Below are 57,671 nucleotides of genomic sequence, written 5' to 3'. Positions count from 1 at the left end.
CGGAGTGGGTCAGCACCATCCGGGCGCCGGCGTCGGCGGTCGTGTCGGCGAGCCGGGCCGCCGGATGACCGGCGTCGAGCGGGAGATAGGCGCCGCCGGCCATGAGTACGCCGAGCAGTCCGACGAGCAGGTCGGCCGAGCGGTCGAGGCACACGCCGACCACGGTCTCCTCGGTGACGCCCCGGCCCCGCAGATACGAGGCGAGACGCCCGGCCCGCTCCGTCAACTCCGTGTAGGTGAGGGACTCTTCACCGAAGGAGACGGCGACCGCGTCCGGCGTGGACTCGGCCTGACGGCGTATCAGAGCGTCCAGGGTAATCCCGGACTCCCGCTCGGCGCCGGTACGGTTCCACTCCACCAGCATCCGGTGGGCTTCCTCGGCGCCGACCAGCGAGAGATCCGCCACCGCCGTGCCCGGGTCGGCGACGAACTGCTCCACGAGCCGGGTGTACTGGCGGGCGAAGCGCGCCATCGTGGCGTCGTCGAACAGATCGGTGTTGTACTCGAAGAGACAGTGGAAGTGGTCCTCGGCGATGCCCGGGTCGTCGAAGACGCCCAGCATCACGTCGTCCTTCGCCGTCCGGTTGTCGAGGGTCAGTTCCTCCACCCGCAGGCCCGCCATCGGCGCCTGCTCCTCGTAGTGGAAGTCCACCAGGATGAACGACGACTGGAACAGCGGCGTCCGGCTCGGGTCGCGGTCGAGGTCCAGCTCGTCGAGGAGCGTGCCGAACGGGATGTCGTGGTGATCGAAGGCGCCCATCATCGTGGTGCGGGTCGCGGCCAGCAGCTCGCGCACCGTCATCCCGGGCCGCAGCGTCGAGCGCAGCGGCAGGACGGTGAGGAAGTAGCCCACCATCGGCTCGATCTCGGGCCGGCCGCGGGTGGAGGAGGTGGTGCCGACCAGGATGTCGTCCTGCCCGGACAGCCGGTGCAGCAGCACCTCCCAGGCGGCGAGCAGCAGCACGAAGACCGACACGCCCTCGCGCTTCGCCAGCTCCTTCACCGCGCCGGTCAGCTCCGGGGTGAACGGGAACTGGTGGCGGGCGCCGTTCGAGGTCGTCACCGGCGGGCGCGGCCGGTCCGTCGGCAGTTCGAGCACCGCGTCGGCGCCGGCGAGCTGCTTCTTCCAGTACGGCACGTGCCGGCGCGCGACCTCCTCGCGCAGCCAGTCCGGCTGCCACAGCGCGTAGTCCGGGTAGTGGACCTCCAACTCCGGGAGCTCCGGCTCGCGTCCGGTGGCGTACGCCGAGTAGAACTCGGCGATCTCCGCGTTGAAGATGCCCATCGAACCGCGGTCCCAGACCAGATGGTCCACCGCGCCGACGAGTACGTGCTCCTCCTCGGCGAGCCGGATCAGGGTCACCCGCAGCAGCGGACCCGCGACGATGTCGAAGGGGACGCGCAGCTCCTCCTCGGCGAGCCGCTCCATCTCCGGCTCGCGCAGCTCCGCCGCCAGGGACCGCAGATCCACCTGCCGGATCGGCACCTCCATCGACGGACGCACCAGCTGCACCGGCTTGTCGCCGTCCTGCGCGAAGGTGGTGCGCATCGCCTCGTGCCGCGCGACGAAGGAGTCCACCGCCCGCTGCAGCGCTTCCACGTCGAGGGCGCCGAGCAGCCGGGACGTGAAGTGCACGGTGTAGACCGGGTCTTCGGGGTCGAACTGGTGGATGAGCCAGATACGTTCCTGGTCCACCGTGAGCGGCACCGGGCCGTCGGCCGTACGCCGGGTCACCGGGCCGAGTACGGGCGCGGCCGAGGCGCGCGAGGCGCGCTCGCGCATCGTGCGGTCCAGCAGGGCGCGCTGGGTCGGGGTGAGTCCGGCGAGCCGGTCTGCGAAGTCGGTCACGACTGCCGCCCTTCCGCGGACCGGTAGCGGTCCTTCAGTTCGGTGAGGTGTTCCAGGCCCTTGAGCACCACGTCCGGCTCCAGACCGAAGTCGACGAGACAGGCGACCTCGTTCACCCCGATGTCCACCATGTCCTCGATCAGCGACTCGCACTTGTCGGGCGTGCCGAGCAGCGCGAGGGAGTCGAAGTAGCGGGCGAAGGTGGCGTTCAGCATGGCCTCCTGCCCCTCCTCGCCCAGCTTGGAGAACTCGCCGCCGATATTGTCCTGTTGGGCCAGGAACGTCTTCAGATAGCCGGTCAGGGGGCCGCGGACCAGCTCTCGCGCCTCCTCCTCGTCGGGCCACAGGAAGGTGTGCACCATGGCCGTGACGATGCCGGTGTCCGGATCGTGTCCGGCCTTCGCGCGGGCCTCCCGGTACGCGGCCGTCTTCTCCTTCAGATCCGCGGGGCGCTGCGCCACCAGACCGGTCAGCAGGTTCGCGCCGATCTCCCCGGCCCGTACGAACGTCTCCGGGCTGCCCTGCGCCGACACCCACACCGGCAGCTCCGCCTGGATCGGCCGGGGCAGCGAACGCACGCGCTGCGTGGAGCCGTCGGCGCGCGGGACCTCGACGTGTCCGCCCGCCCACAGCCGGCGGATCGTGTCGATCGCGTCGAACATCTCCTCCTTGCGGTGCGGGTAACGGGCCTGCCCGTCACCGGGGGCCAGGACGAAGTCGTCCGGGTGCCAGCCGGAGGCCGCGGAGATCGCGGCCCGTCCGCCCGACAGGTTGTCCACGACCGCCCACTCCTCGGCCGACCGCACCGGATGGTGCAGCGGCAGCACCGTGCTGCCGGCCCGGAGCTGGATCCGCTCCGTCACCATGGCGAGGGCCGCCGCGAGCACCGACGGGTTCGGGTACAGGCCGCCGAAGTCGACGAAGTGCCGCTCCGGGACGGAGATGCCGCTGAAGCCGTTACGGTCCGCGAACCGGGCGCTGTCCAGCAGGAGTTGGTACTTCCCCGGACCGGCCGCCGTGCCGTCGCCGGAGAAGAAGAACAGACTGAAGTCCATCCGGCTGTCCGCCCGCCGCGAGCGGCGCGGCACGGCCGTTCTCGCCGTACGTTCCCGCTCGCCGCCGCCCACCTCCTCGGGTGCCTTCTGTCCCCGCTCCCGCAACTGCTTCTCCAGTACGGCACGCTGGCTCGGCGACAGCGAGGCAAGGCGCTCCTGGAGCCGCCGCGCGGCCCCGGAAGCGTCGGGCTCCGCCGGCCCGGCTGCTCCGGTCGCGTCGTTCGTCTGGGTCGCTTTCCCGGCCATCGTCACGCCTCGCCCTTCAGCTTCGCCTCGGCCTCGTCCGCGGACAGGCCCTCGATCTCGCGCAGCAGCGCCTCGAACTCGTCCATGCCGATCGCCTCCGCCTGGTGCGACCGGATGGCCGCCGCGAGACCGGCCACGGTCGGCGCCTCGAAGACGGCGCTCATCGGAAAGTCGCCGTGCAGCGCGCGCAGCCGGCTCACGATCTGGATGGCGAACAGCGAGTTGCCGCCCAGCTCGTAGAAGTCGTCGTCCGGACCGATCGGCGAGGCGCCGAGCATGTCGCGCCACACCCGGGCCACCGACTGGGCCAGTTCGTCGTCCGGCCACACCGTCGCCGGGTCCCAGCCGTCCTCGGCGGCCTGCCGGCCGCCACCGAGCGTGTCGGCGAACGAGGACGCCGTCAGACCCGCCTGGTCGGCGAGCACGTCCTGGAAGTCCGCCCGCGACACCACGACCCGCGGAAGTCCGCCGGCCAGCGCCGCGCGGGCCAGGCTCAGCCCCTCGGCCACCGGCACACCCTGCTCGTGACGCAGCCGCTCGTAGCCGGCCCGTACCTCCGGCAGCCCCGCCATCTGCTGCTCGAACCAGTCGTCCCACGCCCACTGCGCCACGTCGAACGCCACCGCCGTGCGCCCGGCGCCCGCCGCGGCCTGCGCCCAGGCGTCGGTGAACGCGGCGGCCGCGGTGTTCTCGGACTGGCCGAAGCCGCCGATGACCCCCGTCGTCGACGAACCCACGAACAGGAACACCTCCGGTCTGTCCGCGAGCAGTTCGTCCAGCAGCAGCGTGGAGCGCACCCGCGCGGTGAGGACCGCGTCGAAGTCCGCCCGGGTCTTCAGCGCGACCAGACCCGAACCCCGCGCCTCCGGGAAGTGCAGCACCCCGCGTAGCCCGTTCACGCCGAACGACTCCGCCGCCCCGGCGAGGACGTCACGCGCCCGCTCCGGGTCGGTGAGATCCGCCGCGCGGTACGAGACACGGTCCGGCCGGTCCGCGAGCAGCGTCGCGAGGCGTTCGCCGTCGGGCACCTCGGCGTCGCCCACGAGCAGCAGCCGCGCCCCCGACTCCGCCAGATGCTCGGCGAAGCTCAGCCCCGCCTCGCCGGGCAGCCCGGTCACCACGAACCCGGCGTCCTCGGGCCAGGCCCGCTCCGCCGCCACGGGCGCGAGAGCGACGGGCGCGAACGCCCGCAGCAGCCGCCGCCCGCCCCGGTACGCCACCGGCGACCGTCCGTCCGGTCCGTCGGGTCCGTCGGATTCGGCCCGTCCCGTCAGTTCGGCGACGAGCAGACCCGCGACCGTACCCGGGTCGTCGGCGGAACGGACGTCCACGGTCCGGCAGGACAGCCAGGTGTACTCCTGCGGCAGCACGGTCACCGCGCCGAACACGGTGGCCCGCTCCGGCCGCACCACGGCCGTGCCGTATGCGTCCTGGAGATCGTCCGTGACGACGTCGAACCGCACCGGGCGGTCCTCGCCCGACTCGCCGACGGCCTGCGCGAGGCTCACCAAGGCGTGGAAACCACGGTCCAGCGCCACCGCGTGACGTCCGGCGGCACCGGCTCCGCCGTCGTCCGGCTCCGCCCCGAGGACCGACCAGGCGTGCAGCACCCGGTCGGGCAGGACTCCGTCGCCGCGCAACTCCCGTACGACTCGCGGCAGATCGTCCGCCGACGCCGGGTCGGCGATGAACTCGCCCTGGCCGGACCGCGCGTAGCCGGTGCCCTCGCGGACGGTGACGATCGTGTGCCCTGCCGCGCGCAGCCCGGCCGCGACCTCGTCGGCGAGCCCGTGTCCGTCGGCGAGCACCAGCCAGGCCGACGGGGCCACGCCCGACTCCTCGCCCGGCGCCCCGTCCGCCCCGGGCCGTCCGGCCGGGGACAGCGCAGCGGGGTGCCACACCGGGGCGTACGTCCAGCGCGCCGGGTCCCGGCGGACACCGACAGCGCCGCGGTCTTCCGGCCTCGGCAGCAGATGGCTCGGCCCTCGGAACGGGTAGGCGGGCAGCGGCACCCGGCGCCGGAACCGGCCGCCGTGCAGCGCCGTCCAGTCGACCGCCACGCCGCGGCGCCACAGCTCGCCGAGGCCCTCGCGCAGCGCGTGGCCCTCGGCCGGGACGCCGGCTCCGTCGCGCGGGCGACGCAGCAGCGTCACCACCGGCAGCGGCTCGCCGTGGGCGCGGACCAGACCGCTCAGCTGGCTGCCGGGCCCGGCCTCGACCATGACCACGGGACCGCGCCGGGCCAGTACCGAGACGCCGTCGGCGAACCGCACCGGCCGCCGGGTGTGCGCCACCCAGTACTCCGGGTCGGTGGCCTGCTCGTCGGTGATCCAGGTGCCGGTCACATTGGACAGGAACGGGATCGACGGCGTGTTCAGGCTCACCGAGCGCAGCACCTCGGCGAGCCCGGGCAGCGCCGGCTCGACCAGCCGGGTGTGGAAGGCGTGGGAGGTCTCCAGCTCCTTCACGGAGATCCCCCGGGCCGTAAGGACCCGCCGCGCCGCGGCGACCTCCTCGGGGGTTCCGGCGACCACGCACGAACCGGGCGCGTTGACGGCGGCGACCACGGCACCCGTGCCTTCGACCGCCTCGGCGGCCGCCCGTTCGTCGAGCAGCACGGACAGCATCCGGCCGGGGGTGAGATCCTGCATCAGCCCGGCCCGCCGCGCCACCACCTTCAGCGCGTCCGCCAGGCTGAACACGCCCGCCAGCGTGGCCGCGACCAGCTCGCCCAGGCTGTGCCCGGTCATCGCGTCCGGCCGCACACCCCACGACATCAGCAGCCGCGCCACCGCGTAGTCCACACAGAAGACGGCCGGCTGGGTCCAGCGGGTCTGCCGCAGCCGCTCGCCCGCCTCGGCGCCCTCGGCGAAGACCACCCGGCGCGGATCCGCGCCCATCAGCGGCGCCAGGATGTCGGCACAGGCGTCGAACGCCTCGCGGAACACCGGCTCGGCGCGGTACAGCTCCGCACCCATGCCCGCGTACTGCGCGCCCTGCCCCGGGAACAGGAACACGGTGGCCGGTGCCTCGGTGTTCTCCGCGACCGGCTCCGCCGCCGGTACGGTCCGGCGGAGCGCGGCGACGGCCTCGGCGCGGTCGGCGGCGACCACGGTGCGGCGGTGGGGGAGCGGCGCCCGGCCGGACTGGAGGGTGTACGCGATGTCCGCGAGGCTCGCACCGGCACCGGCACCGGCACCGGACTCCAGGGCGTCGGCGAGCCGCTCGGTGACGGCCCGCAGATCCTCCGGGGAGCGCGCCGACAGCGGCAGCACCTGCCGGTCGCCCTCGGTGTCCGAGGAGACGCGTTCGACCTCGGGAGCCGCCTCCAGGACGACATGAGCGTTGGTGCCGCCGATGCCGAAGGCGCTCACACCGGCGCGCGGCGGCTCCTGCGTCCTGGGCCACGGCAGGCCCTCGGCGTCCACCCGGAACGGGCCCTTGTCGAGGGCGAGTCGCGGATTGGGCGCGGTGAAGTGGGCGGTCGGCGGGATGTACCGGTGTTCCAGGGCGAGCGCGGCCTTGATCAGACCGGTCACCCCGGCCGCCGCGTCCAGATGCCCGATGTTGGACTTCACCGACCCCAAGTGAACCGATCCCGCAGGCAGTTCGGTGCCGAAGACCTCGGTGAGCGCCTGTACCTCGATGGGGTCGCCCAGCGGGGTCGCGGTGCCGTGCGCCTCGACGTACTGGACCGAACCCGGCTCGATCCCGGCGACCGCCAGGGCCTCGGAGACCACCTCCGCCTGTCCCCGTGCCGACGGGGCGGTGAAGCCGATCTTGGCGGCGCCGTCGTTGTTGACCGCCGAGCCGCGGATCACCGCGTGCACATGGTCGCCGTCCGCCAGCGCGTCCTCGAGCCGCTTCAGTACGACGACGGCCACGCCGTCACCGGACACGGTGCCGCTCGCCTCGGCGTCGAACGGGCGGCAGTGCCCGTCCCGGGCCAGGATCGCGCCCTCCTCGTAGCGGTAGCCGCGCGGCTCGAACTCCCGGACCGCCACACCGCCCGCGAGCGCCATGTCGCACTCCCGTGACAGCAGCGACTGCACCGCCAGGTGCACGCCGACCAGCGACGACGAGCAGGCGCTCAGCACGGTGAAGCTCGGCCCGGTCAGACCGAGCCGGTACGACACCCGCAGGCTCAGCGTGCCCGGGTCGTTGCCGACGGCCACCTGGATCTCGTCCGACACCCGGCCGTCCGCGCCGCCGTGCGGGATCCGCTCGCGCAGATAGCCGCTGCCCGAGACACCCGCGAACACACCCGTCCGCGCGTCGTACGCCCCCGCCGGATAGCCGGCCCGCTCCAGCGCCTGCCAGGAGGTCTCCAGAAGCAGCCGGTGCTGCGGGTCCATCAGCTCGGCCTCGGAGCGGGTGATCCCGAAGAAGGCCGCGTCGAACCGGTCGTAACCCTCCAGCGGGAAACCGGACTTGACGAGCGCCGGATCGGCGAGCAGCTCCTCGGAGACCCCTGCTTCGAGCAGCTCCTCGTCGGTGTAGCGGGTGGCACCCTCGGCGCCGGCCGTCACCAGCCGCCACAGCGCCTCGACATCGGGGGCCCCGGGGAAGCGCCCGCTCATCCCGATGATGGCGACGGACTGCTCCGGCAGCTGTGCCCCGTGCTCTCGCGCGGTCATGCGTTCCCCTTGTCGGTGTCGTCGTGGCGGTCGGCGAGCAAGTCCTCCAGCGCGCCGGCGAGTTCGCGTACGGTCGGCAGATCGAAGAGCAGCCGCAGCGTCACCGGTGCCCCGAGTCTCTCCTTGGCCACGGCCACGGCCTGGGTGGCGAGCATCGAGTGCCCGCCCAGTTCGAAGAAGTCGTCGTCGAGTCCCACCCGGTCGACGGAGAGCAGTCCGGCCCAGATGTCGGCGAGGGTCTTCTCGACGGGTGTCGACGGCGCCGCGAAGTCCGCTTCGAGATCGGGCCGTACGGCCTGTGGCGCGGGCAACGCCCGCCGGTCCGCCTTGCCGTTGAGGGTCAGCGGCAGCCGGTCCAGGGCCACGAACACATTCGGCACCATGTACGCGGGCAGCGTCCGCGCCAGGTGCTCGCGCAGCTCGGACGGTCCCACCGCGTCCGCCCTGCCCGCCGGGACCCAGTAGGCCACCAGGCGCGGGTCGCCCGCCGCGTCCTCGTCCACGATCACCACGGTGTCGCGGACCTCCGGATGCCCGGCGAGCGCGTTCTCGATCTCGCCCGGCTCGATCCGGTAGCCGCGGATCTTCACCTGGTGGTCGAGCCGCCCCAGATACGCGTGGTCGCCGCCCGCCAGCTCCCGGGCGCCGTCGCCCGAGCGGTAGCGGCGGGCGCCGGGCACGGCCGCCTCCGGGTCCGGCAGGAACCGCTCGGCGGTGAGCGCCGGACGGCCGAGGTAGCCCCGGGCCACCCCCGCGCCGCCCACGTACAGCTCGCCGGCCGTCCCCGCAGCCGCCGGGTCGCCGTCCGCCCCGACCACCCGCATCGTCCAGCCGTCGAACGCCCCGCCGATCAGGCTGTCCCCGGCACCGGCACCGGCCAGGTCGGCGGCGGTCATCCGCCGGTACGTGGAGTGCACCGTCGTCTCGGTGATCCCGTACATGTTCACCAGCTCGGGCCGGTCCTCGCCGTGCCGCGCGAGCCACGGCCGCAGCGTCCCGGGCGACAGCGCCTCTCCCGCGAACACCACGACCCGCAGGGCCAGTTCGGCCGGAGCGCCGCCGCGCCCGGCGGTCTCCTCCTCGTACCGGACGAGCTGCCGGAAGGCGGCCGGCGTCTGGTTGAGGACGGTCACGCCCTCATCGCGCAGCAGCGCGTGGAAGTCCTGCGGAGAACGGCGTACGTCGTCGGGGACGACCACCAGACGGCCGCCGTGCAGCAGCGCGCCCCACATCTCCCACACCGACACGTCGAACGCGGCGGACGAGAACATCGACCACACGTCGTCCGGGCCGAAGCCGAAGCGCTCCCGGACGCCCGTGAGCAGCGCCGTCACCTGACGGTGCTCGACCATCACACCCTTCGGGGTCCCGGTCGAACCGCTGGTGTAGATCACATACGCCAGGTTCGCGGCGACCGCCCCGCCACCGTCCGCCGGGGCCTCGTCCGGCCGGCCGGACACATCCGTGCCGCCCGGGCCGGTGAGCACCGTGTGCACGGCCCCGCCGACCCCGTCGATCCCGTCGACCGCGCCGGTCCGGTCCGTGACCAGGACCGCCGCACCCGCGTCGGCGAGCATGAACGCCTGCCGCTCGGCCGGGCTCGCCGGATCCACCGGCACATACGCCCCACCCGCCTTCAGCACCGCGAGCAGCGCCGTGACCAGCGTCGTGGTCCGCTCCAGGCGCACCGCCACCGGGACCTCCGGGCCGACGCCCAGGGAACGCAGATGATGGGCGAGCCGGTTGGCGTCGCGTTCCAGCTCCCGGAAGGTCAGGCGGCCGTCCGGGCCCGACACGGCGACGGCGTCACCGCGCAGCCCCGCCTGCCGCTCGAACCAGGTGTGCAGGGTCCCCGGCGCGGAGCCCCGTCCGTCAACGGTCAAGGTCGTGCTTCCTCTCGGTGCGTGGCGGTGAAGGACACCACGGCCGGCAGATCGCCGACCGGGGTGCCCGGGGAGGCGACGGCCTCCGCGAGGGTCCGCTCGTACGCGGCGAGCAGCGCGTCCGGCGTGTCCGGTCCGTACAGATCCGTGTCGTACTCGAGGAGCAGCTCCACGGCGTCCGCGCCGCGCTCCTCCACGTACAGACTGAGGTCGTACTTCGCCGTGTCCTGAGGGCCCGTCACATCCAGCTCGCACGGCCCGAGTCCGGCGAAAACCGGCGGGCGCCGCTCGCCCAGATGACTGAACATCACCCGGAACACCGGCGTGAAGTCCCGGCCACGCCGGGTGACCAGCGCCTCGACCAGCTTGTCGAAGGGCAGTTCCTGGTGGTCGGCGGCGTCGAGGACCGCCGCGCGTACCCGGCCGGTCAGGGCCCCGAAGCCGGGGTCGCCGGCCAGACCGGCCCGTACCGGCACCATGTTGATCAGGCAGCCGACCAGGTCCTGGAGCTCGGGGCGGGTGCGCCCGGCGGCCGGCATGCCCACCGTCACGTCCTTCGCCCCGGACCAGCCCGAGAGCAGGGCGTACAGCGCCGCCAGGTACGTCATGTTGGCCGTCGCCCGCGCCTCCTTGCCGAACGCCCGCACCGCGCGCACGAGTCCGGCGGGCAGCCGCCGGGTGGCGACGGCGCCGCGGAAGCTCTTGGAACGCGGCCGGGGCCGGTCCGTCGGCAGCTCCAGCGCGCGCGGATCCTCGCCGAGAACCGCGCGCCAATGGCCGATCAGGCCGTCCAGGGTGGCGCCGGTGAGCCGCGCGCGCTGCCACTCGGCGAGATCGGCGTACTGCAGCGGGGCCTCGGGAAGTCCCTCCGGCGTGCCGTAGAGCAGCCCCAGTTCACGGTAGAAGACCTCCACCGAGCCGCCGTCGACGGCCACATGATGGAAGGTCACGACAAGCCGGTGATCGTCCTCGGTGACCCGCACGAGCCGGGCCGCCAGCGGGGGAGCGGTGGCCAGGTCGAAGACGCGCCGGGCCTCCTCGCCCGCGATCCGCCGGGCCTCCGCCTCCGGATCGCCCGCCGCCGACACATCGGTGCGGGGCAGCGGGACGGGCGAGGGCGCCGCGATCACCTGGTGCGGCACACCGGCGGGCGCCGCGTACGTCGTGCGCAGCACCTCGTGACGGGCCACCACGGCGTCGAGCGCGCGGCCGAGCGCCGCCGGGTCGAGCGCGCCGCGCAGCCGCAGCACGGTCGGCACGTTGTAGAGCGTGGTCTCCGGATCGATCTGCTGCATGAACCACAGCCGCTGCTGGGCGAAGGAGAGCGCGGGCCGGGCGTCCGCGCCGCGCGGCAGCGCCCGCGGCGCGTCCGGCGCCGGCTCCGCAAGCGGCGCCGAGTCCCGGTCCGCGGCCGACTCCCGGCCGGGGGGTGCGGCGGGCGGCGCCTTCATCGCGGCGTCCACCACCTCGGCCATCCCGGCGAGCGTGCCCGCGCCGAGCAGGCGGGTGGGCGACACCGTGAGCCCCAGCTCCTCGTCGATCAGCCCGGCGAGCCGTCTCGCCGTCTCCCCGTCCCCGCCGAGCTTGGTGAACTCCGCACCGGGCGAGGGCTCTTCGGTACAGAGCAGCTCCGACCAGAACCGGGCCAGCTCCTCGAAGACAAAGCCACTCGCGGTCACGCGAACGCCACCCCCCGGCCCGCCTCGCGCACCGTACGGTGCAGCAGTTCCAGGAACGGCCCGGGACGCTCCCGGAAGTAGAAGTGGTCGCCCTCGAAGACATGCACGCCGACGGGGCCCGCCGCCGAATGGAGGCCCCAGCGGCCGGCGTCCGCCGGCGGCAGGCTGGGGTCGTCGTCGGCCGCGAACACGGTGATCGGACAGGGTGCGGTCGCCTCCGGTGCCACCCGGTACCGTTCCAGGGCCGCGAAGTCAGCGCGCAGCGCGGGCAGACAGAGCCGGATCAGCTCCTCGTGCTCCGCCACGTCCGGACGCGTGCCGCCGAGGCCCATGATCCGGGCGAGCACCGCGGTGTCCGCCTCCTCACCGGCCCCGTCGAGCCGCTCGGCGCGCGCCTCGTGATGGGAGGGCGCGGCACAGGCCGAGGCGACGAGTGTGGCGGGCCGGGACGCCGTACGGGACAGCCGGCGGGCCGTCTCGAAGGCCACGATCGCGCCCATGCTGTGCCCGAAGAACACCGGCCGCTCGACTCCGTGGGCGGTCAGCGCCCGTGCCGCCGCGTCCGCCATCGCCTCCAGCGACCGCACCGGCTCCTCGAACAGCCGGTTCTCGCGCCCCGGGTACTGGATCACCAGGAGTTCGATGTCGGGGTCGAGCGCCGTAGAGAGCGCGTGGTAGTAGCTGGCCGCGCCGCCCGCGTGGGGGAAGCACACCAGGGTGTGCTCCGCCGTCCGGTAGGGAGGGAAGCGGCGGATCCAGCGGTCCAGGGGCGTCTCAAGGGAGCCGGGGCGGCCGGACCCGCCGGGCCGGTCGGGGCCGGCGGATCCGTCCGGTCCGGCGGGTGTGTCGATGTGGTGTGTCAACGTGAATCCCTGTCGGAGCGCGTGCGTGCGTGACGGGTGAGGCGAGCGGGGCGGCGTGTGGGGACGCCCGGGGACCGAAGCCGGTCCGGCGATGGGGGTCCGGCGATGGTCCGGCGGCGGTCCGGAGGCGGTCCGGAGACGAGGAGGGCGCGCGGCCTCCGCGTACGCCGGCGCCGGGGAAGCCGGACCCGGCCGCGGCCGGGTCGCCGGTCAGCCCGCTTGGAGCGCAGGCTCCGCCCGCTCCGCCGTCAGCGGTGCCCGTCGGGCCACCGCGAACTCGACCACTTGGTGAGCCATGATGGCCAGTTGGGACCGGATGTGGGGATCCGCGCAGGCGCCGTCGGGAGAGAAACCGGTGACGCCGGTGTTCACCGCCACGCCCAGCGGGGTGTTCCAGCCGCGCAGCGCGTGCACGGTGTCGCGCAGCGCCGACAGCGTGGTCATCGCGCCCTGCCAGCCCGCGCCGACCGCGAGCGTGCCGACCGCGCGCCCGCTCAGATAGGGCCGCTCGTCGCCGCGCAGCGCCTCCAGGTGATCCAGGGCGTTCTTCAACAGGCCCGTGACTCCGCCGTGGTAGACGGGACTGGCGATCACGATCCCGTCGGCCGCGGCCACCTCGGCGAGCAACCGCTCCACGGCGGCGGGACGTTCGGCCCCGGCCGGATCGAAGAGCGGAAGCACCAGATCGGCGCCAGGGATCAACCGGGTCTCCGCGCCCAGCCGTCCGGCCTCGTCGAGCACCAGACGCAGCGCCCGCTCGGCCCGTGAACCGGACCGGCGGGAGCCGCCGATGCCCACCACTTTCACCAACTGCCGCATGAGGAGCCCCCGAAGCCGTGTGCGGTCGTTCTTTCCGTGCGCCCCGTCGCCGACACTTCGTGAGCGTCGCCCCGAGGACCGCAACTCAGCCTCGGTCAAGGAAACTTGCTGGTCAAATGTTCGCCGACGGCGATTCCGATGGGAGAGATCGAGGAAATCGATGTGCCGGGAAGGGGGCGCCATCGGCCGATCGGCGCTGTCGATGGACACCATCGGAAAGGCGGTGTCCCCGCTTCTTGAGGGGCCGCCCGTCCGGCGCGATCATCGGACGATGCACTTCCGGCCCGAACTCATCGGACCCACCAGAGCCATCAAAGCCACCAGAGCCATCGGCTCCGTCGGATCGGCGACGCCATGACGGCGGCCGACACCTCTCTCGCCCCGCGGATCGCCCTGGTCGGCGCGACCGGCGCGGTCGGCGGCACCCTCCTGGACATCCTGGAGGACCACGGGTCGCCCTACCGCGCACTCCATCTGATCGCTTCCGCGCGGTCGGCGGGCCGCGAGATCCGGGCCGGCGGACTCGACCGTCCGGTGCGGGACCTCGCCGGATTCGACTTCCGCCGGGCCGACGTGGCCTTCTTCTTCGCGGGCGCCGAGGTCGGCCGCCGCTGGGCGCCGCTCGCCGCGGCCGCCGGGACCCTGGTCGTCGACGGCAGCAGTGCCTTCCGGCTCACGAAGGACGTTCCCCTGGTCGTCCCCGGGATCAACGGCGCCCTGCTCGACCGGCGCCCGGCGGGGGGACTCGTCGCGCTTCCCGGAGCGGGCGCCACCGCCCTGGCCCGGGTGCTCGCGCCGATCGTCCGCCGCTGGACCGTCCGCAAGGTCGTGGTGAGCACCTATCAGCCTGCCTCCGAGGCCGGGCACGCGGGCGTCGAGGAGCTCCAGGAGGGCACCCGGATCCGGCTCCAGGACCCGGAGGCCCCCCTGCCCGCCGAGATGTTCTCGCCGCCGCTCGCCTTCGACGCGCAGAGCGGCATGGGGGCCGGTGCCGAGCCGGACCGTGCGTCGGGCGGTACGTGGGCCGGCGCCCCGGAGGACGGCTTCACCGAGCAGGAGCGCGGGCTCCTGGAGGAGACCCGCCGCGTCCTCGGCCTGCCGGGGCTCGACCTGACCGCCACCTGTGTCCGGGTGCCCGTGGCACACGGTCAGTGCGCGGCGGTGTGGGTGGACTGCGCGCTCGCCGTGGACCGGGGCGCACTGATCGCCGCGCTGCGCTCGGCACCCGGCGTCACCGTGCACGACGGGGCCGGCCACGCCACGCCGACCCCCGCCACGCTGGACGATCCCGACCGGGTGCACGTGAGCCGGATCCGTCTCTCGCCGGCCGGTCCGAACGGCCCGACGGGCTTCTGGCTGTGGCTGGTCGCCGACAACCTCAGGAGCGGCGCGGCGCTGGGCGCGTTCCAGGTCCTCGGCGAACTCGCGGCACGCGGCACGCTCTGATCCCGCCGGGGACCGGGACGCGGGCCCGGACCCGTCGGCCGGCGCCGGACCTGCCGGCCGGCCGACGGACGTCGGCCTCAGCCCACGAGCTGGAGCCCGGAGCGACCGGTCCGCACGGCGAACCCGTCAGGCGCGTCGGACACTTCGGACACCACCGGCGGCGCGGGCGCCCTGGACGTGCCCTGTCCGTACGTCCGGTCCTGCCCGTACGCCGCGCCCTGTGCGTACGCCCCGTCCGGTCCGTCCTGCGCGGCGAAGCGCACGATCTGGTCGATGAACGCCCGCATCTCGCGGGTGACCTGCCGACCGTGCCGCCAGGCGATCTGGGTGTGCAGCTCGAACGGGGGCCGCCAGTCGAGCACCACCAGTCCGCCCGTCGCGAGCGCGTCGGCCACGGCGACCCGGGGGAGCACGCTCACCCCGAGCCCGGCGGCGACCCCGCGCTTTACGGACTCGACGGTGCCGAACTCCAGCAGCTCCGGCCCCGGCCCCGGCCCTGATCCCGGTCCCGATCCCGCAGTCGCGCCGACGGCCAGTTCCGCCTCCAGCAGCTCCCGGCAGCAGTCCCCCGCCTCCGGTACGAGAAGCGGTACGGCCGCCAGATCCCCCGAGGTCGGACCGGGCAGCCCGGCGAGCCGGTGCCCCGGCGCGGCGACCGCGACCAGCGGCTCGGACCACAGGGTCTCGGTGCTCAGCCCCGCGTGCTCGGTGCGCGCGTCCATGAAGAAGCCCATGTCCAGGGCGCCCTGCCGCAGCGCGTCGCGGGTGCGGTCGGCGGAGCCGGTCCGCGGCGAGATCCGCAGCCGCGGATAGCGGTGGTGGAGGAACTCCAGGACGGGTGGCATCCGGTACGAGGTGAGGCTCTCGCTCGTGCCGATCGTGAGCAGTCCGGCGGGCTCGGCCCAGCCGGTCGTCTTGTCCCGGGCCTCGTCGACGAGGGACAGGATGCGTTCCGCGTACGGAAGCAGCCGCTCGCCCGCCGGGGTGAGCCGGATCCTGCCCCGCAGGCGTTCGAAGAGTTCCACGCCGAGGGCCACTTCCAGGCTCTTGACCTGGGCGGTTACGCTCGACTGTGCGTAGTTCAGGTCGGCCGCCGCCTTGGTGAAGCTGAGCAGCGTCGCGACGCGATGGAACGTGGTGAGCTGTCTGAGATCCAACGGGCCTCCCCCTCGGCACTGGTGGACACGAGCGTCAGCGTGTCACTGCCATCCCATGTCCTCGTGGACGCCGTCGCCGCCCGCCGGGGTGATCGCGGGCCGCTGCGCGGTGGCGGTCGGGGACGGGGTGCCGGTCTGGGCAGCGGCCGAGGCGGTGACGGCGGAGCCGAGGAAGACGGCGGTGACCAGGGCGGTCGCGGCGGCGGCCGTGACGATGCGGGCGCGGAGCATGAAGGGACGTCCTTCCGGTACGGGTTCGGATGAGCGGCGGAAGCACCGGTGCCTTGGTGGGGTGTCCGCCGCGCATTAGCATCACCGGACGGGCGCCGAGGGGGAAGGAAGATCAGCTGGACCCTTTGGGCCTTGGCCGAAAACGGCCATGAGCGGGGAGCACGGACCGCTCGGCGTGGAGCCCGCGGGCCCGTGCCGAAGCGGTGCACGACGAGGAACGGGGGCCTCATGCTGGAAGCACTGGGACTCGACACAGGCACGGAGGCCGTCTACCGGGCCATGCTCGCGGAGCCCGGGGACGGAGCGGCGGACATCGCCCGGCGGCTCGGAACCACAAAGGAGGCCGTGTACCGGGCCTGGGAGCGGCTCGCCGAACTCTCCCTGGTCCAGAGTCCCGCCGCGGACGGCGGCCCGAGCGGCCCGAGCGGCCCGAGCGGCTCGGGCCGCCCGGCGGGCCGGCCCGAGCCGGTGAGCCCGGCACTCGGCCTCGACCATCTGGTCACCCGGGCCCAGACGGAACTGGAGGAACACCGCAGACGGGTCGCCGCCGCCCGGGTCACCGCCGCGCGGCTCGCCTCCGAGTACGCCGAACTGTCCGCCCGTACGACCCCGGTCACCGTGGAACACCTGCCCGATGTGGCGCAGACCAGGGCTAAGCTCGCGGTGCTGACCGACCGCGTACGCGAGGAGGTGATGGTCTTCGCGCCCGGCGGGGCGCAGACCGAGGCCAACCGGCAGGCCGCCCGGCCGCTCAACGAGCGCCTCCTCTGCCGGGGCGTGGCCATGCGTACCGTCTATCTCGACAGTGTCCGCAACGATCCGGCGACCGTCGCGCACGCCCGCGAACTCACCGGGCTCGGCGGCCAGGTCCGCACGGTCGCCACCCTGCCGATGCGAATGACCCTGGTGGACCGCGAGGCCGCGGTGATCCCGGTGGACGGCGACGACTCCAGCGCGGGGGCCGTCGTTCTGACCGGTCAGGGCCCGCTGACCGCCCTGTGCAGCCTCTTCGAGATGGTCTGGGAGACCGCCCGGCCGCTGGGGGATCCCGCGCGCCGGGCCGACGACGCCGACCGGCTGGACCGTCAGGAGGCCGCCGCGCTGCGGCTCCTCGCGGAGGGGCACACGGACGAGGGCATCGCCAAGCGCATGGGGCTGTCCCATCGGACCGCCCGGCGCATCGCGACCCTCCTCATGGAACGCCTCGGCGCCCGCAGCCGCTTCGAGGCGGGTGTACGGGCGGTCCAGCGCGGCTGGCTGCCGAGCGATCTATGACGTCGAGTGATCCATGACGCCGACCGATCGGAGACATCGAGCGACCAGCGTCACAGAGCGATCCATGACGCCGTGTGATCCGTGACGCCGTGTGATCCGTGACGCCGAAGGGGGCCCGCCGTCGTCAGGCGGCGGCGCCCCGCCGCACGCTCAGCGGCCGCTGGTCCGTCCAGACCTCCTCGATGTGCGCGAGGCACTCGGCCCGGGTACCGGTGAATTTGTCCACCCGCCACCCGGCGGGCAGCGCGCGTCCCTCCGCCCACAGGGAGTACTGCTCCTCGTCGTTCACCACGACCATGAACCGCTCGTCGACATCCGCGTCCTGCACGGCGCATTCCTCCACGACTGACTGATTGGGACAACTCTCTCAGCCTCGGTGCGGGCCGCCGCCCCGGCAAGATCCCCGCCATGGAACCTGCTGAACACCCGCATCGGCTGCGCCGATGGAGGTGCGGGGCCGGGCTCCCCGCTTCCGGGGCTCGGCGGCCGGGGTGCGCGGAATGGGTGGCGAAGTCCGCGATACGAGGCCGGTGTTTCCGCAATGGGTCACGGCAGTGGTGTGAAGCGGACGGGTTTCGGAGATCATTGTCCGAATGGTCTCGCATGCGCCGCGCGGCATGGCCGCCAGTCCCGTGAATCCTGCGGGGAACGCGGAAGTGATTCCGGCACCGGGGTTCGTCGACGGACAAGCGTCTCGCGCGAAGGCGTTCCGGGAGACGCCGCGCGCGTGGCCGGTCCGGCCGTGAGGCCTGATCGGGTCCACCTCCACCACGTCACGGACCGTGCGGACGGCTCCGTGTGACGGCATGTCGAGAGTAGCGAATCCTTTCCCGTTCAAGGCTCCTGAGGGGAATTCTGTGCACGCTCGGACAAGAATTTCCGGACCCGTCGATACGGCAGAATGGCCGAAGGTGATCTTTTCGGGAGTCTGTTGTGCTGCTACTCGACCTCAATACCGTGCCGCCCCGAGAGCGGGTGGAGGCATTTCGCCACGCGCTGACGGATTCCTTGGTGCCCAACGACATTTCCCACGAGGAGCCGGAGGGCGGTATCCACGCGCGGATGGAAATGTGGCGTGTCGGTGGGCTGGACCTCTTCGCCACCCGTAACTCGGGCTTCCAGGTACGGCGTACGGCCCGCCATGTGCGTCATCACCGCGACCACCCGATCGTCTCCGTCTCGCTGCAGCCCGAGGGCGTCCACCGGGCCGAAGTCGCGGACCGGCGGGAATTCCTGGGAGCCGACGACATCTGCGTCTTCCACGAGCTGTCGCCCCGGGTGTACGGCTGGTCCGGCGACGCGGCGTCCCAATCCATCATGTTCGACACCCACCGCCTCGGTGTGCCGGTGGACACCGTGGTGCGGGCCTCCTCGCGCCTGCGGGCCAGTCCGCTCTACGGGCTGGTGCTGGAACATCTGCGGGGAGTCTGGCGCGACCCGGGCCGGCTGGAGAACGATCCCGGTTCCGAGGCCCTGGCGTCGGCCACGACGGAACTCGTGCGCGCGTTGCTCCTCTCCGCCGCGCACACCGAACAGACGGCCGAGGTCAGGTCGACGATGGACGAGACCCTGCTCACCCGGATCACGGCCTACGCCAGGGCCCACCTCGCGGACCGCGACCTGACGCCGGAGCGGATCGCGGCGGAGCACGCCGTCTCGGTCCGCCGGCTCTACACGCTGCTCAGCGAGGCGGGGATCAGCCTGGAACAGTGGCTCATCACGGAACGGCTCGCGAAGGCCCGGCGGATGCTGACCTCGGCCCGGCACGCCCGCCTGACCATCGCCGCGGTCTCCGCCCGGTGCGGATTCAGCACACCGAGCCACTTCAGCCGCCGTTTCCAGGCGGCCTACGGGATGTCCCCGGGCGAATGGCGACGGCAGGGCCCCCTCGCCATCGCGGAACCGCACGAGTGATCCGCCGGGGCGCCCGCGCCAGGGCCGGGCGGGCGCTTTCGGCCGCCGCCGGGACGACCCGCCCCGGCGGCAACGGGACCCACGGGCCGAACCACCCGGCCTGTACGTCGATGACGCCCAGGAAGGCGTACCGGTCTTCCGCCGTGAGAACCAGGACCGCGCCTCCTGGGGAATCCCCCTGACCCGGATCGGGCAGGACGACCCACCGGTGGTGGAGACACCTCAGGGCTGGATTCCCTTTCTCGACCGGATGTCCCTGGCCTGGGCCGAGCTGGTCCTGAGCGAGTCGCCCCTTTTCACGGACCACCTCTACGACGCCCGCGAGCCGCCCGACACGCTGATGCCGGCGCCCCACGCCCGGCATGCCCGGGCCGGCCTGCCGGATCATCCGATGCGGGCGAGCGAGGACGGCTCACCGGTCCGCTGGTACGCGGCTCCCGGCCGGCGCAGGGGTCCCGGATCGGCCGGACGGCCGCACTCTGAGGAAACGACCTCGGCCTGAGCCGGTGCGCGGCGAGTGGGCGACGATCCCGCGTTTTCTGCGGGCACGGACAAGAGTTCCGCAGGGAGGGGCATCACGGCGGTGTCACGGTGTCTCAAGGACGTACAAGACCGGAGCGACGCGGTACGGGAACGCGGCGCGGACAACGCGCGCCGCACCCCGGCCCACCGGTCCCGGCGTCGCGGAGAGACGACCACGAATGAGGACTGCCATGGCCGAAACGTTGCGGCGAGCCCCCGTCGGCAGTGCCGTACTCCAGGAACTGATCGACGAGCTCGCGGAGTCGCTCGGCCGGTCCGTGGCCCTGGCCGACCCTCAGATCAGAGGCATCTGTTCGAGCCGGCACTTCGGTGACGCCGACCCGGCACGCGTGTACAGCCTGTTGCAGGGACGGGCCGGTCACGAGGTCGCCCGTCACGTCCTCGACCAGGGCGTCGCCCAGTGGTCCCGGCCGGGTTTCGTCGCGGGGCGGGACGATCTCGGGCTGCTCACCCGCTACTGCGTGCCGCTGCGCGAGCGCGGCCATTTCCTCGGTCTGCTGACGATCGTCGTACCGGACGCGCGGCTGGATCCGGAGGCGATCGACGCCGTCGCCCGTGCGACCCCCGCCATTGCCGGCCGGGTCTACGCCGAGCAGGTCCTGGCCCACGCGGAGAAGAGAAGGGAGCAGGAACTGCTCCTGGCGCTGCTGGGGCCGGACCCGGCGGCGCGCGCCGAGGCCCGCCGGCGACTGGTGGACGACATGCGGCTCCCGGACGCGCCCCACGCGGTGGTCGGCGTGGTGCAGCTGGCCGGCGCCCGGGTGTCTCCGGGCCAGGTGTCGGACGTCCTGCGCGGGGTGGTGGAGGACAGCCGCCGCACCCGGTCGGCGCACGGCGTCTTCGCGGTCCTGCCGGACCGGGCCGTCCTGCTCCAGCTCGCCGACCGGCCGCTGACGCCCGAGCAGCTCCAGACGCAGTCCCGGCGCATCCTGGAAGGTCTCGGCACGTGCCCCGACGCGTCGGCCGCGCCCGTCGTCGGCACCGGCGGTCACCAGACGGGTCTCGCCGGCGCGCGGACCTCTCACGAGCAGGCGCTCGTCGCGGTGCGCGCCGCCCGCCGGATGCCCTCGCTCAAGGGGGTCGGGTCCTGGGAGGAACTCGGCGAGCTCGCCGTGCTCCTGCACCTGCCGGACCGGGCCCTGAACGAGTCGCTGCTCCCCGGACCGCTGCGCGCGCTGCTGGAGTCCGGTTGCGGGCCGAGGCTGGAGGAGACCCTGCGGTGCTTCCTCGATCAAGCCGGATCGGTACCCAGGGCCGCCGAGGCGCTGCGGATCCACCGCACCTCGCTGTACTACCGGTTGCGGCAGATCCAGGAGATCACCGGGCTCGACCTGGACAACGGGGCGGATCGCATCACCCTGCATCTGGGGTTGCGCACCCGGGAACTCCTCATGTCTCTCGGTGCCTCCGGCGGCTACGACGGCGACGGCCGGCGGCCCGGGCGGGCCGCCGCACCGGGCAACGCTCCCGCGGCGCGGACCGGAACCGGGCCCGCCGCCCGGACCCCCGGTTCCGGTCCGCGCGGCGGGCGGAGCGCGCGCGTCCGCCGGGAACGTCCCTCCGCCACGGTCTGACCGGGCGGTCCGCCAGGGCCCGTGACCGATGCCCGCCCGTCGCCGGCCGGGCGCACGCCCCCGTACGCCACACGCCCCGCACATCTCACGCTCTGGTACGTCACACGCCCCGGGCGGCCGTCGTACCGAGAAAACGGACATGGGGCCGGCCGCCGGGTCCGGGGCGGGTGACCTCGGCCCGGACCCCGTACACCGAGGCGATGAGCTCCTCGGTGAGCACCTCCGCCGCCGGGCCGGCCGCCACCACCCGCCCCGCCCGCAGCACCACGAGGTGATCGCAGTACATCGCCGCCAGGTTCAGATCGTGCAGCGCGACGACGGTGGTCAGGTCCGGGCCCGGCTCCGAGACCAGTTCCAGCAGGTCCAGTTGGTGGCGTACGTCCAGATGGTTGGTGGGCTCGTCGAGCAGCAGCTCGCGCGGTTCCTGGGCGAGCGCCCGGGCGATCTGGACCCGCTGCCGCTCGCCGCCCGAGAGGGTGCGCCAGGTCCGGTCCGCCCGGTCGGCGAGTCCGGTACGGGCCAGCGCCGAGCGCACCGCCGTCTCGTCGGCCGCCGAAGGCGGCGCCCACGCCCGGCGGTGCGGGATCCGGCCGAGCCGTACCACCTCGGCCACCGTCAGATCGACCTGGGTGTCGGCGTGCTGCTCGACCGTGGCCAGGCGCCTGGCCACGGCGCGCCGGGACAGACCGCCCAGGGGATCGCCGTCGAGCGTGACGACCCCGGTGTCCGGGGCCAGGATCCCGGCGAGCAGCCGCAGCAGGGTGGACTTGCCCGAGCCGTTCGGGCCGAGCAGACCGGTGACCGTGCCCGGACGCGCCACGATGCTCACCCCGTCGACGACGAGGACACCGCCCGCCGAGCGCGCGACCCGGTCGGCCCGCAGCCCGCCCCGCCCGGCCGCCGCCACCCCGCTCACCGCCCGCCTCGCGCGTGCGTACGGGACAGGACGAGAACGAAGACCGGCACCCCGATCAGCGAGGTCACCACGCCGACCGGCACCTCCTGCGGGTCGAGTACGGTACGGGCCACGGTGTCGGCCCAGACCAGAAAGACCGCCCCGGCCACCGCCGTCAGCGGCAGCAGCCGGGCGTGCCCGGGACCGGTCAGCGCCCGGACCGCGTGCGGCAGGACCAGGCCGACGAAGCCGATCGCCCCCGCCGAGGAGACCAGCACGGCGGTGAGCAGCGCGGTCACCGACAGCAGGATCATCCGGGTCCGGGCCACCTGTACCCCGAGCGACGTCGCGGCGTCCTCGCCGAACGCGAGGGCGTCCAGCGTCCGTACGGATCCGCCGCACACCAGCAGGGCCGCCACCAGCGCCGCGCAGCCGGCGCCGGCATCGGTCCAGTCGGCGCCGGCGAGCGAGCCGAGCAGCCAGAACAGCACTCCGCGGGTGGTCTCCGCGTCGGCGGCGGTCATCACCACGAACGAGGTGAGCGCGGAGAACAGCTGCATCACGGCGACCCCGGCGAGCACGACCCGGTCCGTCCCGCCGCCGAGGACCCGGCCGAGCGACACGACCAGCGCGAACGAGCAGACCGCGCCGAGGAACGCGCCCCCGGTGACGGACAGCGCGCCCCCGCCGAGGCCGAGCACCACGACCGCGACCGCCCCGGTCGACGCGCCCGAGGAGACACCCAGGACGAACGGATCGGCGAGCGGATTGCGCAGCAGCGACTGCAGCACCGCGCCGCACACCGCGAGCCCGGCGCCGCACACGGCCGCGAGCAGGGTCCGGGGCAGCCGCAGGTTCCAGACGATGCCGTCCCGGATCGGGGTGAGTCCCGAGGAGCCGCCCGACAGGTGGGCGGTGACCACGGAGCGCACCTCGGCCACCCGGATGTCGGTGGGGCCGATGGTGAGGGCGACGGCGACCGACGCGCACAGCAGCGCGATCCCCGCCGCCCCGGCGACCGGTGACAGCAGCCGGGGCCGGGACCGGAACCACGTCCTGGGCCGGAACCACGTCCTGGGCCGGAACCACGTCCTGGGCCGGGACCGGGTCACTTCGCGAATCCGTACGTCCGCAGTGCGGCGGCCACCTTCTCGATGCTCTCGACGGTGCGCGGGGTGGGGTTCAGCGCCTGGCCGCCGAGGATCACGTACCGCTTCTTCCGTACCGCCGTCATGTTCCTGGTGACGGGGTGGGATTCCAGGAACTCGATCTTCTTTGCGGCGCTCTCGGCGGACTGCGCCTTGCGGGTCAGATCGGCGATCACCAGGACGTCCGGGTCCCGCTCGGCCACCGTCTCCCAGTTGATCTGAGGCCATTCCTCATGGGTGTCGTCGAAGACGTTGCGCACCCCGAGGGTCCGGCTGACGATCCCGGGCGCTCCGCAGCAGCCGGCCATGTACGGCCCCTGTGAGTCGGAGTACCAGTACAGGACGGAGGCGCGCCCGAAGCCCGCGCCCGCCGTCGCCTTCGTGACCCGGTCCCGCAGCTCGCCGACGAGTTCCCCGGCGCGCTCGGGCACCCCGAACACCCGGCCCAGGTCGCGTATCTCGCCGTACACGTCGTCCATCGTCAGCGGCCGGGTACGGACCCCGTCGCCGTCACCGCTGTTGTCCTTGCCGACGCAGTCGGAGGGGGAGAGATACGTGGGCACGCCGAGGGCGCCGAACCGCTCGCGGGGCGCCACGCCGCCCTTGCCCAGGGTGTAGAGGAACGAGGCGCTGACGAAGTCGGGTTCGGTGTCCAGCACCTTCTCGAAGGAGGGATAGCGCTCGGCGAGCCGGGGGACCTTGGCGTTCTCTTTCTCCAGGCCCTTGAGCACCGGGTCCGTCCAGGTGGCCGTGCCCACCATGCGGTCGGCGAGCCCGAGCGCCAGCAGGATCTCGGCCGAGCCCTGGTCGAGGGCGACGGCCCGGCTCGGCGGGCGGTCGATCGTGATCCGCTGTCCGCAGTTGTCGAGCGCCACCGGATAGCCGGAGGCGGCCCCCGCCCCCGCCGCCGAGGACGCGGGAGCCGGAGCGGCGGCCGGCGGCCTGCCGGCGCCGCAGCCGGTGAGGAGTACGGCACCGGCCAGAAGCGGCACGGCGAAACGGGCGGGGTGTGCGAGGGGCACGGGAGAGTCCTCTGTGTCCACGGCTCATGCGCGAAGCCTGTCGTACGGTGCTCCCCGGACCGCCTGTCAGGGCGCCGGGGCCGCCAGCAGGTCTTCGGACTCGGGTTCGTCCGGACGGAACGCCTTCCCAGGTCCGTCGGGACCCAGTGGCCGTGCTCCGCCCGTCACCCTTACCGCTGCGCGTCAGTTCCGGACTCCCACCGGATTCCCTGACCCGTGTACCTACGTTGTTCGTACGTACAAAGGTGCGACTGGCCTGGGCAAATTACCACAGGCTTGACAATCGACAGGGGGCCGCACCGGTGGTCCCCGGCCGTCGCCCGGCGCCGTCACCGGTGCCGATCGCGTATCAAAAGGGGCCCCTCCGTGGGGAACGGACGCGCGGTCAGGCACACTCTGCGGGGACTGGCCCCTTCGACTGAGGATGACCGCGCATGATCACGCTGACCAAGGAAGACGGCCCCGCGGACCTGGACGGGGTGACCCATCTGTCCATCGGTGTCTCCTGGGACCCCACCGCCGGCAGCTCCGGCGGCGTGCTGGGCCGGCTGCGCCGCAAGACCGGCACCGACCTCGACCTGATCGCCATCGCCATGCAGGGCGGCGACCCGGTCCGGCTCGCCGGGCTCGACTCGCTCGACCCGATGGGCAACGGTTCGCTGCTGCACAGCGGCGACAACCAGACCGGCCACGGCGACGGCGACGACGAGACGGTGACCGTCGAGTTCGCCAAGCTCCCGGCGCCCATCACGTCGATCGTGTTCGTCGCCGCCGCGTACAAGAAGGGCAGCTCCTTCCAGAAGGCCCGCAACATCAGCTTCAAGGTCTACGACGCGACCGGCGGCAGCTCCCAGCAGGTCGCCGACATCTGGCCCAGCCTGCTGACCCAGGACAACGCCTGCGCCGTGGCCAAGGCGACCAGGATAGGCGGCGTCTGGAAGCTCGAAGTGATCAACGAGACGGGCAAGATCAAGCAGGGCGACGAGCACGCCCTGATGCGCTTCGCGGTCAGCAAGTAGCCGGTCCCCAAGGCGGTGTACGGGCGAAGGCGAAGCCCCCGTGCACCGCCTCCGTACACCTGGCTCGCCCGGCACCCTGCGCGTCCTTTACGCGGGGCCCTCCGCGCGGCCCCGCTCCCACCGCGTCCGCCGGAGTGGCGAGCGGGCCGCCAAGTGGTCGGAAATCGCCTCCCGATCGAGTGAGCCGGGAGATGCGCCGCCGTCCGCGCCGCCCGGGATGTCCGACGATCGCCAGGGGTGTCCGGCACCCGCCTGCCGTCCGGTGCGGGGCCTTCCCCGACGATCCGGAAGGGCGGCCATGCGCGTTCTGCTCATCGCCAGCGGCTACAACTCCCTCACCCAGCGGGTCAGGGCCGAGCTGGGGGACCGCGGGCACGCCGTCTCCGTCGAGATCACCCCCGACGGGGACGCGGTACGGGCCGCCGTCGGACGGCACACGCCCGACCTGGTCCTCGCCCCCATGCTGAAGACCGTCGTGCCCCGCGACGTGTGGTCCGGCCGCCCCTGTCTGATCGTCCATCCGGGGCCGGTGGGCGACCGCGGACCGTCCTCGCTGGACCGGGCGATCCTCGAGGGCGCCACCGAGTGGGGCGTGACCGTCCTCCAGGCCGCCGAGGAGATGGACGCCGGCGATGTCTGGGCGACGGCCGGCTTTTGCGTCCCGGAGGCGGGCAAGAGCGACCTGTACCGCAACGAGCTGTCCGACGCGGCCATGACCGCCGTCCACCTCGCCGTCGAACGGTTCGCCGCCGGAGCCCGGCCGCGCCCGCAGACCGGGCCGGTGCGCACCCGTCCCTTCCTCCGCCAGGAGCAGCGCCGCATCTCCTGGGAGGAGGACACCGATACGGTCCTGCGCACCCTGCGCGCCGCCGACTCGCAACCCGGTGTGCCGGACGAACTGCTCGGAGCCGAATGGTTCCTGCACGGCGGCCACCCGGAGGACGGCCTGCGTGGCCGGCCCGGTGAACTGCTGGCGGCCCGCGGCGGCGCGGTCTGCCGCGCCACGGCGGACGGCGCCGTGTGGCTCCCCGAACTGCGCGCCCGCACCGGCCCCGGCGCGGCGCGGGCCTGCAAACTGCCCGCCACCTTGGCCCTCGCCCTCGCGGGCCGGCTGCCGGGGCTCCCCGAGCCGCCCCTGTCCCGCCGGGCGCCGACGTCACCGGATACGCCGACACCAGCGCCGGCGCCGGACCGGACCTGGTCCGACATCCGCTACCGCGAACAGGGCGCCGTCGGGGTGCTGTCCTTCTCCTTTCCCGGCGGCGCGATGAGCACCGGCCACTGCCGCCGCCTGCTGCGGGCGTACCGGACCGCCTGCCGCCGCCCCACCTCCGTCCTCGTCCTCGGCGGACAGCGCGACTTCTTCTCCAACGGCATCCACCTCCACGTGATCGAGGCGGCCGCCGACCCGGCCGCCGAGTCCTGGGCGAACATCAACGCCATGAACGACCTGGTCGAGGCCGTTCTCACGACGACCGACCGGCTCGTCGTCAGCGCGATCGGCGGCAACGCCGCGGCCGGCGGCGTGATGCTGGCGCTGGCCGCCGACGAGGTGTGGTGCAGGTCGGGGTCCGTACTCAACCCCCACTACCGGCGCATGGGCCTTTACGGGTCCGAGTACTGGACCCACACCCTGCCCCGCAAGGTGGGTCCGGCCATGGCGGAGCGCCTCACCCGCAGCGCCCGTCCCGTCTCGGCGTCCGCCGCCCGGATCGCGGGACTCGTCGACCGGGTCGTCGACTGCGCGCCGGGGGAGTTCTCCGCCGAGATCACCCGCTTGGCCGCCCGGCTGGCCACGCACCCGAGCGTCGCGCGCCGCGTGGCGGCGAAGAAGGCGGAGCACGAAGCCCGGGAGGCGTCCAACCCCCTGGCGGCCTGCCGGGAGCGGGAGCTCGGCCGTATGCGGGCGATCTTCGACGACCCCGCCGCGCCGTACCACGCGCTGCGCCGCGCGTTCGTCCGCAAGGAGGGTCCGGCCGCCGGATCGCCCGACGCCCGGGATGCGGACCTGGCCGGTGCGGCCGACCGTTGACTCGTACGCGGGGACATGAGGACGGTCCCCGTTCCCCCTCCGCAGGAGGCGACGCATGAGCACAAGCACGAAGACCCCGGCCGGTCACCAGGGCGCCGCCGCCGGCAGCGACGAGAAGCCGATCCACATCCTCTGGATCAACGCCGGGCTGAGCTGTGACGGCGACTCGGTGGCCCTGACCGCCGCCATGCAGCCGAGCATCGAGGAGATCGCCCTCGCCGGGCTGCCCGGACTGCCGAAGATCGCGGTCCACTGGCCGCTGATCGACTTCGAGTGCGGCCCGGTCGGCGGCGCGGATACGTTCATCGACTGGTTCTTCAAGGGGGAGCGGGGCGAGATCGACCCGTTCGTGCTGGTGATCGAGGGCTCGATCCCGAACGAGAAGATCAAACCGGAGGGCTACTGGTGCGGCTTCGGCACCGACCCGGAGACCGGCCAGCCCATCACCACCAGCGAGTGGATCGACCGGCTGGCCCCCAAGGCGCTCGCGGTCGTCGCGATCGGCACCTGTGCCACGTACGGCGGCATCCACGCCATGGCCGGCAACCCGACCGGCGCGATGGGCGTGCCGGACTACCTCGGATGGGACTGGAAGTCGCACGCCGGCATCCCCATCGTGTGCGTGCCCGGCTGCCCCATCCAGCCGGACAACTTCGCGGAGACCCTGACGTATCTGCTCTACCAGGCCGCGGGTTCGGCGCCGATGATCCCGCTGGACGACCGACTCCGCCCGACCTGGCTGTTCGGCGCGACGGTGCACGAGGGGTGCGACCGCGCGGGCTACTACGAGCAGGGCCAGTTCGCCGAAACCTACGACTCGCCCAAGTGCCTGGTCCGGATGGGCTGCTGGGGGCCGGTCGTGAAGTGCAACGTCCCCAAGCGCGGCTGGATGAACGGCATCGGCGGCTGTCCGAACGTCGGCGGCATCTGCATCGCCTGCACGATGCCGGGATTCCCGGACAAGTTCATGCCGTTCATGGACGAACCGCCCGGAGGCAAGGTCTCCAGCACCGCCAGCCGCGTGTACGGCTCCGTGATCCGCAAGCTGCGGGACATCACCGGCGAGACCGTGGACCGCGAGCCGAAGTGGCGGCACCCGGGCGACCGGATCACCACCGGATACCAGCCGCCGTGGTGACCGGGGCCGACCGCCCCGACACCCCAGCACCCCGAACCCCCCCCACACCCCGACCCCCCGCACCCCCTCATCAATCTCACTGTTCGTGAAAGCGCACCACCGACGAAGGGCACCGTACACACCATGGCACCGGCGAAGACGACAGGGGACGGCAGCGGCCTGGTGGAGATGGCCTGGGACCCCATCACCCGGATCGTGGGCAGTCTCGGCATCCACACCAAGATCGATTTCAAGCAGAAGCGTGTGGCCGAGTGCTACAGCACGTCGTCCGTCTTCCGGGGCTACAGCGTCTTCATGCGCGGCAAGGACCCGCGCGACGCGCACTTCATCACCAGCCGCATCTGCGGCATCTGCGGCGACAACCACGCCACGTGCTCCGTGTACGCGCAGAACATGGCGTACGGAGTGAAGCCCCCGCACCTGGGCGAGTGGATCATCAACCTCGGCGAGTCCGCGGAGTACATGTTCGACCACAACATCTTCCAGGAGAACCTGGTCGGGGTCGACTACTGCGAGAAGATGGTCCGCGAGACCAACCCCGGGGTCCTGGAGCTCGCCGAACGCACCCAGGCGCCGCACGCCGCCGAGCACGGCTACCGCACGATCGCCGACATCATGCGCTCCCTCAACCCCCTGGAAGGCGAGTTCTACCGGGAGGCACTCCAGGTCAGCCGCTACACCCGGGAGATGTTCTGTCTGATGGAGGGGCGCCATGTGCACCCCTCCACGCTCTACCCCGGCGGCGTCGGCACCATCGCCTCGGTCCAGCTCTTCACCGACTACCTCACCCGGCTCATGCGGTACGTGGAGTTCATGAAGCGGGTCGTCCCGCTCCACGACGACCTCTTCGACTTCTTCTACGAAGCGCTGCCCGGCTACGAGGAGGTCGGCCGCCGCCGGGTGCTGCTCGGCTGCTGGGGAGCGCTCAACGATCCCGAGCACTGCGACTTCACGTACGCCAACATGACCGACTGGGGCCGGCGGATGTTCGTCACCCCGGGCATCGTCGTCGACGGCAAGCTCGTGACCAACGACCTCACACAGATCAACCTCGGCATCCGCATCCTGCTGGGCAGCTCGTACTACGACGACTGGGAGGGCCAGGAGCAGTTCGTCACCCACGACCCGCTGGGCAACCCCGTCGACCCCCGGCACCCGTGGAACCAGCACACCATCCCCGCCCCGCAGAAGCGGAACTTCGACGACAAGTACAGCTGGGTGATGTCCCCCCGGTGGTTCGACGGCAAGGACCACCTCGCGCTCGACACCGGCGGCGGCCCCATCGCCCGGCTCTGGTCGACCGCCCTGTCCGGGCTGGTCGACATCGGCTACGTCAAGGCCACCGGACACAGCGTCGTCATCAACCTGCCCCGGACACTGACCAAGCCGGAGACCAGCTTCGAGTGGAAGATCCCGAAGTGGAGCAACGCCCTGGAGCGCAACCGCGCCCGCACCTACTTCCAGGCGTACGCGGCGGCCGTCGCCCTGCACTGCGCGGAGAAGGGTCTGGCGGAGGTACGCGCCGGACGCACCCAGACCTGGGAGAAGTTCGAGGTGCCCGACGAGTCCATCGGCGTCGGCTTCACCGAGGCCGTCCGGGGCGTCCTCTCCCACCACATGGTGATCCGGGACGGCAAGATCGCCAACTACCACCCCTATCCGCCCACGCCGTGGAACGCCTCCACCCGGGACACCTTCGGCACCCCCGGCCCCTACGAGGACGCGGTGCAGAACACCCCCATCTTCGAGGAGAACACCCCGGAGAACTTCAAGGGCATCGACATCATGCGGGCCGTGCGCAGCTTCGATCCGTGCCTGCCGTGCGGGGTGCACATGTACACCGGGACCGGCCGCACCGTGAAGGCGATGCACGTGCCCACCGGACTGAGCGGGCTGGGCGGATGAGCGCCGCCCGGACCGCCGAAGCGGCGGGGCGGCAAGTCGAGGAGGTCCTCGACCGGCTGGCCGGGACGGCGGACCGCGACACGGTCGCGGCGGCCGAGGACGTCGTACGGGTCCTGATGGAGTTCTACGGCAGCGGGCTCGCCCGGATCGTCGAACTCCTCGGACGCCCCGGCTCCGGCTCCGGACCCGGCCCTCACCCGGCTTCCGGCCCCGGCTCCGCTGCCCGCTCCGGCCCCGGCTCGGGCGCCGAGCCGCTGGGCGCGCTGCTCGCGGACGAACTCGTCGCGAGCCTGCTCAACCTGCACGGACTGCACCCCGAGGACCTGCCCACCCGGATCGACCGGGCCCTCGCCGCCCTGCCGCAACCCGCCCGCAACGCCGGGTTCGACGCGGCGAGCGGGGTACTGCGGCTGGCCGTCGAGGCCTCCTCCGGCTGCGGCTGCTCCGGTACCCAGGACACCACCCGGCAGGCGGCGCTGGACGCGCTCGCCTGCTTCGCCCCCGAGGTGACGGGCGTCGAACTGGAACCGGCCGTACGAGCACCGGCACTGCTCCAGATCGGCACCCGTCCGCCGCGCGCCGCCGCCCTCGGCTCCGCACCCGGCGACGCCTCGTGACCGCGCCTCGGACCGGGCCTTGGATCGGAACCCGAACCACCGGAACCCGAACCACCGGAACCCGAACCACCGGAACCCGAACCACCGGAACCCCGACGGGCCCGGGAGCCCGCACCGCGCCCACCGGACTGCGCCGCTTCGTCACCCCGCGCCCGCCCCGCGAGGAGGAGTGCGGACTGTGCGGGGTACGCCTCGCCGACGGCCCGCACCGTCATCTGGCCGACACCGACCGGCGCAGCCTGGTCTGCGCCTGCGGCCCGTGCGCCCAGCTCATGGACCGCCCGGACACCACGTCGGGGGGCCGCTTCCGGGCCGTCCCCGACCGCTGCCTCACCGACCCGGACCACCGGGTCGACGACACTGTGTGGGAGGCCCTGCGGATCCCGGTCTCGGTGGCCTTCCTCTTCCACAACTCCGCTCTCGGCAGGCCGGTGGTGCTCTACCCGAGCCCCGCCGGCGCCACCGAGAGCGAACCGGAGGAGCACACCTGGCAGTCCGTCGTGGACGCCACCCCGCTCGCCGGCGACCTCCGGCCCGACGTGGAGGCGCTACTGCTGCGCCGTCACGAGGGACGCACCGAGTGCTTCCTGGTGCCGATCGACCTCTGCTACGAATTGGTGGGACGCATGCGGCTGCACTGGCGCGGCTTCGACGGCGGAGCCGAGGCCCGGTCCGACCTCGACGCCCTCTTCGCCGGTGTGCGCGAACGGGCCCGTGCGAGCGAACAGGCCGGCGTACGCGAACAGAGCCACGTAAGCGAACAGGCCCGTGCGAGCGAACAGGCCCGCGCGACACCGGGGAGCCGGCCGTGACCGAGTTCTCCTTCGCCTGCGCCGGCGTCCGCGCCGACCCCTACGCGGCCGGACCGACCCTCGTCTTCCGGCTGCGCGTCACCGCGACCCCCGGCACCCGGGTGCACGCCCTCGCGCTGCGCTGCCAGATCCGACTCGAACCCGCCCGGCGGGGATACGACGACGAGGAGGCCGCGGCCCTCGGCGACCTGTTCGGCGACCGCTCCCGGTGGGACAGCAGCCTCCAGCCGGTGCAGTTCGCCCAGGTCTCCATGATGGTCCCCGGCTTCACCGGCGAGATCGAGACCGACCTCGCCGTGCCCTGCACCTACGACACCGACATCGCCCAGGCCCGCTACTTCCGGGCGCTGTCCGGCGGCGAGGTCCCCCTGCTCCTGCTGTTCTCCGGAACCGCCTTCACCGGCGCCGGGGGCTTCCACGTCGAACCCGTGCCCTGGGACAAGGAGGTCGCCCACCGGATGCCCGTCGGAGTCTGGCGCGAGGCGATCGACCGGCACTTCCCAGGCTGCGACTGGATCCGGCTGCCGCGCGACGCGATGGACTCCCTGCTCGCCTACCGGTCCCGCCGGGCCCTGCCGTCCTGGCAGGCCACCGTCGAAGCCCTGCTCGACGGGGCGGGGGAGAGGACCCGATGACCACCGCCGTCTTCCCGCCCGGCACCGAGGAACGGCTCGCCGTCGCCCGGCAGGCCGCCGACGCCGTCCTCTTCGAGGGATACGTGCTCTACCCGTACCGGGCCTCCGCCGCGAAGAACCGGTTCCGCTGGCAGTTCGGGGTCCTCGTACCGCCGTCCTGGAACCACGCCGGGGACCACTGCCTCCAGCACACCGAATGCCTGATGGAACCGAAGACCGGAGCCGAGCTTGCCGTCGAGGTCCGCTTTCTGCGCGTACGGCGGCGCACCGTGGAGGAACTGCGCGACGACGGCACGTACGCGCCCGTCCCCGAACTGCGCCTGGCCGACCGGACCCTCGCGACCTGGGACGAGGGCACCGAGGAACGGATCACCCTCACCGTCCCCGTCGCCGCGCTCGACGGCGAGGGCACCACCGTGCCCTTCACCCGCCCCGCCGCCGAGGAGACCGAGGAGATCGCCGACACCGACGGGCGCCTCCGAGGCCGGCTGGTACGCCGCCACGAGGAGATCAGCGGGGTCCTGCGGATCTCGGCGGCCGGACTCGACGGCCCCTACCGGGTGAGCCGGCTGTCCGTCACGGTCGAGAACACCAGCCCCTGGCAGGCCCGGCCGGACGACGACCGGCCCGCCGCCCTCGCGCGCTCCCTGGTCGCCGCGCACACCCTGCTCCGCCTCGACGCCGGGTCCTTCCTGTCCATGACCGACCCGCCCGAGTGGGCCAGGAGTGCCGTGGCCGCCTGCGACAACCGGCACACCTGGCCCGTCCTGGCCGGCGAACCCGGCCGCGCCGACCTCCTGCTGTCCTCGCCGATCATCCTCGACGACCACCCGGCGATCGCCCCCGAGAGCCCCGGAGCCTTCTACGACGCGACCGAGATCGACGAGATGCTCGCCCTGCGCACCACGACCCTCACCGAGGAGGAGAAACGCGAGGCGCGCGGGACCGACGCCCGCGCCGCCGCCGTGATCGACCTGGCCGACACCCTGCCGCAGGAACTGCTCGAACGCCTCCACGGCGCGGTACGCGGCCTGCGGGAGGTCACGGGAGGTCAGCAGCCCCCTGGAGGCCAGGAGTCCCCGGTCGACGCCCTGCTCGCACCGGACACCCCGTGGTGGGACCCGGCGGGCGATCCGACCGTCGACCCGGACCGGGACCACGTCCTCGTCGAGGGCCGCGCCGTCCGTGCGGGCAGCAGGGTGCTCCTGTGTCCGCGACTGCGCCGCAGCGACGCCCAGGACCTGTTCCTGGACGGCCGCAGCGCCCTGGTCGAGGCCGTGCTGCACGATGTCGACGGCGGGACGCACATCGCCGTGACCGTGGAGGACGACCCCGGTGCCGACATCCGGCGCGAACAGGGCCGGTTCCTGTACTTCCAGCCCGACGAGGTCCGGCCGCTGGAGGGCTCGTGCACAACGGAATCGTGAGCGGCGGACTCGTGGACGAGGACCTCGCGGACGGGAGCGTGAACGAGGGACGGGGCGACGGCCTCGTGCCGCGCACCGCCCCGCGCGTCCTCGTGGCGGGCGTCGGCAACATCTTCCTCGGCGACGACGGCTTCGGCGTCGAGACCGTGCGCCACCTCGCCCGGCAGGGCCTCGCACCCCATGTCGAAGTGGCCGACGTGGGAATCCGCGGCGTCCATCTCGCCTACCGGCTCCTCGACGGCTGGGACACCCTCGTCCTCGTCGACGCCACCGCCCGAGGCGGCGAGCCGGGGACCCTCTATCTGATCGACGCCACGGAGCCGGACGAACGGCCCGCCGCCGGGGACGCCGGCCCGTACACCGCCGTCCCCGCCGTGCCGCTGGACGGCCACCGGATGGCACCCGACGCCGTCCTCGCCCTCCTCGGCACCCTCTGCGCGGGGACGGGCGCCACCCCGCCCCGCCGGATCCTCGTCGTCGGCTGCGAACCCGCCTGCCTCGACGAGGGCGCGGAACTCAGCCCGCGAGTCGCCGCCGCCGTACCCGAAGCGGTCCGCATGGTGACCGAACTGGTCGCCCGGGAGGCCGCCGTATGAGCCCGACACGAAAGAGCCCGTCATGAAGAAGACCGTCGTCACCGTCACCTTCCTGCTCGCCGTGCTGGCCGTCGTGAAGGGGATCCTTCCGGACGTCCAGCGCTATGTGCGCATCAGAAACATGTGACCGGGGTGCGGGGTGCCGGCCGCGGGACCGGGGCGGAGACCCGGGGAGCGGCGGATCCCGTACGGCGGATCCCGTACGGGTCCGCGCGTCGTCCCGCTTGCACCGAACGGGCGGCACCCCCGCGCTCTCCCGGCGAGCCGGGCGGCACCCCGCCCCCTCCCGGCCTCTAATGGCGGGCCACAGGCACCCCAGCTTCGGAAAGGACGGAGCGCGATGCACGAGATGTCCGTCGCGCTGGCCGTCGTCGACCAGGTCGAGACGGCCGCGCGGGCCCGCGCGGCCCACGGCGTGGAGAGCATCCGCCTGGAGGTCGGCGAGCTGGCCGGCATCGTCGCCGACGCGCTTCACTTCTGCTTCGGACTCGCCTGCGCCGGAACTCTCGTCGAGGGCGCCGAACTGATCACGCACCAGGTCCCGGGCACCGCGCGCTGCTCACCCTGCGCGCGGGACTGGGAGACCGGCATGCCACCGAGGCTGCTGTGCCCCGGCTGCGGGACCGCCGCCGTCGAACTCGTCTCCGGGCGCGAACTGCGGATCCGCGAGGTCCGCTGGACCGATCCGACTCGCGCCGTGGCTCCGGCCCCGGCCCCGGAGCCGGTCCCCGCCGTGGATCCGGCCCTGGTCCCGCCCCCGGCCACCGCACCCCCCAGCGAACCCCTCACCGAGGAGAGCCGATCATGTGCCGAGTAGTCGACCTCCAGCGGGCGGTCCTCGCGAGGAACGAAGCCGCGGCGGGTGTCCTGCGCGCCGAACTGACCGCCCGGGGAACGACGGTGGTCAACCTGCTCTCCAGCCCCGGCAGCGGGAAGACGGCCCTGCTGGAACGGGTGCTGCGGCTCTCCGCCGAACGCGGGGTCGCCACCGCCGCGCTCACCGCGGACCTGGCCACCGAGAACGACGCCGAACGGCTCGCCAGGGCGGGCGTCCCCGTCAAGCAGGTGCACACCGACGGGCTGTGCCATCTGGAGGCCGACATGGTGGCCCGGCATCTGCACGACTGGCTTCCCGAGGACACTCGGCTGCTGTTCGTGGAGAACGTCGGCAACCTCGTCTGTCCGGCCGGCTACGACCTCGGCGAGTCCCTCCGGGTCGTCCTCGCCTCGGTCACCGAGGGCGAGGACAAGCCCCTGAAGTACCCCACGGCCTTCGGCCTCGCCCAGCTGGTGGCCGTCACCAAGACCGACCTGGCCGTGGCCGCCGAGTTCGACGAGACGGCGTTTCGCCGCAACGTCGAGCGGGTCAACCCGGGCGTCGAGATCCTCCTCACCTCCGCGCGCGACGGCTCCGGCGCCGGCACCCTGCTCGACCGGGCCCTCGCGGCGGCCGAGGGCGCCGCCCTCCACGTTCCCGTGATGGCCCAGGCCGGCGCGTGACGGCGGGACGACCGGGCACCGCGACCCCGGCTCCCGCCCCCCTCTCCACCTCGGACCCGGACCTGGACCCGGAGCCGCTCTCACCTCCGACGACCGCCCGGCGCGACCGTGTCGTCGTGCGCGGAGTCGTCCAGGGGGTGGGCTTCCGCCCCTTCGTCCACGCCCTCGCCACCGCTCTCCGGCTGACCGGACACGTCACCAACACCCCCGACGGCGTCGTGGCGGAGGTCGAGGGAGCCCCCGCCGACGTGACGGCCTTCCGCGCCCGCGTCGCCGCCGAGGCACCGCGCCTGGCCCGGGTGGAATCCGTCGAGGCGACCGGTGTTCCCGCGTGCGGCGGCAGCGGATTCGCCATCGTCCCCTCGCGGCGGGGCGGCGACGTCCGGACCCTCGTCCCGCCGGACACCGCCACCTGCGACGACTGCCTCGCGGAACTGGCCGACCCGGCCGACCGGAGGCATCTGCACCCCTTCGTCACCTGCACTCACTGCGGACCCCGGTTCACCATCGTCAACGGCCTGCCCTACGACCGCGCCCACACGACCATGGCCGGCTTCCCGCTGTGCGCCGACTGCGCGCGGGAGTACGAGGATCCGGCGGACCGGCGGTTCCACGCGCAGCCCGTGGCCTGCCCGAAGTGCGGCCCCCGGCTGCGACTGGTCGTGGGTACGGACCCACGGGCCGGCGCGCCGACCGTGCCGGAGGCCGGTCCGGAGGCTGGCCCGGAGTCCGATCCGGTGACCGCCGCGCGGCGGCTGCTCGCGGCCGGCGCCATCCTCGCGCTCAAGGGCCTCGGCGGATACCACCTGGCCTGCGACGCCACGAACGCGACGGCGGTGGCCGAATTGCGCCGGCGCAAGGCACGCGGTGACAAACCGTTCGCGATGATGGCGGCGGACCTCGCGGACATCGAACACCTGGCCGACCTCGGCCCCGCCGACCGCGCCCTCCTCACCGGACCCGTCCGGCCCGTGGTCCTGCTGCGCCGCCGCGCCACCCCGGCCGGCCCGGGCGTTGGACCGGCACCCGAAGTGGCCCCCGGAAGCCCGGACTTCGGCTTCATGCTCCCGTACACCCCGGTACACCACCTGCTGTTCGGCCTCGGCGCCGCCGACCGGCGAGGGCCCCGGCTCCTTGTCATGACCAGCGGCAACCTCTCCGGCGAGCCCATCGTCACCGACGACACGGACGCGCTGACCAGGCTCGTCGGCCTGGCGGACGCCTGGCTGCTGCACGACCGCCCCATCCAGGTGCCCTGCGACGACTCCGTCGTACGGGTCTGCGACGGCGAACCGCTCGTCCTGCGCCGCTCCCGTGGCTACGCCCCCCTGCCGGTCGCCCTGCCGGTCGAGGTGGCCCCCGCGCTCGCCGTCGGCGGGGACCTGAAGAACACCTTCTGCCTCGGGCAGGGCCGCAAGGCCTGGCTGTCCGCGCACATCGGGGACATGGACTCCCTGGCCACGCAGGCGGCCCTCGCCCCGGCCGTACGGCAGTTGGAGGACGTCACCGGGGTCAGGCCGCGCCTGCTCGCGGCGGACCGTCACCCCGGATACCGCTCCACCCGCTGGGCCGCCCGGCACGCGGCGGGCCGCCCGGTCGTCCACGTCCAGCACCACCACGCGCACATCGCCGCCGCCATGGCCGAGAACGGCCTCGACGGCCGCGTCCCCGTCCTCGGAGTCGCCTTCGACGGCACCGGCCACGGCCTCGACGGCGCCGTGTGGGGAGGCGAGTTCCTCCTCGCGGACTACGCGGGCTTCTCCCGCTTCGCACACCTGGACTACGTCCCACTTCCCGGCGGGGACGCGGCCGTCCGGCGGCCGTACCGCATGGCCCTCGCGCACCTGCACGCCGCCGGGCTGCCGGCCGATCCGGCGCTGCCCTGCGTGGCCGCCTGCCGGCCCGATGAACTGCGTGTTCTCACAAAGCAGTTGGAGAGCGGGCTGAATTGTGTGCCGACCTCCAGCATGGGACGGCTCTTCGACGCCGTCGCCTCCCTCGCGGGGATCCGCCACCTCGCCGGGTACGAGGCGCAGGCGGCCGTCGAGCTGGAGGCCGCCGCGCTCCGCGCGCCCGAAACGGAGCCCGACGAGCGGTACGCCTTCCGGCTGGCCGTGTCACCGTCCGGCGGCCCGCTGCGCGCCGAACCCGGGCCCCTGATCGCCGCGATCGCCGACGACGTACGCGACGGCACCCCGAAGCCCGTCGTCGCGGCCCGCTTCCACCACGCCGTGGCGCGCCTGGTGCACCGGATCTGTGGGGCGGCACGCGGCGAACTGGGTGTCGGGACCGTCGCGCTGACCGGGGGAGTGTTCGCCAACACGGTGTTCTCCTCGGCCTGCGCCCGCGCCCTCGGCGAGGACGGCTTCACAGTCCTCCGCCACCGCCTCGTCCCGCCGAACGACGGAGGGCTGGCGCTCGGCCAGCTGGTCGTGGGCGCGGGGGGGGGGGGGGCCCCCCCCCCCCGCCCCCGCCCCCGGGGGCGGCGCGGGCGGGGCCCGCCCCCCCCCCCCCCCCCCCCCCCCCCCCCCCCCCGGCACGTGACCGCGGCGGCGACGCGGTCGTGGGGAGACCTCGACCGGAGTCGCTGCTGAGGCGACGACCACGGCGGCGCGGCAAGGCGGCAACACAGCAACGACAGTGAGGAGACGAACGTGTGTTTGGCGGTCCCTGGAAGGGTCCTGAACGTCGAGGACCGGGACGGCACCCGGATGGCCACCGTCGACTTCGGCGGCGTGGTCAAGGAGGTCTGCCTGGAGTATCTGCCCGATCTGAGGGTCGGCGAGTACGCGATCGTCCATGTCGGGTTCGCCCTGCAGCGTCTGGACGAGGAGTCGGCCAGGAGGACGCTGGAGCTGTTCGAGACCCTCGGCATGCTCCAGGAGGAGTTCGGCGACCCGTGGGAGGCGGCCGCCGGTTCGGCGCGCGAGGGCGTCGCAGGGGAGGTGCACCCGTGAAGTACATCGACGAGTTCCAGGACCCCGAGCTGGCCCGGCGGCTGCTCGACGAGATCCACGCGACGGTGACCCGGCCCTGGGCGCTGATGGAGGTCTGCGGAGGGCAGACGCACAGCATCATCCGGCACGGAATCGACCAACTCCTTCCAAAGCAGGTGGAGTTGATTCATGGTCCCGGCTGTCCGGTGTGCGTGACGCCGCTGGAGGTCATCGACAAGGCCCTGGAGATCGCCTCCCGCCCGGGCGTGATCTTCTGCTCCTTCGGGGACATGCTGCGGGTCCCCGGCACCGGCCGGGACCTCTTCCAGGTGCGCGGCCGGGGTGGCGACGTCCGGGTGGTCTACTCGCCCCTCGACGCGCTGCGGATCGCCGAGCGGAACCCGGACCGCGAGGTGGTGTTCTTCGGCATCGGCTTCGAAACCACCGCTCCGCCGAACGCCATGACGGTCCATCAGGCACGCAAGCTGGACATCCGCAACTTCAGCCTGCTGGTCTCCCATGTCCGGGTGCCGCCCGCGATCGAGGCGATCATGCGCTCCCCTGACTGCCGCGTCCAGGGCTTCCTCGCCGCCGGCCATGTCTGCAGCGTGATGGGCACCGCGGAATACCCGGCACTCGCCGAGCGGTACCGGGTGCCGATCGTGGTCACGGGATTCGAACCCCTGGACATCCTCGAAGGTGTCCGGCGGGCCGTACTCCAACTGGAACGAGGCGAACACACAGTCGACAACGCCTACCCCCGCGCCGTACGGGACGAGGGGAACCCGGCCGCCCAGGCCATGCTCGACGACGTCTTCGAGGTCACCGACCGGGCATGGCGCGGCATCGGCGTCATCCCGGACAGCGGCTGGCGGCTCTCGGAGCGGTACCGCGACTACGACGCCGAGATCCGCTTCTCCGTCGAGGGGATCGACACCCGCGAACCTGCCGAGTGCCGCAGCGGAGAGGTGCTGCAGGGCCTTCTCAAGCCCCATGAGTGCGAGGCCTTCGGCACCCTGTGCACCCCCCGCTCCCCGCTGGGCGCCACGATGGTCTCCAACGAGGGCGCCTGCGCCGCCTATTACCTCTACCGCAGGCTCGACCTCGGCTCCCCGGGCCGGCCGGGTCCCGCCCCGAGCGTTCCGACACCGCCCTTGGAAGGAAGTTCCGTTGTCTGACACGACCATGGGCCGCACCGGCCCCACCGTCTCGGACCAGGCGCCGGACCTGATCAACTGGACCTGCCCGGCGCCGACACCGGACCGCACCCGGATCGTGATGGGCCACGGCGGCGGCGGAGCCCTGTCCGCCGAGCTGGTCGAGCAGATCTTCGCCCCCGCCTTCGGCGGACCGGCGCTCTCCGTCACCACGGACGCCGCCGCGCTCGAACTCGGCGGCGCCCGGCTGGCTTTCTCCACCGACTCCTACGTCGTACGCCCGCTCTTCTTCCCCGGCGGCAGCATCGGCGACCTGGCCGTCAACGGCACCGTGAACGACCTCGCCATGAGCGGGGCCGCAGCCGCCTACCTGTCCTGTGGATTCATCCTGGAGGAAGGGGTCGAGACCGATGTCGTCGCCCGGGTGGCGAACGCCCTCGGCGCGGCGGCGCGAACAGCCGGCGTCCAGGTCGCCACCGGCGACACCAAGGTCGTGGAGGCCGGCCACGGCGACGGGATCTACCTCAACACCTCGGGGATCGGCCTCATCCCGGAGGGGGTGGACCTGCGTCCCCAGCGGGTGGTGCCCGGCGACGTGGTCATCGTCAGCGGTCCCGTCGGCGTCCACGGCGTGGCGATCATGAGCGTACGCGAAGGGCTGGAGTTCGGGGTCGAGATCGAGAGCGACTGCGCGGCGCTGGGCGGCCTCGTGGAGACGATGCTCGCGGTGACCCCGGACCTGCATGTGCTGCGCGACCCCACACGCGGCGGACTGGCCGCGTCGCTCAACGAGATCGCGCTCGCCTCCGGCACCGGCGTGGTCCTCCAGGAACGGGCCGTCCCCGTCCCCGAACCCGTGGCCAACGCTTGTGCGATCCTCGGCCTCGACCCGATGTACGTGGCGAACGAGGGCAAACTGGTGGCCTTCGTCCCGAGAGAGCGGGCCGACGCCGTACTGGCCGCCATGCGCGCGCACCCGCTCGGCACGGGCGCGACGGTGATCGGCGAGGCCGTGGCCGAACACCCGGGCATGGTCGTCGCCCGTACCGGCCTCGGCGGCACCCGGGTGGTCGACATGCCGCTCGGCGAGCAACTGCCCCGGATCTGCTGAACACCACGTGCCCCCGCACGGCCCCGGAACGAGCGGACGGGCCGTGCGGGGGCACTCCCCGTACGCCGAATTCCGTACGCGCACGACGCGGCCACGGCAGGGGGGTTGCCGGGCGTGCGGCCCAGGACGGGCGCCGGTCACCACCGCATACGGACGTCCTCGGCCCAGCCGAGCAGCCGGTCCACGACGATCTCACGGCCCTCGTCGTCGCGGACGAGACCGGAGTAGTGCCCGAAGCACTGGTCGGTGCGGTTGGCGAGCAGTACGGCCTCGGTCCGGGTGCTCCGGCGGTGGAAGGGGGTGAAGACGAGATCCACCGAGGGCCGGTCGCCCGGCGAGAGGAGGGTCCACGGGGTCATGAGGTCACCGGGCGTCCGGCGCCACTCCAGCTCCTCCCCGATCTTGGTGAGCCGGCCGTCCACGCAGAGCGCGTTCTCGGTCGCCCCGGTGCCCCTGGTCCAGGTCCCGCCGAACTGAAGCCCCACCGTGTGACCGCCGGTGCGGCCCGACGCGGCTCCCCAGTTCCAGTCGACCGAGCGGGGCCAGCGGCCCCGGCCGTGGTCGAGCACGGCCCAGGCATCCGCGCCGAACTCCAGGACCCTGTCCCCGATCCGGACGGTTCCGGAGGCGGGCCGGGCCGTGTGCTTCGACGTGTACTGGAAGCGGCGTTCGTCCCACGGCACGACGACGGACAGCGTCTCGTGCCCGGCGGGCAGCGCGACGAAGAGATCGACCTCCATGGTCTCCTTCGGCGCGGACGGCGTCAGACAGCGGGCCCGCAGCCGGGTGCCGCCGTCCACCGCGGATATTCCGATCCGCACCCGCCCGCCGGTGGGACGCTTTGGCCCCACCACCGCGGCGGGGGAGCCGGCCGCTCCCGCGATCGTCTCCGGGAGTCGCCCGCCCCGCCGGCCGGGCGCGAGGGCGGTGCGCTCGAACTCCCGCCGGCCTCCGGGCCCGTACCCCGTCCCGTACTCCAGCACGTACACCGTGTCGAGGGTCAGGAAGTCGAGATCGCTCACGGTCAGCGCGACGAGGTGCGTCGGTGTGGTCACACACCAGTACTCCCAGCGCTTGGTGCGCCCCCAGCCCCGCAGATTCGCCCGGTGCAGCGGCTGCCGGGACCAGCCGACGGCCGACGGGTTCAGCCGCCCGTCCGGCCGGCACAGATCGACGGGGACGGTGATCTCGCGCTCATGGGTGGCCATGCGCGGAGCTTAGGACCTGAGACAGGCCCGGGCCGTCCCGTAGGCGACCTTGTTCAGGTCCGCTCGGTGGCCGCGGCGGCGCGCAGGAGCCTCCTGTCGGGTTTGCCGCGGCCGAGCGGCGCTCGCCAGCGGTCGGTCCGACTGCTTCTCCGCGGACGCGAGAAGATCCTCTCCCCGGCTTTCCGCGGCCTGATGACACCCGCCCCGCGGGAACACGTCTCAGCGCGGGAATCGGTGCGTACGCGCACCGGTGACGGGGAAAGGCGGCCGTGCCGGGTATCGCGGACCAGGCGAACCCCCGGCAGGTTTCGGGCGTGCCCCGAAGCACCGGCTCGCGACGCCCGCCCGGGCGTCTTACCGCCCGGGCGCCGCCCGAGTCCCCGGACGGTGTGGAGCTAGTATGCGCAGGCAGGAAGGGGTGGCCCCGCTCGGTCACCCTCACGGGGCGTTCAGGGGGCGTCGGTGGCGGTACGGTTCGGCGTTCTCGGGGATCTGACGCTCCATGTGGACGGGGAGAGACGGCCTGTTCCCGGAAAGGCCGGACTCCTGCTGGCCGTCCTGCTGCTTCCGGCCGGCCGGCCCCGGTCCGTCGACGAACTCGTCGACGGCCTGTGGGGCAGCAACCCGCCGCGCACCGCGTATCCGTCGCTGCACAACCACATCGCACGGCTCCGTACGGCACTCGGCCCGGAACGCGACCGTCTGACGGTCGCCGGCGGTTCCTACGCGTGCGAGGTCCACCCGGGGGAACTCGACGCGGCGGAGTTCGAGACCCGGCTGCGGCGTGCCCAGCGCGCCGGGCAGGACCAGGACTGGCCGACCGTGGACGAGGAGGCCCGCGCCGCCCTCGCCCTGTGGCGCGGCCGACCGCTGCCCGCGTTCCCCTCCCTCCATGAATCCCCCGAGCTGGTCCACCTCCGCGAACAGCACCTCCAAGTGGCCGAGTTGCGCTTCGAGGCGGCCCTGCGCGCGGGAGACCACCACGAGATCACCGCCGAGCTCGCCGGCCTCACCGCCGACCATCCGCTGCACGAGCCGATCCATCGCCAGCTCATGACGGCGCTGCACCGCGGCGGGCGGCCCGCCGACGCGCTCGCCGTGTACCACCGGCTGCGCCGCAGGCTCGTCGAGGAACTCGGTGTCGACCCGGCTCCGGGAACCCGGCGGATCTTCGAGGAAGTGCTCACCGCGAAGGAAGCCGGGCCCGGCGGGCCGGAGCCCTCTTCCACGGCCGCTCCCGCGGCGGATTCCGGGGCCGCCGCCCCGGCCGCTCCGGCGCCCGCGAGCGAAACCCGGTCAGGGAAGGCCGGATCCGTGCCCGCGCCCGGCCACCCCGCCCTGAACCAGATCCCCCGCGACACCCCGGACTTCACCGACCGGACCGCGGAACTCGCGACGATCACCGCCCGGCTGCTCGAACCCCCCGGCGACGGCCTGTCCTGCCTCGTCGTGATCTCGGGGATGGGCGGGGTCGGCAAGACCGCCCTCGCCGTCCGGGCCGCCCACGGCACCCGTGACGCGTTTCCCGACGGGCAGCTCTACGCGGACCTGCGGGGCTTCGGCGTGGGTTCGCCCCGTTCGGCCCACGAACTGCTCGCCCGGTTCCTCGTGGATCTCGGCGTCCCCGCCCACGCCGTCCCGGACGACACCGACGACCGGGCCGCGCTCTACCGCGCCCGGCTGGCCGAGCGCCGGGTGCTGATCATCCTCGACAACGCGCGCGACAGCGAACAGGTCGCCCCGCTGATTCCCGGCGGCGGCCCGGCGGCCGTGATCGTCACCAGCCGCCATCTGCTCGCCGGACTCCCGACCGCCACCCGCGTCGCGTTGCAGCCCTTCGGCGCGCCCGACCAGTACGAACTGCTCGCCGCGCTGTGCGGAACCGAGCGGCTGACGGCCGCGCCGCCGGCGACCGAGCGCATCCTCGCGGCATGCGCCGGACTGCCCCTGGCCCTGCGCATCGTGGGCTCGCGCCTGGCCCACAACGCGGGCCGGAGCGTGGAGCACTTCGCCGCCCGGTTCTCCTCGCCCGGCGGACGGCTCGCCGCACTCACCCTCGAACACCTCGATGTCACCGGCGTGTTCGAGGCGAGCTACCAGGCTCTCGTGACCAGCCCGCGCCGCCTGGACCGCGCCGCCGCCTCGGGATTCCGGCTGCTGGGCCTGTGGCCCCGCCATCCGTTCTCGGTCGAAGCGGCCTCCGCCCTCCTCGACCAGCCCCTCGGCCACACGATCGATGTACTCGACACCCTGGTCGACGCCTGCCTGCTGCAGAACCCGGTCGAGGGCACCTACCGCTTCCACGACCTGCTGGGCGAGTTCGCCGCCCAACTGGCCTCGGAGGAGACGCGGGAGAGCAGGGAACAAGCGCTGGTCCGGCTCGGCACGTGGTATTGCGCGGCCCTGGAACGCGCGGACACCGCGGTGGTGACCCGCCCCCGCAGACTGGCCGCGCCCCGGACCGAAGCCGTCCTGCCGGACTTCGCCGACCGGGCCGCGGGGCTGGACTGGATCACCCGGGAGCTGCCCGCCCTCACCACGCTCGTCGGGATCGCCGGTGCCGGACCACGGCCGGAACTGGCCTGGCTCACGGCGGGTAATCTGCTCGGCTGGGTCACCGCCCACCGGGGGCAGGACCTGTGGGAACGGCCTCTCGTGGACGCGCTGGACGTCGCCCGGCGCGAGAACGACCTCGCCGGGCAGGCGATGATGCACAACCTTCTCGGCGTGGCCCACGGCTGCTCGTACCGTAACGAGATCAGCCTCCGCCATCTCTACGCGGCCGACGACCTCCTCGACCGGCTCGGCCGAAGAGACTGGCAGACGGACGTGCTGGGGAACATCGGCAACGCGGCGGCCCAGGCCGGCCGCTACGAGGAGGGGCTCGCGGCCATCCGCAAGGCCCTCCCGTACTTCGCCGGCGCCGAGAACCTTCCCGTCGTCTTCGCCCACACCCATGCGACGCTTCTGTTCCGGACCGGGGACCTCGAAGGCGCCGAGGCCACGTTCCGCGCGTGCCTGGAACGCTGCCGCGTGACCCACCCGTCCTATGTGACCATCGTCCTGGTCAACCTGGGCGATGTCCTGCGGGCTCGGGGACGGCGAAGCGAAGCCCTCCAGTGCCTTGAGGAGGCCTGCCGTGCGGCGGAGGACATCCACCACGACTTCGCCCTCGCCGACGCCCTGGAGGCACTCGCCCGCTGCCACCTGCACTTCGGCGACGCGGAGCGGGCCGAGTCCTGCTGGCGCCGATCCCTGGAGATCGCGGAGAAGTTCGGGTTCGAACGGGTGATCAGCGACTGTCTGGCCGGACTCGACTCGCTCGACACGCTCGGCGGGGAGGGGGCCGGTGGGCGGTCCGGCGCGCCGCCCACCGGCCCCTGACCGCCCCTCGGGGCGCTGCCGGTGCCGACGGCCGGCCCCCTCCCGGGAACCGGAGCAGGACCCGCGCGCCCTCCTCCGGCTCCTTCGACTCCTCTGGCTCTTCTGCCTTCTCCGCCTGTTCCGCCTATTCGGCCTTTCCGTCTTCCGTTCGTCCTACTGTCCGGGCGACTCCGGCTGGACGCCGGGCTCCGGCGCCTGCCGGCTCGGGCCCCGGAAACGCGCGAACGTCTTCGTCAGGGACTTCAGCGGCGAGGCCTCCTCCTTGGCCGCCACCGGTGACGCGGCCTTGGCCGCCCCGTTGCCGCCGGTCGCCTCGGCGAGCGCGGCCAGGGCCGACTGGGCGGCCTCCCGGTACAGGTCGCAGGACTCCGTCATGGAACGGAGTGCCGTGGCGTACGTGGTGACCATGGTCCGCGCGTGGGCCAGTTCCTCGTCGAGGGTGTACAGATGCCAGCCCTGCCGCAGCCGGGCCAGGGCCCGCTCGGCTTCGGCCGGCAGGGGCCACGGCAGGGCGTCGAACTCCTTGATCTTGTCGAGGAGTTCGGTGGGCTCCGTACCGTCCAGGAAGACATTGCGTATCGTGAAGCGCTCCGCCTCGTAGCCGGAAGCCTTCGGCGCCGGAGGCAGGATGACGGCGCCCCCGCGCGGAATGCCCACGCCCAGTTCCTTCTTCAGCGCGAAGTCGACGATCAGCGCCTGCTCCGGCGAGGCCCGGTGTTCGACCACCCGGTGGCGCAGGCTCGGGGGCAGGAACGCTGTGACCGGCCGGCTGCCGAGGGCGTCAGGCGTCATCGCCTCGTGCACCACGACATGGATGAACCAGCTCTGCCGGGCGCAGGCCCGCAGCCGGCGGCGCAGCTCGTCGTCGTCCTTCGGCAGGCGGTTCGCCGCGCGCAGGCGCACGCCCGGGACGGTCTCGCCGTCCCACTCGACCTGCTCGCTGTCCGGCCAGAAGACGGTGGCGGGGGAGATCCAGTCCGCCTCCCAGGCCCGCTCGGCCTCCGCGGCCAGGACCCAGGTGACGCCGCCGCGCTCCGCGCGTCGCTGCTCCGGGTCGTACGTGGTCAGCTGCGCGCGCACCGTGACGTCGTCGGCCACGCGCCAGCGGACCTCGAAGACACGGCGGGCACCCGGGCCGGGGTCGGCGGACTCGTCCCGGGGATACAGATCGGTGGAGCGCGCCGCCTCGACCGGGTCGAGGTCCAGGAAGTCGTCGATCACCCGAGCCGCCTTGAGCGCGATCAGATTGCGCCGGACGTCCCGCTCGGGCTCGGACCCGAGGTGACGCCCACGACCGAGCCAGGTGGTGTCGGGGACGGTGGTCGATGCAGTGGTGTTCTTGGCCATGGAACCGTTCCGTGGGCGATCAGGGCCACACCAGTATGGGCCGCGACCCGGGCGAGGGAAGCGGTACCCCGTCCGAGCCGTCGTGAATCGAACGCCGGGCGGCGGGAAAAGGGGTGCCCCGTTCCCTTGGCCCGTTTCCTTGGCCCGGGCGGATGATCCGCTGATCGGGCCGCTGGTCGGGCCGTCGGCCGGGGCCGTCGCGGATCCGGCTCCTCAGCCGGTGATCCGCGACGGCCCCTGGGCCCTCAGGAGTCCTGCGGCGGGGCCTGCGCCTCGACGATGGCCGCCGCCTCCTCCGGTGTCTCCACCGAGGGCGGCGAGCCCTCCAGCGGGCTCCGCGCGGTCTCCTTCATGAGGGCCACCGTCACCACGCCGACCAGCGCGGCGCCCATCGCGTAGTAGGCGGGCATCATGTCGGAGCCGGTCGCGCCGATCAGCGCGGTGATCACCAGCGGGGTGGTGCCGCCGAACAGGGACGCCGACAGGTTGTAGCCGACCGACAGGGAACCGTTGCGGACATCGGTCGGGAACATCGCGGGCAGCGCCGCCGACATCGTGCCCAGCAGACACACCAGGGACAGGCCCAGCATCAGCATGCCGCCCGAGACCGCGACGAGACTTCCCTGCCGTACCAGCAGGAAGGAGGGCGCGGACAGGACGAGGAAGCCGAGCATGCCCGTCATCAGCAGGGGCTTGCGGCCGAAGCGGTCGGACAGCCGGCCCACCTGGTTGATGAGCAGCATGAGCAGCACCATCGTGGCCACGAGGATCAGCAGCCCGTGGGTGACGCTGTAGTCCAGCTCGTCCGACAGATACGTCGGCATGTACGACAGCAGCATGTAGTCGGTGATGTTGTACGCGCCCACCAGGGCGACGCACAGCAGCAGCGGCCGCCAGTGGGCGCGGAAGATCTCGCCGAGACCGCTTCGGGTGGTCTTGGCCGCGTCCGGCTTCGGGCGGGTGCGGTCGGCGGAGTCATCCAGCTTGAGGTAGGCGGGAGTGTCGTCCAGACGCAGCCGCAGATAGATACCGATCATGCCGAGCGGAGCGGCCGCGAGGAACGGTACCCGCCAGCCCCAGGCGTCCATGCCGTCCTGGCCCAGCCAGGCGGTGAGGCCTGTGACGAGGCCGGCCGCCGTGGCGTAGCCGGCGAGAGTGCCCAGCTCCAGGAAGCTGCCGAAGAATCCGCGCCGCTTGTCGGGCGCGTACTCGGCGATGAAGGTGGCGGCCCCACCGTACTCGCCGCCGGTGGAGAAGCCCTGGAGCAGTCGGAAGAGTATGAGAAGGACCGGGGCCCAGAAGCCGATGGCGGTGTAGCCGGGGACGACACCGATGGCGAAGGTGCCGATCGCCATCAGGATCATGGTCAGGGCCAGCACCTTCTTACGGCCGATCCGGTCCCCCATCGGCCCGAAGACCATGCCGCCGAGCGGCCGCACCAGGAAGGCGACGGCGAAGGTGGCGAAGGAGGACAGCAGCTGGACGGTGTCGCTCCCGGACGGGAAGAACACCCGCCCGAGGGTGCCGGCCAGATAGGCGTAGATGCCGAAGTCGTACCACTCCATGGCGTTGCCCAGCGAGGCCGCCTTCACCGCGCGCCGCACCGCGGCGTCGTCCGTCACCGTGATGTCGGAACGGCGCAGCCGGGGGTTCTGCCGGCGCCTGGCCGCGCGGAACAAGGCCTGATGGCGCTTGGCGGCAGCGGAATCGGGGACTTGGAGGTTCTCTGGGGAGGACGTGGCGACTTCCTTTCCGGAGGCAGACGGCTTGCCTGCTGAGCGTGTGCTCGTACAGGGAGCCTCTGCGTGTGTTGACGGTTCTCAGGCCGTACTGTTCCCCGGATCGGGCGACGTACTGTTTTTGTGACTTCGGTCATGCGGAGGGACGAGCGCGACGGGGGCCGCGAAGCCCCCGAAGCGGTATCGGAGGCCGAAGGCTTGCCTTTATGCCGTGTCACCGGTCAATATGGTGACGTGAATCATGCCTTTCCCTGTGGGACGCTCTGTCTGGATTTCGTCGGTACGTTGCGGGCGCGCCGTAACGACGTGCCGTTGGAGAAGCTGGCGACGCCCGGTCTGGTGGACGACTGGTTCGTGGAGTCGGGGATGCTCGATCTGGCCCCGGGGGCGAGCGAGTCGGATGTGACCCTGGCGGTGCAGTTGCGGGAAGCGGTCTACGAGCTGGTCGCGGCGCGGTTGGACGGGCGGGCGCTGCCGGTGGAGGCGGTGGCCGAGGTGAATCTGCACGCGGCCGGTCTGCCGGTGACGCTGCGGCTGGGTCCGGACGGGGTGATGCGGTCGGGTTCGGTGGCGCAGGGGTTGGCGGAGCTGGCCCGTGAGGCGGTGCGGCTGGTGGGTGGTGAGGAGGCGGCGCTGTTGCGGGAGTGTGCGCGGCCTGAGTGCACTCAGGTGTATCTGGATCGTTCGCGGGGGCATCGCCGGGAGTGGTGTGCGATGCGGACCTGTGGCAATCGGGTCAAGGCGGCGAACTACCGGGCGCGGCAGAACGCGGCCCAGGCCTGACCGTAACCGTCCGCGGCCGTACCCATCCGGGGCCCGGGGACAGTCGGGCGTGCCCCTCACCGAGCCGCGCCGGACGTCTCGGCGCGGCTCGGCGAGGGCCGGTCGGCCATCTCGGCCGGCCGCGACGGTCAGGCCTGCGAAACCCTCGCGATCTGGGCGTGCCAGACCTCGCTGAGGCGGTCCATCCACAGCCCGGACAACACGTCGAGCGACTTCGGAGCGGCACTGCGCACGATATTCGCGGTCACCAGCCGGGTGCCCTCCTCGGTCGGCGTGAGCACCCACGCCTGGTACAACTGCACCCCGGCGCCGATCCCCAGCCAGCCGATCCGGTACGGCGGCTCGTTCTCGCCCACGAAGATCTCGAACTTGTGCCCGTGCCAGTGCACATGGAAGAACTGCTCCTGCCCCTCGCTGCTCACCGCGCCCACACCGGGAGACCAGTCCGGCCAGTGCGACACATTGGTGAGCAGCTCGAATGCCCGGTCCACCGGCGTCCGCACCAGAGCCTGCCGCTCGTCGTAGTCGTGCGCGTCGTCGGGCGAGAAGCCGGCCGGCCAGTGAATGTCCGGGCGGCCGTGCGACATCTCGTGCATCCGGCTGTCTTCCTTTCGCGCTACTGCTCGGCTTTCGGTGAGGTCACCGGGAGGAGGCCGCCGGGCAGGACGATCTCACTCCCAGTCTGTGCCCGGACATCTGATCACGCCTCAGTCGAATGACTGAGAGCGCGGGGACGTCATCGGGATCCGCCCTCGTCCGGGAGGGGGCCCAGGGAGTCCAGAGCGTCCCGCAGCGCCGTGCGCGAACTGATGCCGAGCTTGGGATAGATCTGGTACAGATGAGTGCCGACCGTCCGATGGGACAGGAACAGCCGCTCGGCTATCTGCTTGTTGGTCAGCCCGCTGGCCGCCAGCCGCGCGATGTGCAGTTCCTGCGCGGTCAGGGACACCGACGCCACCGGTGAGATCGCCGGCCCCGCGTACCCCGTCGCGCGCAGTTCCGCCGTCGCCCGCTTCACCCACGGGGCCGCGCCCAGCGCCTCGAAGGACTCCAGCGCCGTGACGAGCTGTTCCCGGGCCTCCCGCGTCGCCCGCCGGCGCCGGAGATGCTCACCGTGGAAGAGCCGTACGCGGGCGATGTCGAACGGCCACTTCTCGGCCTCGCTCCCCACCGAGGACAGCGCCCGGTCGAACAGGGCGAGGGCCTCGTCCCCCGGCGCGGTCAGCGCCTCACAGGCCAGGACCAGCAGATTCAGCCGCGGCGAGAGCGCGGCCATCGCGGAGGCCCGCATGGCGGCCGCGTGCGCCGCGGCCTCGTCGGTCCGGCCGGTCCGCAGGGCCGCCTCCACCAGGTCCATCGCGCTCCACAACGCGTGCGGGACATAGGGCGCGAGGGTGCCGGGCGCGCTGACCACGGTCGCGTACCGGTAGGCGGCCTCGAAATCACCGCCGCCGAGCGCGCCCAGCGCCTTGGCGTGACTGGCGAAGAACCGGGCGCCATGAGCGCCGCGCGGCGTCGCCCAGCGCACGATGTCCGCGACGAGAGCGTCACTCGTCGCCAGCTCGCCCCGGGCCGCGGCCACGAGGGCTTGTACGTACTGGAGTTCCCAGGCGAAGAAGTGGTAATCGTGCTCCTCACACAGGACGAGACCCTCGCCCGCCAGCCGCGTGGCGTCGTCCCAGCGCCCCAGGTTGTAGTAGTCCAGGCCCAGATGCATCAGCGCGCCCAGATGCCGCCGTACGGGCGCCGTGCCGGCCCGGCCGTGCTCGACCAGCCGCACCGACGCCTCCCGTACCCGGGCCAGCCGGTCCGGGTACACCGAAGCGGTGCCCAGCCGCACCACCTGGGTCGGATCGTCCCCGACGCGTGCCGACAGAGCGTCCAGCCGGGCCAGGCCCTCGGGGCCGGTACGGGCGGGGTCGCCGAAGGTCCGCGACACCGTCCACAGCAGATCGGGCGGCTCGGGGGCCAGCCGGTCCACGGCCCGAAGCAGCGGCTCCCACAGCCGGGGTTCGCCACCGTGCCAGCACAGCAGCACCAGACTGTGCAGCGCGTCGATGAGCGCGTCGTCGGAGGCGTCGTAGCCGTGGTCGCCGTTCTCGATCGCGCCGACCAGCAGACGGTGGGCGGTGTCGATGTCCCCGTCCTTGTTGATCAGCAGGAAGGAGGCGGCCGCCGCCGCGTGCAGCGAGTCGTGCCCCGACGGATCGGCCGCGCGGGCCCCGGCCAGCAGCCGGGAGGCGTCCGCCAGTTCGCCCCCGGCGTCGGTGCCGATGTACGCGGCCTCGGCCAGCCGCCGGCTCTTGTCGGCGGGCGCCGGACTGAGTCCGGCGGCCCGGGTCAGGGCGGTCACCGCGCCGAGCGCGTCCCCGCGCCGCACCCGCAGATGCGCGGCCTGCTCCAGCAGCGCCGCGACCTCCTCGTCCGGGCCCACCGCCGCCTCTCCCAGATGCCACGCGCGCCGCTCCGGCAGGTCGGCGAGCACCTCCGCGAGCGCCCGGTGCGCACGGTGGAGTTCCGCCGTCGTCGCCTGCGCCACCACGGCGGAGCCGATCAGCGGATGCCGGAACGAGAGCCGCCGGGCACCGGCCGAGACCTCCACCAGCCGTTCGCGTTCCGCGGGCGCGAGGTCGTCGATGACGGCGTGACCGCGCGCCGCGGCCTCGACCGGCGCGAGATCCCCCGTGCCGTCGAGCGCCGCGAGAAGCAGCAGCCGCCGGGTCGGCGCCGGCAGACCGCCCACCCGGGACACGAACATCGCCTGCAGCCGCTCGCTCAGCGGCAGTACGGCCGGCACCGCCGTCAGAGCGGTGCGCTGTTCCCCGCTCAGGGCGGCCGGGAGTTCGACGAGCGCCAGCGGATTGCCGTGCGCCTCCGCGACGATGCGGCGTCGCACCGCGGGCGAGACATCGGGGTGGGCGAGGGCGACCAGCTCGGCCGAGGCCGTGTCGTCCAGGGGCGGCAGCCGGTGCTCGGTCAGGCCGCTGGACTCGAAGAAGCTGGCGGAGCCGGTACGACAGGCCGCGACGAAACTGACCTTGCTGCCGACGAGCCGGCGGGCGACGAAACCGAGGACCCCGGTGGTCGCCCGGTCCAGCCAGGGAAGGTCGTCGACGACGACGAGCAGCGGCGTGTCCCGGGAGAGCATCCGCAGCAGCAACAGCACGGCCGTCGAGGTCACCAGCCGGTCGGGGCTCGGCCCGCTGCCGATGCCGACCGCGACTCGCAGGGCGTCGCGGTGGCCGGCGTCCAGGATCCCGAACTCGTCGAAGAGCGGAACGAGAAGCTGATTGAGCCCGGCGTAACTGATGTCGGCCTCGAACTGCACGCCCCGGGCCCGCAGCACCCGCACACCCCGCCGTGCCGAGTCCGCGGCCAGCGCGTCGAGCACGGCCGTCTTGCCCACGCCCGCCTCACCGGTCAGCAGCAGGGCCGCGCCCTGGACCACGGAGTCGTGGAGGAAGGAACGGATGAACGACAGGTCCTCGGTCCGCCCGACCAGTCGTGTCGCGCCGCGTGGGGAGCGGCGCTCCACCTCGTTCATCGGGCTGCCTCCAACGGCCATGACGTAAGAGAGGCCCGGCGCTGTGCCCCGGACCCGCTCGACTCGATATCGGTGACTCGTATGATCACTCGCAGGCCCATGCAATCACTCGTACGCGAAGCATGTCCACCAACGGGCGCCGCCGGTCCGCTCCCTGGACCACCGGACGTCCACAACCCTTCTGACCGGGGGCTTTTCCCGCCCGTACACCAGAACGAGGCGTCCGGGCGGGGCCGTTGGAGGGGCTGGACCGGACTGGGCCGGACTGGACTGGGCCGGACTGGGCCGGGCCGGTCGTGCCGCCGCCGTCAGCGGAGGATCTCCTCGCGGACGGGGAGCATCAGCCAGGGGGATCCGTCCGGCTTCTCCGCGGTGGACGACGCGTTCTCGGTGATCAGCCCCGCCAGGTCCTGCCGGCGCTGCGGGTCCGCGGAGCGGACGTAACGGGCCATCAGGCGGCGTACGTCCCCGCTCACGTGCAGCCGTTCGATCGTGTCCACCATCGGGCTCTCCTTGTCTTCAGCGGCGGGCGCGGGCAGGTGCACGGGCATGGGTGCCGCCCGGTGCACCGAGCCTGGACTTCTGGAAATGGACCGGCAAGTCCAGAACGGACGGCCCGCTTTCGCGCCCGGCGGTCCGCCCCGGGGCGATCGAAGACCGCCGAACCCGCCCGTCTCCCGGGTCAGTCGGATGACGTACCCAGGGGCGGGGTGCGGGGGCGACGGCGACGGGTGCGGGGGAGCGGGGTGAGGGTGACGCAGTCGGAGGCAGGGTCAGGTGACGGATGCCGGAGGCGTGGCCGACACGGGAGGGTCGGCACGAGGATCACGCACCATGGAAGGGGGCTTCCCGTCATGAACGGCGAACAGGCCGGTGGCCGCACCGGTCGGACTGGCCGGACCGGCCGGGTGGGAGAGGCCGGGGTGCCGGCACTCCGGCTGGACATCCGGCGGGTGCTGGACGGTGTGCCGGTGCAGCCCATCGGGGTGGAGTTCCGGTTCGACCCCTCGTCGCCGATGGTGGTGTCGGCGACGTTCACCCCGGGACACGGCCGGGAGGTGACCTGGCGAATCGGTCGCGGGCTGCTGTACCGGGGGCTGTACGGGGAGAGCGGCGAGGGCGACGTACAGGCCTGGCCGGTGCGGGGGGAGGCGGCCGACGTGCTGTGGCTGCTGCTGGAGTCGCGGGAGAGCAGCGCGGTGTTCGAACTGCCCATGGCCGAGGTCGAGGGGTGGCTGGACGCCACGTACGGACTCGTGCCGGCGGAGGCGGAAGCGGACGCGCTGGACTGGGCTGCCTTCCTCGGAGAGTTGCTGGACGACCGCGAGCAGTGCGGCGATTGACCGAGCCGGGCGGATGACGGCCTCGGGCGGCGATCTGCCGACCTCCCCCTCCCCGCGTAAGAGCCCCGGGTGGCGGGACGGACGTCCCGCCACCCGGGGCTCGGGTTTCGCCCACCGTGTCTTCAGGCCGGCCCGGATCAGGCGGCGACGCCGGTGGAGTTGACGACGACGGGGATGTTGCCGCGGGTGGCCTTGGAGTAGGGGCAGAGCTGGTGGGCGGCCTCGCCGAGCGCGGTGGCGGTGGCCTGGTCGACGCCGCCGAGTTCGAGATTGAGGACGGCGGAGAGGCCGAACTCGCCGTCGTCGCCGTGAGTGAGCGTCGCCTCGACGGTGATGGCGGTCGACGCGAGGGAGATCCCCCGCTGGGAAGCGGCGCGCCGGACGGCACCGAGGAAGCAGGCGCCCCAGCCGGCGGCGAAGAGCTGCTCGGGGTTGGTGGCGCCACCGGCGCCGCCGAGCTCCTTCGGGATGGCGAGACGGATGTCGAGGAGTTCGTCGCCGGCTTCGGCGCGGCCCCCGTTGCGTCCTTCTCCGGTCACCGTGACGACGCCGGTGTAGGTGACTGCCATGTCCGTGTACTCCTCTTCCGTGGGTATCCGATGTCACACCTGTTGAGGTGTGACGATTATGGGTGCACGAAAACTCACCTGTCAGGACGGTTATTTGTGTGGGGGTGTGTGAGCGAAGGTGCGGGGAATCTCCCGTGCTCGCCGGCACGGCCGTGTTCCGAGACGGCGAGGGCACGGTCGACGAGCGGGCCGCGCGCCCCGGGCTGGGTGACGCCGCCACGGGCCCATCAGAGATCCAGACCTCTGATGACCGACGAATCGAGGTGCGCGGGGAAGCGGCGGACGGGGAGACGGGAAAGGGGGTGCGGCGCGGGGAACCTCAGGCCACGGGCGGGAGGTTGGGGCCCGTGGTGCCGAGCTGTTCGGTGGCGATCACCGGCGGCACCGGCCACGTCACCCCCTTCGGCGGCCAGCTCTGGCCGGTGGCCCGGAGGAAGTCCGCGGGCGGTTCGTACAGCGGCGGCTGGGTCCCGTCCGGAATCATCGACGCCCACGAGACGCCCTCGGTGCGGTCCTTGAACTCCTGCTTCATGCCGTCGAGCAGCTCGGGCTGCTCGATGAGGTCGACGGCGCCGGCCGCCAGGTAACGGGCCGCGGACAGCAGAGCCTGGTGGCCGATGTTGGTGGCCGCCGTGGCGGTGACACCCCAGTTGTGGTTGGGCAGCCCGGGCGGGTAGGCGGCGGACAGCAGCACCGCGGTGGGCGCCTGCCAGCTGATGTCGGCGGTGTCCGTGGCCAGACCGCCGCTGTACGCCGCGGCCGGGGGCGCCAGCGGGGTCAGCTCCGTCGCCATGCCCACCTCGGGCTTGCCGAGCGACTTCTGCACCGCCTTCGCCAGGGCGTGGTCCGCCTCGGTGAACCGGGGCGCGCCGATCTGCCGCATATTGTCGTCGAGCAGCTCCGCGCCGGCCTTGTTCGCCAGCAGATTCCAGGTGGCGGAGTGGAACTTGTGCACCAGACGGGTCTGGCTCGCCTGGGCGGCGGCCTTCGCGCAGTCCACGATCTTCTCGTAGAGCACCCGGGCGCGCGCCGGGCTCCCCTCCCGGACGAAGAACCAGATGGAGCACATGTCGGGGGTCACGTTCGGGGCGCCGCCGCCGTTGATGATGGCGTAGTGGAACCTGCCGGACGGGGCGACGTTCTTCTCCCGCAGGTACTCCGACATCGTCGCCATCAACAGGGCGCCGTCCAGACCGCTCTTGTTGCCCAGCGGGGTGCCGCCGTGCCCCGAGGCACCCAGGAAGGTGAAGGTCGCCGACACCAGGGCGCTGGTGGTGTTCCAGAACGGCACCGTGATGTTGAACGGATGCCAGTCGAGGAAGGCGTCCAGTCCGTCGTAGACCCCCTCCTTGGCCGCGTACGCCTTGCCGACGAGCTGCTCCTCGCCCGCGCTGCCGAACAGTTTGACGGTGGCCTTCAGGCCATGGGCGCGGATCGCCTGGGCGACGGCGATCGCGGCGGCCGTGCCGCCGGCGCCCAAGGTGTTGTGCGCGTCGCCGTGTCCGGCGCCGTAGGTCGGGCCGTAGGCGTCGTAGTGGTACACCAGCGGGTCGTGCGTGGCCACGCCCTTCTTCTGGGAGAGCCCGGGCAGGGCGTCGTACTCGGCGTTGAAGCCGATGACGGGCCCTTCGGTGCCGTAGGTGGCCACGAAGGCGGTCGGGAAGCCCGCCGCGCCCCAGGTGACGGTGAAGCCGTTCGCCTTCAGCAGTGCGGCGGTGGCGAGAGAGGACTTCCACTCGCGGAGGGACAGCTCCGCGTGCTGCCATATGTCGTCGCTCAGCTGGGTGATCGCGCCCTCGTTGGCGCCGATCCAGTCGAGTGCGGTCCGCTTCGCCGCGGTGCTCCGCGCCAGCCCCGTCGGGGCCCGATAGGCGGCCGGGGAGACCCCGGTCCGCTCGTCGTACCCGAGGGTCGCCGCGAGCACCGGGTCGGCCTGGAGGATCGCCGCGGTCGTCGCGGTGGCGCTCAGCCCGAACATCTTGAGCAGACGCCTGCGGCCCATGTCGAGATTGCTCATGCGGTCTCTTCCTCGCTCTGCGGAGAGGGGCGGCTGACGGTCGGAAGAGGCGGACCTCGCGCACACTTCCCCGAATGGCCGGAACGACGGCCCGTCACCGGGGCGATCGGCGCCTGCCGATGGCGCACCTCGGCGGATCCGGCGCGGGCCGACCGGGGGCGCCGACCGACACATGTTTCCCGGAGTATGTCACATGTGTGAGTAGCGGCCGGGCCTTGTGTGGCATCAGGTGTGACCGGGGAGCGGGAGAGCGGGAGACGGGTCCGGGGAGCGGGGGATGACCCGGGAGTGCGGGGCCGGTCCGGGCCGAGCTGGTCCGGGCTGGGCCGGGCCGAGCTGGTCCGGGCTGGGCCGGGCCGGAACTGGGCGGGCGTGCAGCCGTGTTGCGGGGGTTGCCGGACCCGCGCCGGACCCCCCGCCGGTCTCCGCGTCACCGGTCCGCGACCGGCCTGCGTACGCCGATCGGGCAGCGTCTTCGTCACCTCGGCGTCGGAGTGGTGCCACCGAGGCACGGAAACAGCGTGTGCCGGGTGTGTGGGTGGTGTCAGGTGAGGGTGTACATCACCGAGCGGTCGTGCTTGTGGCGTTGGATGCGGCCCTTGGCGACGAGTGATTC

Annotated in this window: 45 protein-coding genes and 1 riboswitch (1 of these 46 running past the window's edge); of the genes, 24 read left to right on the top strand and 21 right to left on the bottom strand. The window is 72.9% G+C overall.

The window, feature by feature from the left end; translation table 11 throughout:
- The 7 genes from ACGFRB_RS24955 to ACGFRB_RS24925 form a co-directional block, all read right to left on the bottom strand.
- On the bottom strand, nt 1-1,849 hold the 5' portion of the coding sequence (locus ACGFRB_RS24955; protein WP_393246077.1) for an amino acid adenylation domain-containing protein. 2,282 nt of this gene lie to the left of the window's left edge; the window shows 1,849 of its 4,131 coding nt (coding positions 1-1,849); the start codon lies at nt 1,847-1,849; the stop codon falls past the left edge of the window.
- A complete protein-coding gene (locus ACGFRB_RS24950; protein ID WP_393246075.1) occupies nt 1,846-3,150 on the bottom strand; it encodes a MupA/Atu3671 family FMN-dependent luciferase-like monooxygenase in 1,305 nt (434 codons plus the stop codon). Before ACGFRB_RS24950 ends, ACGFRB_RS24955 begins: the two co-directional genes overlap by 4 nt.
- Before the next feature lie 2 nt (nt 3,151-3,152).
- The gene (locus ACGFRB_RS24945; protein WP_393246073.1) at nt 3,153-7,787 is read right to left on the bottom strand and encodes a beta-ketoacyl synthase N-terminal-like domain-containing protein; all 4,635 of its coding nucleotides are present in this window, start codon (nt 7,785-7,787) and stop codon (nt 3,153-3,155) included.
- Nucleotides 7,784-9,670 (bottom strand): amino acid adenylation domain-containing protein, encoded by a 1,887-nt coding sequence (locus ACGFRB_RS24940; RefSeq protein ID WP_393246072.1) that lies wholly within the window; start codon nt 9,668-9,670, stop codon nt 7,784-7,786. The genes ACGFRB_RS24945 and ACGFRB_RS24940 overlap by 4 nt, the downstream gene beginning before the upstream one ends.
- Nucleotides 9,667-11,349 carry a condensation domain-containing protein gene (locus ACGFRB_RS24935; protein WP_393246070.1) on the bottom strand — a complete coding sequence of 561 codons (1,683 nt, stop codon included), beginning with the start codon at nt 11,347-11,349 and terminating at the stop codon, nt 9,667-9,669. The genes ACGFRB_RS24940 and ACGFRB_RS24935 overlap by 4 nt, the downstream gene beginning before the upstream one ends.
- The gene (locus tag ACGFRB_RS24930) at nt 11,346-12,212 is read right to left on the bottom strand and encodes a thioesterase II family protein (RefSeq protein ID WP_393246068.1); all 867 of its coding nucleotides are present in this window, start codon (nt 12,210-12,212) and stop codon (nt 11,346-11,348) included. The genes ACGFRB_RS24935 and ACGFRB_RS24930 overlap by 4 nt, the downstream gene beginning before the upstream one ends.
- 210 nt (nt 12,213-12,422) lie before the next feature.
- Entirely contained in the window at nt 12,423-13,031 is a 609-nt protein-coding gene (locus ACGFRB_RS24925; protein WP_393246066.1) for an NADPH-dependent FMN reductase, read from the bottom strand.
- A gap of 354 nt (nt 13,032-13,385) precedes the next feature.
- Here ACGFRB_RS24925 and ACGFRB_RS24920 point away from each other — a divergent pair, with 354 nt between their 5' ends.
- Complete coding sequence (locus ACGFRB_RS24920) at nt 13,386-14,477, top strand: aspartate-semialdehyde dehydrogenase (protein ID WP_393246064.1); 1,092 nt, start codon at nt 13,386-13,388, stop codon at nt 14,475-14,477.
- 77 nt (nt 14,478-14,554) lie between these two features.
- Here the strand turns inward: ACGFRB_RS24920 and ACGFRB_RS24915 are convergent, their stop codons facing one another.
- Complete coding sequence (locus tag ACGFRB_RS24915; RefSeq protein ID WP_393246062.1) at nt 14,555-15,634, bottom strand: LysR family transcriptional regulator; 1,080 nt, start codon at nt 15,632-15,634, stop codon at nt 14,555-14,557.
- A gap of 42 nt (nt 15,635-15,676) precedes the next feature.
- Complete coding sequence (locus tag ACGFRB_RS24910) at nt 15,677-15,865, bottom strand: hypothetical protein (protein ID WP_393246060.1); 189 nt, start codon at nt 15,863-15,865, stop codon at nt 15,677-15,679.
- A 228-nt stretch (nt 15,866-16,093) separates the two neighbouring features.
- Between ACGFRB_RS24910 and ACGFRB_RS24905 the strand changes: the two genes are divergently transcribed.
- A complete protein-coding gene (locus ACGFRB_RS24905) occupies nt 16,094-17,140 on the top strand; it encodes a helix-turn-helix domain-containing protein (RefSeq protein ID WP_393246059.1) in 1,047 nt (348 codons plus the stop codon).
- Nucleotides 17,141-17,264: 124 nt separating this feature from the next.
- On the opposite strand, the gene ACGFRB_RS24900 is transcribed toward ACGFRB_RS24905, so the two are convergent.
- Complete coding sequence (locus ACGFRB_RS24900) at nt 17,265-17,468, bottom strand: MbtH family protein (RefSeq protein ID WP_393246057.1); 204 nt, start codon at nt 17,466-17,468, stop codon at nt 17,265-17,267.
- Nucleotides 17,469-18,073: 605 nt separating this feature from the next.
- On the opposite strand from ACGFRB_RS24900, the gene ACGFRB_RS24895 reads away from it, so the two are divergent.
- The 3 genes from ACGFRB_RS24895 to ACGFRB_RS24885 all read left to right on the top strand — a co-directional run bounded on the left by ACGFRB_RS24895 (nt 18,074) and on the right by ACGFRB_RS24885 (nt 21,171).
- Nucleotides 18,074-19,054 carry a helix-turn-helix domain-containing protein gene (locus tag ACGFRB_RS24895; protein ID WP_393246055.1) on the top strand — a complete coding sequence of 327 codons (981 nt, stop codon included), beginning with the start codon at nt 18,074-18,076 and terminating at the stop codon, nt 19,052-19,054.
- A 208-nt stretch (nt 19,055-19,262) separates the two neighbouring features.
- Nucleotides 19,263-19,556: a hypothetical protein gene (locus ACGFRB_RS24890; protein ID WP_393246053.1), complete on the top strand. Its 294-nt coding sequence runs from the start codon at nt 19,263-19,265 to the stop codon at nt 19,554-19,556.
- Nucleotides 19,557-19,767: 211 nt separating this feature from the next.
- Nucleotides 19,768-21,171 carry a PucR family transcriptional regulator gene (locus ACGFRB_RS24885; RefSeq protein ID WP_393246051.1) on the top strand — a complete coding sequence of 468 codons (1,404 nt, stop codon included), beginning with the start codon at nt 19,768-19,770 and terminating at the stop codon, nt 21,169-21,171.
- A gap of 100 nt (nt 21,172-21,271) precedes the next feature.
- Here the strand turns inward: ACGFRB_RS24885 and ACGFRB_RS24880 are convergent, their stop codons facing one another.
- The 3 genes from ACGFRB_RS24880 to ACGFRB_RS24870 all read right to left on the bottom strand — a co-directional run bounded on the left by ACGFRB_RS24880 (nt 21,272) and on the right by ACGFRB_RS24870 (nt 24,236).
- The gene (locus ACGFRB_RS24880) at nt 21,272-22,087 is read right to left on the bottom strand and encodes an ABC transporter ATP-binding protein (protein WP_393246049.1); all 816 of its coding nucleotides are present in this window, start codon (nt 22,085-22,087) and stop codon (nt 21,272-21,274) included.
- Nucleotides 22,084-23,097, bottom strand: a complete 1,014-nt coding sequence (locus tag ACGFRB_RS24875) for an iron chelate uptake ABC transporter family permease subunit (protein WP_363011373.1) — start codon at nt 23,095-23,097, stop codon at nt 22,084-22,086. The genes ACGFRB_RS24880 and ACGFRB_RS24875 overlap by 4 nt, the downstream gene beginning before the upstream one ends.
- 77 nt (nt 23,098-23,174) lie before the next feature.
- Nucleotides 23,175-24,236, bottom strand: a complete 1,062-nt coding sequence (locus ACGFRB_RS24870) for an ABC transporter substrate-binding protein (RefSeq protein ID WP_393246047.1) — start codon at nt 24,234-24,236, stop codon at nt 23,175-23,177.
- Nucleotides 24,237-24,303: 67 nt separating this feature from the next.
- Nucleotides 24,304-24,507: riboswitch (cobalamin riboswitch) on the bottom strand.
- A gap of 163 nt (nt 24,508-24,670) precedes the next feature.
- Here ACGFRB_RS24870 and ACGFRB_RS24865 point away from each other — a divergent pair.
- The 16 genes from ACGFRB_RS24865 to hypE all read left to right on the top strand — a co-directional run bounded on the left by ACGFRB_RS24865 (nt 24,671) and on the right by hypE (nt 41,121).
- Nucleotides 24,671-25,255, top strand: a complete 585-nt coding sequence (locus tag ACGFRB_RS24865) for a TerD family protein (protein WP_363011302.1) — start codon at nt 24,671-24,673, stop codon at nt 25,253-25,255.
- A 298-nt stretch (nt 25,256-25,553) separates the two neighbouring features.
- On the top strand, nt 25,554-27,287 hold the full coding sequence (locus tag ACGFRB_RS24860; protein ID WP_393246045.1) for an enoyl-CoA hydratase-related protein: 1,734 nt from the start codon (nt 25,554-25,556) through the stop codon (nt 27,285-27,287).
- Nucleotides 27,288-27,342: 55 nt separating this feature from the next.
- Nucleotides 27,343-28,425: a hydrogenase expression protein HypE gene (locus ACGFRB_RS24855; RefSeq protein WP_363011298.1), complete on the top strand. Its 1,083-nt coding sequence runs from the start codon at nt 27,343-27,345 to the stop codon at nt 28,423-28,425.
- 123 nt (nt 28,426-28,548) lie between these two features.
- On the top strand, nt 28,549-30,330 hold the full coding sequence (locus ACGFRB_RS24850; RefSeq protein WP_393246044.1) for a nickel-dependent hydrogenase large subunit: 1,782 nt from the start codon (nt 28,549-28,551) through the stop codon (nt 30,328-30,330).
- Nucleotides 30,327-30,947 (top strand): hypothetical protein, encoded by a 621-nt coding sequence (locus ACGFRB_RS24845; protein ID WP_393246043.1) that lies wholly within the window; start codon nt 30,327-30,329, stop codon nt 30,945-30,947. Before ACGFRB_RS24850 ends, ACGFRB_RS24845 begins: the two co-directional genes overlap by 4 nt.
- Before the next feature lie 128 nt (nt 30,948-31,075).
- Nucleotides 31,076-31,759 carry a DUF5947 family protein gene (locus ACGFRB_RS24840; RefSeq protein ID WP_393246293.1) on the top strand — a complete coding sequence of 228 codons (684 nt, stop codon included), beginning with the start codon at nt 31,076-31,078 and terminating at the stop codon, nt 31,757-31,759.
- Nucleotides 31,756-32,394, top strand: coding sequence for a DUF6084 family protein (locus ACGFRB_RS24835; RefSeq protein WP_363011292.1), 639 nt, complete (start codon nt 31,756-31,758; stop codon nt 32,392-32,394). The genes ACGFRB_RS24840 and ACGFRB_RS24835 overlap by 4 nt, the downstream gene beginning before the upstream one ends.
- Nucleotides 32,391-33,821, top strand: a complete 1,431-nt coding sequence (locus ACGFRB_RS24830; protein WP_393246041.1) for a hypothetical protein — start codon at nt 32,391-32,393, stop codon at nt 33,819-33,821. Before ACGFRB_RS24835 ends, ACGFRB_RS24830 begins: the two co-directional genes overlap by 4 nt.
- A gap of 65 nt (nt 33,822-33,886) precedes the next feature.
- Complete coding sequence (locus tag ACGFRB_RS24825; RefSeq protein ID WP_393246291.1) at nt 33,887-34,417, top strand: hydrogenase maturation protease; 531 nt, start codon at nt 33,887-33,889, stop codon at nt 34,415-34,417.
- Nucleotides 34,418-34,439: 22 nt separating this feature from the next.
- A complete protein-coding gene (locus tag ACGFRB_RS24820; RefSeq protein ID WP_393246039.1) occupies nt 34,440-34,544 on the top strand; it encodes a DUF6893 family small protein in 105 nt (34 codons plus the stop codon).
- A gap of 213 nt (nt 34,545-34,757) precedes the next feature.
- Nucleotides 34,758-35,234, top strand: coding sequence for a hydrogenase maturation nickel metallochaperone HypA (locus ACGFRB_RS24815; protein ID WP_393246037.1), 477 nt, complete (start codon nt 34,758-34,760; stop codon nt 35,232-35,234).
- Entirely contained in the window at nt 35,222-35,917 is a 696-nt protein-coding gene (hypB, locus tag ACGFRB_RS24810) for a hydrogenase nickel incorporation protein HypB (protein WP_363011286.1), read from the top strand. The genes ACGFRB_RS24815 and hypB overlap by 13 nt, the downstream gene beginning before the upstream one ends.
- A 62-nt stretch (nt 35,918-35,979) precedes the next feature.
- Nucleotides 35,980-38,511: a carbamoyltransferase HypF gene (gene hypF, locus ACGFRB_RS24805; RefSeq protein WP_393246289.1), complete on the top strand. Its 2,532-nt coding sequence runs from the start codon at nt 35,980-35,982 to the stop codon at nt 38,509-38,511.
- 60 nt (nt 38,512-38,571) lie between these two features.
- Nucleotides 38,572-38,874 carry a HypC/HybG/HupF family hydrogenase formation chaperone gene (locus ACGFRB_RS24800; protein ID WP_393246035.1) on the top strand — a complete coding sequence of 101 codons (303 nt, stop codon included), beginning with the start codon at nt 38,572-38,574 and terminating at the stop codon, nt 38,872-38,874.
- The gene (hypD, locus tag ACGFRB_RS24795; protein ID WP_393246033.1) at nt 38,871-40,031 is read left to right on the top strand and encodes a hydrogenase formation protein HypD; all 1,161 of its coding nucleotides are present in this window, start codon (nt 38,871-38,873) and stop codon (nt 40,029-40,031) included. The genes ACGFRB_RS24800 and hypD overlap by 4 nt, the downstream gene beginning before the upstream one ends.
- 7 nt (nt 40,032-40,038) lie before the next feature.
- On the top strand, nt 40,039-41,121 hold the full coding sequence (hypE, locus tag ACGFRB_RS24790) for a hydrogenase expression/formation protein HypE (RefSeq protein WP_393246287.1): 1,083 nt from the start codon (nt 40,039-40,041) through the stop codon (nt 41,119-41,121).
- A 137-nt stretch (nt 41,122-41,258) separates the two neighbouring features.
- Here hypE and ACGFRB_RS24785 read toward each other — a convergent pair whose 3' ends face one another.
- On the bottom strand, nt 41,259-42,329 hold the full coding sequence (locus ACGFRB_RS24785; protein ID WP_393246031.1) for a DUF2804 domain-containing protein: 1,071 nt from the start codon (nt 42,327-42,329) through the stop codon (nt 41,259-41,261).
- Between the two features lie 462 nt (nt 42,330-42,791).
- Between ACGFRB_RS24785 and ACGFRB_RS24780 the strand changes: the two genes are divergently transcribed.
- A complete protein-coding gene (locus ACGFRB_RS24780) occupies nt 42,792-45,713 on the top strand; it encodes a BTAD domain-containing putative transcriptional regulator (protein WP_393246029.1) in 2,922 nt (973 codons plus the stop codon).
- A 153-nt stretch (nt 45,714-45,866) separates the two neighbouring features.
- Here ACGFRB_RS24780 and ACGFRB_RS24775 read toward each other — a convergent pair whose 3' ends face one another.
- The gene (locus ACGFRB_RS24775; RefSeq protein ID WP_363011270.1) at nt 45,867-47,060 is read right to left on the bottom strand and encodes a hypothetical protein; all 1,194 of its coding nucleotides are present in this window, start codon (nt 47,058-47,060) and stop codon (nt 45,867-45,869) included.
- A 245-nt stretch (nt 47,061-47,305) separates the two neighbouring features.
- Nucleotides 47,306-48,739 (bottom strand): MFS transporter, encoded by a 1,434-nt coding sequence (locus tag ACGFRB_RS24770; RefSeq protein WP_393246027.1) that lies wholly within the window; start codon nt 48,737-48,739, stop codon nt 47,306-47,308.
- Nucleotides 48,740-49,033: 294 nt separating this feature from the next.
- Here ACGFRB_RS24770 and ACGFRB_RS24765 point away from each other — a divergent pair, with 294 nt between their 5' ends.
- The gene (locus ACGFRB_RS24765) at nt 49,034-49,582 is read left to right on the top strand and encodes a CGNR zinc finger domain-containing protein (protein WP_393246025.1); all 549 of its coding nucleotides are present in this window, start codon (nt 49,034-49,036) and stop codon (nt 49,580-49,582) included.
- A gap of 128 nt (nt 49,583-49,710) precedes the next feature.
- Here the strand turns inward: ACGFRB_RS24765 and ACGFRB_RS24760 are convergent, their stop codons facing one another.
- From ACGFRB_RS24760 to ACGFRB_RS24750, 3 genes are all read right to left on the bottom strand, one after another.
- Nucleotides 49,711-50,178, bottom strand: a complete 468-nt coding sequence (locus ACGFRB_RS24760) for an SRPBCC family protein (protein ID WP_393246023.1) — start codon at nt 50,176-50,178, stop codon at nt 49,711-49,713.
- Nucleotides 50,179-50,318: 140 nt separating this feature from the next.
- Nucleotides 50,319-53,126, bottom strand: coding sequence for an ATP-binding protein (locus tag ACGFRB_RS24755; RefSeq protein WP_393246021.1), 2,808 nt, complete (start codon nt 53,124-53,126; stop codon nt 50,319-50,321).
- A gap of 308 nt (nt 53,127-53,434) precedes the next feature.
- On the bottom strand, nt 53,435-53,629 hold the full coding sequence (locus ACGFRB_RS24750) for a hypothetical protein (RefSeq protein ID WP_393246019.1): 195 nt from the start codon (nt 53,627-53,629) through the stop codon (nt 53,435-53,437).
- Nucleotides 53,630-53,980: 351 nt separating this feature from the next.
- Here ACGFRB_RS24750 and ACGFRB_RS24745 point away from each other — a divergent pair, with 351 nt between their 5' ends.
- The gene (locus ACGFRB_RS24745) at nt 53,981-54,469 is read left to right on the top strand and encodes an SsgA family sporulation/cell division regulator (RefSeq protein WP_363011258.1); all 489 of its coding nucleotides are present in this window, start codon (nt 53,981-53,983) and stop codon (nt 54,467-54,469) included.
- A gap of 137 nt (nt 54,470-54,606) precedes the next feature.
- Here the strand turns inward: ACGFRB_RS24745 and ACGFRB_RS24740 are convergent, their stop codons facing one another.
- Both ACGFRB_RS24740 and ACGFRB_RS24735 read right to left on the bottom strand, forming a co-directional pair.
- The gene (locus ACGFRB_RS24740) at nt 54,607-55,038 is read right to left on the bottom strand and encodes an Ohr family peroxiredoxin (protein ID WP_393246017.1); all 432 of its coding nucleotides are present in this window, start codon (nt 55,036-55,038) and stop codon (nt 54,607-54,609) included.
- Between the two features lie 319 nt (nt 55,039-55,357).
- The gene (locus ACGFRB_RS24735) at nt 55,358-57,055 is read right to left on the bottom strand and encodes an amidohydrolase (protein WP_363011254.1); all 1,698 of its coding nucleotides are present in this window, start codon (nt 57,053-57,055) and stop codon (nt 55,358-55,360) included.
- Nucleotides 57,056-57,671: the final 616 nt, after the last annotated feature.

Source organism: Streptomyces sp. NPDC048718 (assembly GCF_043198875.1).
Lineage (GTDB): Bacteria > Actinomycetota > Actinomycetes > Streptomycetales > Streptomycetaceae > Streptomyces.
Note: the sequence above shows the minus strand (reverse complement) of the source record. Positions and strands in the feature narration are given on the sequence as shown.

Bases quoted from the DNA above. Each gene is read 5' to 3' on its own strand.
- ACGFRB_RS24950 (WP_393246075.1), bottom strand. From the start codon at position 3,150: ATGGCCGGGAAAGCGACCCAGACGAACGACGCGACCGGAGCAGCCGGG.
- ACGFRB_RS24945 (WP_393246073.1), bottom strand. From the start codon at position 7,787: ATGACCGCGCGAGAGCACGGGGCACAGCTGCCGGAGCAGTCCGTCGCC.
- ACGFRB_RS24925 (WP_393246066.1), bottom strand. From the start codon at position 13,031: ATGCGGCAGTTGGTGAAAGTGGTGGGCATCGGCGGCTCCCGCCGGTCC.
- ACGFRB_RS24920 (WP_393246064.1), top strand. From the start codon at position 13,386: ATGACGGCGGCCGACACCTCTCTCGCCCCGCGGATCGCCCTGGTCGGC.
- ACGFRB_RS24910 (WP_393246060.1), bottom strand. From the start codon at position 15,865: ATGCTCCGCGCCCGCATCGTCACGGCCGCCGCCGCGACCGCCCTGGTC.
- ACGFRB_RS24905 (WP_393246059.1), top strand. From the start codon at position 16,094: ATGCTGGAAGCACTGGGACTCGACACAGGCACGGAGGCCGTCTACCGG.
- ACGFRB_RS24885 (WP_393246051.1), top strand. From the start codon at position 19,768: ATGGCCGAAACGTTGCGGCGAGCCCCCGTCGGCAGTGCCGTACTCCAG.
- ACGFRB_RS24865 (WP_363011302.1), top strand. From the start codon at position 24,671: ATGATCACGCTGACCAAGGAAGACGGCCCCGCGGACCTGGACGGGGTG.
- ACGFRB_RS24860 (WP_393246045.1), top strand. From the start codon at position 25,554: ATGCGCGTTCTGCTCATCGCCAGCGGCTACAACTCCCTCACCCAGCGG.
- ACGFRB_RS24855 (WP_363011298.1), top strand. From the start codon at position 27,343: ATGAGCACAAGCACGAAGACCCCGGCCGGTCACCAGGGCGCCGCCGCC.
- ACGFRB_RS24850 (WP_393246044.1), top strand. From the start codon at position 28,549: ATGGCACCGGCGAAGACGACAGGGGACGGCAGCGGCCTGGTGGAGATG.
- ACGFRB_RS24845 (WP_393246043.1), top strand. From the start codon at position 30,327: ATGAGCGCCGCCCGGACCGCCGAAGCGGCGGGGCGGCAAGTCGAGGAG.
- ACGFRB_RS24830 (WP_393246041.1), top strand. From the start codon at position 32,391: ATGACCACCGCCGTCTTCCCGCCCGGCACCGAGGAACGGCTCGCCGTC.
- ACGFRB_RS24820 (WP_393246039.1), top strand. From the start codon at position 34,440: ATGAAGAAGACCGTCGTCACCGTCACCTTCCTGCTCGCCGTGCTGGCC.
- ACGFRB_RS24815 (WP_393246037.1), top strand. From the start codon at position 34,758: ATGCACGAGATGTCCGTCGCGCTGGCCGTCGTCGACCAGGTCGAGACG.
- hypB (WP_363011286.1), top strand. From the start codon at position 35,222: ATGTGCCGAGTAGTCGACCTCCAGCGGGCGGTCCTCGCGAGGAACGAA.
- hypE (WP_393246287.1), top strand. From the start codon at position 40,039: ATGGGCCGCACCGGCCCCACCGTCTCGGACCAGGCGCCGGACCTGATC.
- ACGFRB_RS24785 (WP_393246031.1), bottom strand. From the start codon at position 42,329: ATGGCCACCCATGAGCGCGAGATCACCGTCCCCGTCGATCTGTGCCGG.
- ACGFRB_RS24775 (WP_363011270.1), bottom strand. From the start codon at position 47,060: ATGGCCAAGAACACCACTGCATCGACCACCGTCCCCGACACCACCTGG.
- ACGFRB_RS24760 (WP_393246023.1), bottom strand. From the start codon at position 50,178: ATGCACGAGATGTCGCACGGCCGCCCGGACATTCACTGGCCGGCCGGC.
- ACGFRB_RS24755 (WP_393246021.1), bottom strand. From the start codon at position 53,126: ATGAACGAGGTGGAGCGCCGCTCCCCACGCGGCGCGACACGACTGGTC.
- ACGFRB_RS24750 (WP_393246019.1), bottom strand. From the start codon at position 53,629: ATGGTGGACACGATCGAACGGCTGCACGTGAGCGGGGACGTACGCCGC.
- ACGFRB_RS24745 (WP_363011258.1), top strand. From the start codon at position 53,981: ATGAACGGCGAACAGGCCGGTGGCCGCACCGGTCGGACTGGCCGGACC.
- ACGFRB_RS24740 (WP_393246017.1), bottom strand. From the start codon at position 55,038: ATGGCAGTCACCTACACCGGCGTCGTCACGGTGACCGGAGAAGGACGC.
- ACGFRB_RS24735 (WP_363011254.1), bottom strand. From the start codon at position 57,055: ATGAGCAATCTCGACATGGGCCGCAGGCGTCTGCTCAAGATGTTCGGG.